The organism is Bradyrhizobium huanghuaihaiense, from assembly GCF_007830635.1.
GTDB lineage: Bacteria > Pseudomonadota > Alphaproteobacteria > Rhizobiales > Xanthobacteraceae > Bradyrhizobium > Bradyrhizobium huanghuaihaiense.
Genome location: NZ_VLLA01000037.1, coordinates 1 through 54,587, shown reverse-complemented (window position 1 = coordinate 54,587; position 54,587 = coordinate 1). Strand labels below are relative to the sequence as shown.

Here is a 54,587-nt window from a genome sequence, read left to right as displayed (position 1 = left end):
GTGTTGCGCGTGCTTGACCAGTGGATCAGGCGACGGTTGCGCGCCGTTGCCTGGAAGCAATGGAAGTATGGACCCGCTCGCTTTGCCGAGTTGCGACGCCGCGGCGTCGGCCGGGATCTGGCGGCGCAAACCGCCGGCAGCCCACGTGGCCCTTGGCGGCTCGCGAACAGCCCCGCGCTCACCATTGCTCTGCCAAACGGCTTCTTTGCCTCACTCGGCTTGGCTTCCGTCGCGGCACGGCGACCCGCATAATCCGCTGAACCGCCGGATACGGACCCGTATGTCCGGTGGTGTGGGAGGGGCGGAGCCGCGAGGCTTCCCCCTATCCCGATTGCCTACCCTTTTCAGCAGCCCCGGCAGATGCTGCGCATCTTGGCATCGACCTTAGCTTGTTCTGCGGCCGCCTCTGCGGGCGGCGGGCTACCCGACCACGGTAGCGTCGTTTTTGCCCTGAAGACGATGGGCGCCGTGAGGTGAAGACTGTCATCCTCAATCTCGGCGGGCGGCTCCGGAAATGGCGCAGCCGCTTCCACCATCGCTAAGGCTGCGGCGTCGAGTTCGCTGGAGCCCGTGCTTTCGACCAGCGCGCTCGAAATCAAATTGCCCGTCCGATCGAGAACAAACAGGACTTTCGCCGTACCGCCTTCGGCAGGCGAATTGCGCGGATAGATCCTCTTGCTGAACAGTCGATTGGAAACTTGCCTTTTCCAGGCGTTGATAGAGCTCTCTTGGGTGTCTGGCGCCTCAGTCTGCGCATACGCGGGGAAAGCCGCAAGCAATCCGAGAAGCGCGGCCAGCAACAAGGGGAATTTCATCTGCATCGGTGCAGATACTAGTCGCGGTCCGGTTGATTGCAAGACTCGTTGCTCGTATCGCGCTTGCCCCGTTGTGGGCAATTCGCGCGGTCGCGAAGCATCGGGCGCTTGACGGCAACCCAATTGCCCCGTTGATACGTCGGGCCGATGACATTCATCGCAGCCTCAAGCCGCCGGGAGGGACGTACCATGGACCAGCAACTGCTCGATCGTCTCGCCATCCGCGACCTCGTCGAGAACTGGGCGGTGTGGCGCGACGCCGGTGACTGGGAGCGTTTTGCGACCGTCTGGCACGAGGAGGGCTGGATGTCCGCCACCTGGTTTCAAGGGCCGGCGCGGGATTTCATGCGCGTCAGCCAGGAGGGGTTCGCCAAGGGCGTGCGCATCCTGCATTTTCTCGGCGGCAGCAGCATCGACCTGTCCGGCGAACGCGCCATCGCCCAGACCAAGATGACGATCTCGCAGCGCGCACCTGTACATGACGTGCTTTGCGACGTCGTCTGCACCGGCCGCTTCTACGATTTCCTGGAGAAGCGGCAGGGGAAATGGGGCATCGTCCGCCGCCAGCCGATCTACGAGAAGGACCGCATCGACCCGGTCGATCCCGCCGCGACGTTGCGACTCGATCAGCAGGCGCTCGCCGCGCTTCCCGAAGGCTACCGGCATCTCGCTTACATGCAGGAGCTGATCGGCTACAAGGTCAAGCGCGACATGCCGGGCTTGACCGGTGCTGAGGTCGAGAGGCTCTATAGCGAGGGGCGGGACTGGCTGGCGGGGAAAGCGAAGTAAGGCGTACGGTCAAGCGGCCGCTGGCCCGATGATCTCTTCTGGAAATATCAATGAAACCGGTTTCCGCTCTGGCGTTGGTCGCTTGCGCCGTCATTTCTTCGTCCCCGGTCCTTGCGCTTGACTGCGCGAAGGCATCTCACGAGGCGGAGAAGATCATCTGTTCTTTTCCGGAGGCAAAGAAGGTCGACGAGGCGATGAGCGCCGCCTATTTCGCTTTGCTACGCCGGACCACGGACCCGGAATTCCACGAGGCGCTCATCCGCAGCCAGCGACGATGGATCGAGGCACGCTCGCGCGGTGTCCCGAGAATAGATGGCCAGGAAGACGAGGAGACCGATGATCGCAAGGTGTTGTTGAAGATCACGAGGGATCGCCTCGATTTCCTAAAAGGAAGTCGACCGATCCACACGATGGAGCAACAGCGGAAAGTCGCATCTAAAGAAAGCGGCGGCCCGTTCGCGGGCTACGAAGGCCCCTGCGATTTCATGCCTCCGCGCTTCGGTCATTGGGAATATGCCTGCTGGATTGCCACGCATCGCCAGCACAAGGACCGAGTGTGTAGTGTGGGGGCAGAGTGGGCCTCCGGTCACACCACCGAGCGACGACTTGTCAGTATCGTGGCGAGCGGCGAACTCAAACCTGCCGCGAGCTGCTACACCGGCTATGCGGGGCATACCTGCCCTGATACGGAGAACAATGCCAACATGGCAGCCGCCGCTCACTGGAACACGAACCCCAAAATATCTTTCGGTGATTTGGGTCCATCGCGTGCTGGCAGTCTCTGGAAATATGACCCCGACGGCCCGGCTGGATATGACGAGCCCTGGATGCAGGATTGCCTGTTCGCTCCGAACTATCCGCCGGCCGATGTGAGCCGACCTGATCCGGCTCCGATAGTGAAAACCCCGTAGGTTCGCCTTCGGCTCGCGATCAACCCCCCAGACAAAAGTAAGGCGCGACTGGCATCACCACAGTCGCGCCCTACGTCGCCGGCTTATGGGGCAGGGGGGAATAGCCGGCTGCAGAGACGACTCCCGACTGCCGGACTCGTTCCAGGCGGTTGCGAATTTTTTTGCATGGGCGCCCCGACCTTTTCGCACACGGTTAAGTGATCGCGACGGTCGAGAACCCCCGGTCCTCGGCTCGCGTTGTTCCCTCGATCGCCATGGGGCGAGGGATTGACAGCCATGTCACAGATTCAAAAGGTATTTTTGAGCGCCGCCGCGATTGCCGCAACGCTTGGCGCCGTGCAACTCGCCTCCGGCCACGATCTGGCCGACCGCTGGCAAGCGGTCGCCGACAAGTCTGACAAGCCGGGCCACAACGTCAACCGGGCCGGCAAGGCCGACCGGCTGGCCGAGATCAAGCAGGCAGCGGTTCCCACCCGCACCGTGTCGATGCGGCTGAACGACCTCGCCGATACCTCGGTGCTGCTGCGGGTCCCCGCGGTGATCGAGACCGGCAACGCCAAGCCGCCGGTGTTGCTCCAGAACCAAAACCAGAGCCAGAAGAAGCAGGGTCGCAGCAACAAGCCGACGATCGCCTGCGAGCCGATGGTCAGCTCCCTGACCGAGGTCGCCAAGCTGCTCCAGCCCGGCCGTTGCGTCACCTGATCGCCCACCGTCCTTGGGCGGGATTGCCTCTGCCGCAGGCAGGGGCCGAGTTCCTCATGTCCTCTTGATCCGCCCTCTCATCGCGTTATATCCGGGCTTTCCCTTTGATTTGACCGGGTAAACGCATGACGACGTCAGACACGGCTGTGCATACGCAGCCCTTCCAGGCCGAGGTTTCCGAGCTTCTGCACCTCATGGTGCATTCCGTCTATTCGGAGACCGACATCTTCCTGCGCGAGCTCGTCTCCAACGCCTCGGATGCCTGCGACAAGCTGCGCTACGAGGCGATCGCAACGCCGGCGCTGCTGGGCGAGGGGGACGCGCTCAAGATCCGCATCATCCCGAACAAGACGGCCGGAACGCTCACGATCGCCGACAATGGCATCGGCATGGAGCGGCAGGAGCTGATCGACCATCTCGGCACCATCGCCCGTTCCGGCACCAAGGCCTTCGTGTCCAAGCTGAAGGAGGCCAAGGACGGTCTCGGCTTGATCGGCCAGTTCGGCGTCGGCTTCTATTCCGCCTTCATGGTCGCCGACAGGATCGTCGTCATCAGCCGCCGCGCCGGCGAGAGCGACGTCTGGACCTGGACGTCGTCCGGCGGCTCCGGCTTCGAGATCGCCCGCGCGAGCGAGGAGGACGCGGCGCGCGTCGTGCGCGGCACCGAGATCGTCCTGCACCTCAAGGACGACGCCAAGAAATATCTCGAAACCTACGAGATCGAGCGCATCGTCAGCGCTTATTCCGACAACATCCTGTTTCCCATCGAGCTCGTCCCCGAAGAGGGCGAGCCGCGCCAGATCAACTCGGCGAGCGCGCTGTGGCAGCGCTCGAAATCCGAGCTGACGCCGGAGGACTACAAGAAGGCCTATCAGCAGATCGCCTCGGCCTTCGACGATCCCGCGATGACGCTGCACTACCGCGCCGAAGGGCGCTACTCCTACGCCGTGCTGCTGTTCGCGCCCTCGACCAAGCCGTTCGACCTGTTCGAGCCGAACCGCAAGGGCCGCGTGAAGCTCTATGTCCGCCGCGTCTTCATCACCGATGATGCCGATCTCTTGCCGGGCTACTTGCGCTTCGTCCGCGGCGTCGTCGACAGCGAGGATCTTCCGCTCAACATCTCGCGCGAGATGCTCCAGAACAATCCGCAGCTGGCGCAGATCCGCAAAGCCGTGGCGACCCGCGTCGTATCCGAGCTCGAAAGCCTCGCCGACAAGGATGCCGAGAACTTCGCCAGGATCTGGGACGCCTTCGGCGCGGTGCTGAAGGAAGGCATCTATGAGGATTTCGAGCGTCGCGAAAAGCTGCTGGCGCTGTCGCGCTTCACCACCACGTCGGGCGAGAAGCGGTCGCTGAAACAGGTCGTCGCCGATTTCAAGCCGAACCAGACCGAGATCTATTATCTCGTCGGCGACAGCATCGAGCGGCTGAAGTCCAACCCGCGGCTGGAAGCTGCGACGGCGCGCGGCATCGAGGTGCTGCTGCTGTCCGATCCCGTCGACGCCTTCTGGACCTCGATGCCGACGGAGTTCGAGGGCAAGCCGCTGAAGTCGCTGAGCCAGGGCGATCTCAATCTCGACCTGATCCCGCGCCTCGACGACAAGGACGAGGCGAAGAAGGACGAGCCCGTCGCCGATGAAGCGGCCACCATCGCCGTGATCAAGGCCGCGCTCGGCGAGCGCGTCAGCGACGTCAAGGCCTCGACGCGCCTCACCAGCTCGGCCTCCTGCCTCGTCGCCGATAGCCAGGGCCCGAGCCGCGAGCTCGAGCGCATCCTGTCGCAGCAGAACCGCGGCATGCGCACCAAGCCGGTGCTCGAGATCAATCTGCGCCATCCAATGGTGGGCGCGATCACTCGGGCACAGGCCGGCTCCAAGGCGGTCGACGATCTCAGCCTGCTCCTGCTCGAGCAGGCGCAGATCCTGGATGGCGAGCTGCCGGAAGACCCCGCGGCGTTTGCGGCGAGGTTGAACCGGCTGGTGCTGCAGGGGCTCGGCTAGCTTCGCGCGGCTTCATTGGTCGTCATGGCAAGGGGCGAGCCCGGCCATGACGACCGCGTTGCGACAGGCCCACCTCACCTTGCCGTCATATGTCCCTGGGAACAGTCGCCTCTGCGGCGGTGTTATGCCATAGGAGGGCGTCGGCATCAGATCTGCCGACACTACCGATTCGAGGATGTCTTCATGCGTTTGCCGATCCTGACCCTCACCGCGATTGTCACGCTGTTTGCTGCGGCAGATGCGCGCGCCCAGACCTATGATCCGCGCTATCCGGTGTGCATGCACGTGTACACGCCCGGTGGCTGGGGTGGTGGCGGCGACTATTACGATTGCTCGTTCACATCGCTGCCGCAGTGCCGCGCCACGGCTTCGGGCCGCTCCGCGACATGCGACCTCAATCCCTACTACGCCTTCGACGAACCGCCACCGCCTCCGCGCAAGCGTCACAAGAAGGTGTATTAGGCAATCCGGGGCGCAGGAGCGTACTTCATGCGTTTCTCGTTCGGCCAGGTCGTGATCGTCGGCGCGGTGCTCGCGGCCGCGCCGTCACACGCGCAGACCTTCGATCCCCGTTTTCCCGTCTGCATGCACGTCTATTCCGGCGGGAGTAGCGGCGGCGGAGAATGGTACGATTGCTCCTTCGCATCGCTGTCGCAGTGCCGCGGCACGGCTGCAGGCCGTGCCGCCACCTGCGATCTCAATCCGTTTTATCCGGTCAACGCACCGCCGCCGCGTCCGCGCCGCGGGAGAAGCGGCTAGCGCTCCCTTTTCCGGATCGTACTTCAGGTGCCGTGAGGCGCCTCCTTGGCCGCGGTGGCGATCGCATCGGCCAATTGCCAGGTCATCTTGTCCGTGGTCCAGTCGCTGACATGCAGCCTGGTATCATCGCCCGGATCCACCAGACGGTCGAACGAGATCTGCGCGACTTCGTGCCAGCCCTTCATCAGCGCGAAACGGCCGAAGGCGTTGACGCCCTTCTCGTGCGCGATCTGACCGATCGCCTCGACCATGGCCTCTGCCTTCTTGCGCTTGGCCGGTGTCAGCACTGCCGGCACATATTGAAGGTCCATCAGGATCACGTCGATCCTTCCGGCGCCCAGCAGTTGATCGACACCTTCACGGATGGCGTTCGTGGTGTCCGCGAACGAGGGACCGTCGGCTTGCCACACCGAATTGGTGCCGATCTGCCAGATGACAACATCGGGCTTCAGGTCGAAAACGTCGCGCTCGAACCGCTTCAGCTCCAAGGGAGCGTCTTCGCCGCCGACGCCCCGATTGATCACCTCGATTGCGACATTTGGAAATTTGATCCGAAGAGCCGCCAGCAGCCTCTGCGGGTAAGGAGCGATGCCTCCTTCGCCCGCCGTGGTCGACGAGCCGATCGCGACCACCCTGGCCTGCCCACCTTTCACGCGGCTGGCGAAATTCGTCAGTGGCTGCTCGAACGGCGCGGCCTGGACGGGAAACTCTGACGGATCGAGAGCCACGGTCGCCTCCCTTCAAACTCCGACAACGCAGGGTAGCAAAGGATAGCCCGTTTACCCGGGATCGCCTAGTCGCGGCGAGGCTGGATCGCTATTCCTTCCTGCTTCCCGACAGCTCGACCACCTTGCGCCAGCGCTCGGCCTCCGCCGTCAGCAGAGTTAATCGCGCACTAACCGGCCTTTACCTTGTCTCTTAACACCTGGGCAGGACGCGCGAGCTAAGCTGCCGGGACCAGCAGACACGTTCCGAAAGAATGAACGGCATGACCACCGGCGTCATCGAGCAACCGAAGGCCGCGCGCGCGCCGTCGGCATCAAAGATCTGGCTGAAGGCCATCGAGCTCACGGCGCGGATCGAGACGCTGCCGGGCCGACTGTTCGCCGACGTCGTCGACGACTGGGCGCGGCGCCAGCCCGACCGCGTCGCGCTGGTCACGGATGACGCGAGCCTCGACTACGACGGCCTGTCGAAGCGCATCAACCGCTATGCGCGCTGGGCGCGCTCGGTCGGTGTGGCCAAGGGCGATACCGTTGCGCTGATCATGCCGAACGGCATCGATTATGTCGCTGCCTGGCTCGGCATCAGCCGGATCGGCGGTGTGGTCGCGCTGATCAACACAAAACTCGTCGGCCAATCGCTCGCGCATTGCCTCGATGTCGCAAGGCCCCTGCACATCATCGTCGCGCACGATCTGATGGCGACGCTCGAGAGCGCGAAGCCGCATCTGAAGACGGATGCAAAGATCTGGACCCATGGCGATGCCGGCAGCGAGCGCGCCATCGACGTCGCGCTTGCCGCGCTCGGCGACGGCCCGCTCTCATCCGGGGAGCATGGCGACGTCACCATCGACGACCGCGCGCTCTTGATCTACACCTCCGGCACCACGGGCCTGCCGAAAGCCGCGAGCGTCAGCCATCGCCGCATCCTCAATTGGGGTTTCTGGTTCGCCGGTCTCACCGGCGCGACGCCGCAGGACCGGCTCTACGACTGCTTGCCGCTGTTCCACTCGGTCGGCGGCATCGTCGCGCCCTGCAGCATGCTCGCCGCCGGCGGCTCGGTGGTGATCGCCGAAAAATTCTCGGCCTCGAATTTCTGGCCCGACATCGTGCGGCACGACTGCACGCTGTTCCAATACATCGGCGAGCTCTGCCGCTATTTGCTCAAGGCGCCGCCGTCGGAATACGAGAACCGGCATCGGCTGCGGCTTGCCTGCGGCAACGGCCTGCGCGGCGACATCTGGGAGGATTTTCAGGCGCGTTTCGCCATTCCGCGCATCCTCGAATTCTATGCGGCAACCGAAGGCAATTTCTCGCTGTTCAATGTCGAGGGACAGGTCGGCGCGATCGGCCGCATCCCGCCGCTGCTTGCGCATCGCTTCCCGGCTGGCATCGTCAAGCTGGACCCCGACAGCGGTGCGCCGCTGCGCAATGAAGAGGGCTTTTGCCTCGCTTGCGCCCGCGGCGAGGCCGGCGAAGCCATCGGCCGCATCGGTACCGCGGATCAGGGCGGCGGCCGCTTCGAGGGCTACACCGATGCCGGCGAGACCGAGAAGAAGATCTTGCGCGACGTCTTCGCCAAGGGTGATGCCTGGTTCCGCACCGGCGATCTGATGCGGCTCGACGACAAGGGCTTTTTCCATTTCGTCGATCGCATCGGCGACACCTTCCGCTGGAAGGGCGAGAACGTCGCGACTTCGGAGGTGAACGATGCCGTGCGCGAATTCACCGGCGTGATCGATGCCACCACCTATGGCGTCAGCATCCCCGGTACCGACGGCCGCGCCGGCATGAGCGCGATCGTCGTGAACGAGGGCTTTGACATCGCTGCACTGCCTGCCCATCTCGCCCAGCGCCTGCCGGCTTACGCCCGCCCGGTCTTCATCCGCATCTCGCGCGAGCTCGATGCCACCGAGACCTTCAAGCAGAAGAAGGGCGAGCTCGCCCGCGAGGGTTTTGACCTGGGCGCGATCTCCGATCCGTTGTTCTTGCTCGAACCGAAGTCGGGTACTTATGTCGTGCTGGACGGGGCGGCCTGTGCGGCAATCTCGGAGGGCGCGATCCGGCTGTAACGCAGCCAAAATCAGGAGATAGGTCCAATTTTATCTGAATTGTCCAAGAAGCCATTTACTTCTGTCGGGTAAACAGACGGCCATGGGGAGGCGGTCATCAAGAGCCGCCGCAACACGGACGAGCCATAACAAAAGAGAGCCAGCCATGTCGGTAAGGTCTAAGGTCATTGAGGCGATCCAGCAGATCGCCAAGGAGCAGCACGTCACGCTTCCCGCGCTCTCGGACGATCTGTCCCTTCACGAGACGGGTTTCGACTCGCTCGCCTTCGCCATCCTGGTGGCGCGTCTCGAGGACGAGACCGGGGTCGACCCCTTCACCATTTCCGAGGACGCAGCGTTCCCCGCTACGGTGGGCGATTTCGTGCGGGCCTACGAAAATGTCCCCGCGTGAGATCTTTGCGCTTCGCGACCATCTCGGTGCGGAGCTGAAGGGCCGCACGATCTCCGATGCGCATGATGTCGTATCGCTGACCGACATCCTGTCGTACACGGTGCTGGGCGGCCGCCTGCACGAATTGTCAGGTCGCGCCGTGCTGCTCAAGCTGTCCGACCAGCTCCGGTCGGGCCTCGCCATGATCGAGCTCGACGGCATCGCCCGTCGCATGCTGCTCTGTCCGCCCGATCTCAATCCGTCGCATCTCGAAGCGCTGATTGCGGATGCCGGGATAGATGCCGTCGTCACCGACGAGCCCGAGCGCTGGGCGGAGACCGGCGTGCCGCTGGTCGTCACCGCACAATTGCCGCTTCAAGCCACTGCGCCGGCCAGGACCGAGCGCGCCACCGAATGGCTGATGCTCACCTCGGGCACCTCAGGCGTGCCGAAAATCGCCGGCCATACGCTGGAAGCGCTGACCGGCGCGATCGTCGCCGAAGGCCCCGCGCGCGGACCTGCGCCGGTCTGGGCCACGTTCTACGACATCCGCCGCTATGGCGGCCTGCAGATCTTCCTTCGCGCCGTTCTCTCCGGCGGCTCCTTGGTGCTGTCCGATCCGCATGAAGCGCTCGCCGATCATGTCGCGCGGCTGAATGCGCGCGGCGTCTCGCACATCTCCGGCACGCCGTCGCACTGGCGCAAGCTCCTGATGAGCGGTTCGGCCGCGCAATTTACCCCGCGCTACGTTCGTCTGTCCGGCGAGATCGCCGACCAGGCCGTGCTGGACGGCCTGAAGACGGCGTTCCCCAATTCCTTCGTTGGCCATGCCTATGCCTCGACCGAGGCCGGCGTCGGCTTCGCCGTCAACGACGGGCTCGAAGGCTTTCCGGCCGACTATCTCGGCAACCGCAATGGTGTCGAGATGAAGGTCGTGGACGGCTCGTTGCGTATCCGCTCGACGCGCACGGCGCACGCTTACATTGGCCGCAATGCCGCCCCGCTCACCGATTCCGACGGGTTCGTCGACAGCGGCGATATTGTCGAGCTGCGCGGCGACCGCTATTATTTTGTCGGCCGCCGCGGCGGCATCATCAATATCGGCGGACTGAAGGTCCACCCCGAGGAGATTGAGGCGGTGATCAACCGTCATCCTGATGTGCGGATGTCGCGGGCGAAATCGCGCAAGAGCCCGATCACCGGCGGCATCGTCGTCGCCGACGTGATCCTTGCCGACGGCACGGATCAGGTCCGGGTGAAGGAAATTCGCGACCAGATCCTGGAGCAGTGCCGTGCCCAGCTCGCGTCCCACAAGGTGCCGGCAGTGATCCGCTTCGTCGAAGCGCTCGACGTCACCCCGGCCGGAAAACTGGCGCGCACAGATGCATAACGTTCTCGTCACCGGCGGCAGCCGCGGCATTGGGCTCGCGATCGGTAAACGCCTGGTCGCTGCCGGCTTCAACGTGATCGCGGCCGCGCGGCGCGAGAGCGACGAGCTCAAGGCTGCCATTGCCGAATCCGGTGGGCACCTGCATTTCCGTGCCTGCGACCTCGCCGTGATCGACGCGATCCCGGCCTTCGCAAAGCTCGTGCGCGACGAGTTCGGCCCGATCTACGGCCTCGTCAACAATGCCGGCCTCGGCACCGAAGGCCTGCTCGCCACCATGCACAATTCCGAGATCGAGGCGCTGGTGCAGCTCAACGTGCTGTCGCCGATCATCCTGACCAAATATGTAGCGCGGCAGATGATGGCGGATGGCGCCGGCCGCATCATCAACATCTCCTCGATCATCGCGACGACCGGCTATAACGGCCTCTCCGTCTATGGAGCAACCAAGGCGGCCGCGACCGGCTTCACCCGCTCGCTCGCGCGCGAGGTCGGCAAGCTCGGCATCACCGTCAATGCGATCGCGCCTGGCTTCATCGACACCGAACTCACGCACAATCTCTCCGACGAAGGCCGCAAGCGCATCGCCGGCCGCAGCGCGCTGCGCCGTTTGCCGGAGACGGAAGACGTCGCGCGCATGGTGGAATATCTGCTGGGCGACGGCGGCCGCAACGTCACGGGCACCGTGTTCACGATCGACGCCGGGAATACGGCATAACCGGAACCGGGCTGCCACAATTGCGTTGATCCGGCGCAATGACAGCAAGCCGGATTTGGTCGTAAGATGTCCCGCAATCGATTGGGTTACGTCAATCGATCTGCCCTAAACGAAGGGGAGCAGTCGATGGCCATTTCAAACATGACCGCTTCAAGTCAGGCTCTGACGGAGCCATCGTGCGCGAAGCCGGATGACGTACGCTGTCCGCCGATGTCGCATCAGAATTCCGGCGCTCACGGCCACGAAATGTATCCGCAGCAATTCGTGCGTCTGGTCGGCTGCCACGACGTCCCCGCATCCGCGCTGCGCAAGCGCCAGGACGAGAAGCTGCATTAGCGCGCGTTGGCGCTCACGTCCGATGCTTCGGCAGGTCAATCCGTTCGTGTGAGAATTCCGGCGGGCCCTCGGTGAGGCGGCGGATGCGGCGTTCGCGTTCGTCGTCCGGCAATGCGGGATCGAGCAGGCCCTCGATCTCGTGCACCGCCAGCTCCTCGATGCGGTCGGCGTCGGATGCGACCGAGCGTGCTGATGCAGGTACCGCGGGCGCGATCTTCAGGCCGAGCTCGACCAGCCTGCAGATGGCATCCGAGCGCGACAGCTGATGGGCTTCGGCCCAGGCATCCACGGTGGCGGTGAGCATCTCCGGCATTTTCACCGCACTGATCGCATCGAGCCCCGTGCGCCGGCCTACCGGCGAGGCGGAGTCCTTGCTGCCGAAATCAGACACCCCGATCATCCCCGCGCGACCGTTTCAGATGGATCAACCGTAAACGTCATTTGCGGCGTGCTGTTTGATGCCGATCAATGACGAACTGCGGCATTGCGGCGCGCTGCGATCTTGTTGTCCGGCTCCATTTCGGCCAATGATCGGGAATCGAACCCGGATAGACCCTGCCACGTATCTGGTTTAGGACGCTTCCCAACCATCCGGCATCACCCGATGACATCAGGCGAATCCTTTTACGGCGGCATTTCCGTCTTCCGCGGCTTCACCAGCCTGATGGATCCCACGCTCTATGCGCCGCTGCCGGACGATTGGAGCATCGGCGTCGCCGACATCGTCGATTCGACCAAGGCGATCGCGGCGCAGCGCTACAAGGCGGTGAACATGGCCGGTGCGGCCGTGATCGCGGCGGTGACCAACGCGCTGGAGGGGCGGGAATTCCCCTTCGTGTTCGGCGGCGACGGAGCGAGCTTTGCGGTCGCGCCTTCCGATCTCGATGCTGCGCGCGAGGCATTGGCCGCGACCGCGACCTGGGTCCGCGAGGATCTCGATCTGAAGATGCGCGTCGCGCTGGTGCCGGTGAGCGCCATCCGGGCGCAGGGCCTCGACGTGCGCGTCGCGCGTTTCGGTCCGTCGCCGAACCTGTCCTACGCGATGTTCTCCGGCGGCGGGCTCGCCTGGGCCGATGCCGCGATGAAGCGCGGCGAGTTCGCGGTCGCGGAAGCGCCCTCAGGCACGCAGCCGGATCTCTCGGGCCTGTCCTGCCGCTTCGAGGTGATGCCGGCTGCGCGCGGCTTGATCCTGTCGGTGCTGGTGATGCCGTCGCGCGGCGCCGATTCGCATGCTTTCCGCAAGGTGATCGAGGACATCATCCATCTCGTCGAGCGCAGCCCGGAGGGCGGCCGCCCGGTGCCGCCGCAGGGGCCGCCTCTGAAATGGCCGCCGCAGGGGCTGGACTTCGAAGCCCGCACCAGGCGCGGCGGTCCGCTGCTCGCGCGCAGAGCCGGCGTGCTGGCCTATACGCTGTTCGTCTATCTGATCATGCGCTTCGATCTCAAGGTCGGCGGCTTCGTGCCCAACATCTACAGGCGCCAGGTGGTCGAGAACTCCGACTTCAGGAAATATGACGATGGCCTGCGCATGATCCTCGACTGCACGCCGCAGCTCGAACGCGCGTTGAGCGATCGTCTCGCGGCCGCCGCGCGCGACGGCATCGTGCGCTACGGCCTCTATCAGCAGGATGCCGCGATGATGACCTGCTTCACGCCGTCGGCGCTGCGCAGCGATCACGTACACTTCATCGACGGCGCGCGGGGCGGCTATGCCTCGGCGGCGACCGCGCTGAAGGCGATGACGGGGTGAGGGCCCTTGTGTCCCGGACGCGCTGCGGCACGCAGTGACGCTGCGCAGAGCCGGGACCCAGTCTGCGGCCTCTGGGCCCCGGCTCTGCAGCGCACCGCAAGAGCGCTGCGCTGCGTCCGGGGCACGAGAGTTCAGAAGCTCAGCGCCCCGCGCGCGTCCAGGTCTCGCCGCCGCAGAGCGCGCCGACGCAGCCTTCGACCCGCAGCGAATCCGCGCCCGTCACCGTGACGCTGCTGGCATAGGTGCTGCCGTCATCGGCATTGTAGATCTGGCCGGACCATTTGTTCGGGGCCGCGGGCTGCATGCCGCTGAATAGCGGCAGGCCGATCATCGGACGCTTGGCGAGCGCGGGATTGGGGTTCTTGCTGTCGCTGGCGGGCTGGCCGGTCGCGGTGTCCATGGGCTCGCGCAGCCAGACGATGTGGCCGCAGATGCCGCCGCCGCACTTGCTGATCTTGACGCGGGCGTCGCCGGCCTGGGTGAGCCAGGTCCCGTCGGCGCTCTGCGCATGCGCGGCAGTCGCGCCAAGCAGTGCAGTCAGGATGACGGAGAGGATGGCGAATCTGCTGAACATGGAGCGGCCCTGAAAAATGGAGGCGCCTCCATAGCAGCCCGGCAGGATAGTGCAACGCCGGATTGAATCACATTCCTGCGCGTGATTTGCCTGCGCTCATTTGCCCCAGCGCACGAACGCGACCGAGGCTGCGGTCAGGAGCCCGAACACGGCCATGGCGCCGCCGACCAGCGCGAACAACGTCCAGGCCGGCGCCTGCGCCGTCATGAGGCTGATACCGCCGATCGCGACGATCAGCAGCCGCGCGGTGGAGGCCAGCACCGGACCGCCGACACGTGCGGCGCCTTGCGAGGAGAAATACAGCGACACGCCCATGCCGAAGAACACGAAGGCCGGGCCGGCCCAGTGGAAATAGCTGTGCGCCGCCGCCGTGACGCCGGGATCCCGCGTGAACAGCGACACCCACAGCGCGGGATCGAGCGCGACGACGAGGCCGATCGTGCCGACCGTAAGCCCCGAGGCCGCTGCTGCCGTCCACGCCACGCGCCGCGCGCGCGCGACATGTCCGGCGCCCATCGCCATGCCGACCATCGGCACCGAGGCGATGCCAAAGGCGAAGGTGATCGGGATCAGCAGAAATTCCAGCCGCGAGCCGATGCCGTAGCCGGCCAGCATCTCGGTGCCGAAGGTCGCGAGGATTTTCGTGAAGATCAGGATGGTGAGCACGGTCTGGAGCGGCGACAGGCAGGCGACGGCGCCCACTTTCAAGATATCCAGGAACATCGCGCGCTCGAAATGAAAGGCGCGGAAGTCGAGCTGCAGCCGGCTGCGGCCGGACAGGAGATACCAGAGGAAGAAGATCGCGGAGCAGCTGAACGCGATCAGCTGGCCGCTCGCAACGCCGGGCATGCCGAATTGCGGTGCGCCGAACAGGCCGAGCCCCAGCGTGCCGCCGAGCGCGATCTGGAGCACGCTCGCCCCGATCAGCGTCATCGACGGCAGGCGCATGTCGCCGGTGCCGCGGATCACGGACGCCAGCGTGTTGACGAGCCAGATCGCGACAGCGCCGGAGAACAGCACCTGTGAATAGCCGCAGGCTTCCTCGAGCACGCGCTCGCGCCCGCCGAGCAGCGTGAAGAACGAGCGGCCGAACACCAGCATCATCACCGTGAAGAACAGTCCGCCGCAGAGGCCGATGATGGCGGCATGCAGCGCCAGCGTCGCGGCGCGGTCGTGATCGCCGGCGCCGAGCGCGCGGCTGATCGCCGAGGAGACGCCGCCGCCCATCGCGCCCGCGCTCATCATCTGCGTCAGCATCGCGAACGGAAACACCAGCGCGATCGCAGCCAGCGGGATGGTGCCGAGCCGGCCGATATAGGAGGTCTCGGCAATCGCAACCAGCGTGCTGCCGACCATCGCGATCATGTTGGGGATGGCGAGCCGCAGCAGCGTCGGCAGGATCGGGGCGGTCAGCAGGCTCGCGATGGGGGAGGCGACCGGCGCAACCGGCGGGACGGCGTCTGCAGGGGCGTCGATCGTCATGTGCCACGGTGCGGAATATTGAATGATGATCGACATCTTATAGGGCGTGCGACACCCGCGCCAGCCCCCATCTCACGCAGGGCTCACCAGGGCAGGCCGCATAGGTCGATGGTGCCCAGCGTCGGGGCCCGGACGATGTCGAAGACGTAGGGTGCCATGTAGTCGAAGCGAATTCGTCCCTCCGGCTGCTCGCAATAGACGTCACCTTTGAAGGGTTGCCATTTGCGGGCCTCGTAGAACGCGAAATTGTGCGGCTCGCAGAACAGCAGCCCGAAGCGGACCGCCTCGTTGGCGCGCATGGTATGCACCGCCGCGTCGATCGCGATCGTCGCGTAGCCGCGGCCACGCCGGTCCTCGCGCGTGCAGACGCCGCCGATGCCGCCGACGTGAACCTTCTGCCCGTTCCAGGTCACGGTGCGGAAGTAGATGCCGACATGGCAGACGAGCCCGTCCTCGGGCGTCTCGAGTAGCACGCGCAGATCGGCATTGGCCCATTTGACGTGGCTCCAGGCTGGCTTGTCCGCGGCGTCTTGGCCCCAGACCGCGCTGAGCAGCGGCTTTGCGATCGGCCATGAGGCGTCGCCGTTCAAAATGTCGATCTCGATGGTCATGGCGTCGTCCTTCACAGCTTCGCTTCGTGGCGCGTTTGTTCTGTCTTAAGCGCTTCAAAGGCAATGATATTTTATCGCGAACCGCAGGTTTGATCGACGACGGCCCGTTGCGACGAATTTGTGCATTCGGGCGAGGGCACCCCATCACGCCTTTTCGCAAATTCAGAGGTATTTAATGGCGGCGGAACCTTCTATAAGGGGTGACCGTTAGAACGTTCCCCACCAGTTGCGGACAAGAACCCATGACCTTTACGCTGCCCCCACTCCCTTACGCCTATGACGCCCTCGGCCAGTACATGTCGAAGGAGACGCTGGAATATCACCACGACAAGCATCATCAGGCCTACGTCACCAACGGCAACAACGCGCTCAAGGGGACCGAATGGGAAGGCAAGTCCCTTGAAGAGATCGTCAAGGGCTCGTTCGGGAAGAACCCCGCGGTGTTCAACAATGCCGGTCAGCACTACAACCACATCCACTTCTGGAGCTGGATGAAGCCCAATGGCGGCGGCACCAAGCTGCCTGGCAAGCTCGAGAAGAAGATCAACGAGGACCTCGGCGGCTTCGAGAAGTTCAAGACCGACTTCCAGGCGGCCGGCGTCGGCCAGTTCGGCTCCGGCTGGTGCTGGCTCCAGGTCAAGAACGGCAAGCTCGAGATCTCCAAGACCCCGAACGGCGAGAATCCGCTGGTGCACGGCGCCACCCCGATCCTCGGCTGCGACGTCTGGGAGCACTCCTACTACATCGACTACCGCAACCGCCGTCCCGACTATCTCAAGGCGTTCGTCGAGAACCTCGTGAACTGGGAATACGTCGAGTCCCTGTTCGACAAGGCGTGAGTTTCACTCCGTCATCCCGGGGCGATGCGAAGCATCGAACCCGGGATCTCGAAATTCCGGGTTCGCACTTCGTGCGCCCCGGAATGACAGACAAGGCGGTCGCATGCGCGGCCGCCTTTTTGCTGTGCGGAATTGCCCTGCGCGGTGCGCGTATCGGCCTGTGATCGTACCGTTTGCATCGCGTTGGCGGCGCCCTTAATCAGGATGGGCATCACCCTCGAGCCGCCCACACCCGTTGTCAGAACTTCCCTCGAAAGCCCCGGCGCCTGCCGAGGACGCGGAGTCCGAGCCGCGGCCGGGACGCGTGCGCAAGCCGATCGGCTGGTCGACCATCATCATCGCGGCCCTGGTGGCGGTGAGCGCGGCACTGGTCTGGCGGCGTGACGGCACCGATGGTGTTCTGGACATCCTCACCCATGACCTGTCCCTGTTCGGCGGTATCCTGCCGCGCGTGCTGGCCGGCTGCCTGCTCGGGGCCTTCATTTCCGAGATCCTGCCGCACGAAAAAGTCTCGCGCTCGCTCGGGCCGAAATCCGGCCTGATGGGCCTTCTGATCGGCACCGCCTTCGGCGCAATCCTGCCCGGCGGGCCCTTCACCGCCTATCCCGTGGCGAGCGCGCTGCTCGCGGTCGGCGCCGATTTCGGCGCCACCATCGCCATGGTCGTGAGCTGGACCCTGATCGGCTACGGCCGGGCGGTTGCCTGGGAAATCCCAATCATGGGCACCGATTTCACGCTGTGGCGGATCCTGATCTCGCTGCCGTTGCCGGTGCTCGCAGGCGCCCTCGGCCGCTTCGTCTATGTCCGGCTCTATCCGCAGCCGCTCGCGAAGGACGACGAGAATTGAGCGCGGCGCTTCTGATCGACATCCTGCTGTGGGGCTCTGTGCTCGGCGTCGGGCTGATCGCCTTCCGCCGCGGCCCGCCGGTGTTCAAGGCCTCCTTACGCGAAGGCTCGATGGACTTCATCAACATCGTGCCGCGGATTGCGCTCGGCGTGATCGGCTCCGGCTACATCGCCGCGATCATCCCGCAGGAGGTGATCACCGGCTGGCTCGGCCCGGACAGCGGCTGGCTCGGGGTTGCCTCCGCCGTGGTTGCCGGCGCGGCCACGCCTGGCGGTCCCGTGATCGGCTTCTCCATCGGCACGGTGGCGCTGAAGTCCGGCGGCGGCGTGCCCCAGGTGGTCGCCTATGTCGTCGCCTGGGCGTTGTTTGCCTTCCAGCGGGTGATCTTGTGGGAAATCCCGTTCATGCCGGCCCGTTTCGTCTGGTTGCGCTGCGCCGTCTCGGTGCCGTTCCCGTTCGTGGCGGCCGCCATCGCCATGGTGATCGGGAAGCCCTGAGCCGGGCGTGACGCTTGGCGACGTCATTCCGGGGCGGCTCGCAGAGCCGAACTCTGGTGCGCAATTGCGCACCTGAGAATCTCGAGATTCCGGGTTCGATGCTTCGCATCGCCCCGGAATGACACCCCCGGCCGTGGACAGGGGTAATGTTATAATATAACGTTCTTGCATGGTTCCCGCCGCGTCCCACGCCCACCAACACGACCATGCGCATGGCCACTCTCATGGCCATTCCCATGACCACGCGCATGGGCACGACCACACCCATGCCCATGTCCACGATGCGGCCTCGCCGCATCCGGCCCAGGCGGCGCCCTGGTCGATCCTGCGCATGACCATGGCGGGCCGCCTTGCGGCCGCGCTCGCCGTCTGCGCCGTGCTCTGGGGCGTGGTCTTCCTGGCAATGAGGTGAAGATGGCGGCGCTGCATTTCCACAACGTCACGCTCGGCTATGACCGGCATCCCGCCGTGCATCATCTCAACGGTGAGGTCGCCCCGGGCGCGCTGGTCGCCGTGATCGGTCCGAACGGCGCCGGCAAGTCGACGCTGCTGCGCGGCATCGTCGGCATCCTGAGGCCGCTCGACGGCAGCATCCATCTCGGCGGGCTCGATGCCCGCGACATCGCCTATCTGCCGCAGAGCGCGGAGATCGACCGCAGCTTCCCGATCTCGGTATTCGATTTCGTCGGCACCGGGCTGTGGCGCAACGCCGGCCTGTTCGGCGGCATCGGCAAGGCCGCGCGGGACAAGATCCTCCGCGCGATCGCGTCCGTCGGCCTCAATGGCTTCGAGAACCGCCCGATCGGCACGCTCTCGGGCGGGCAGATGCAGCGCGTGCTGTTCGCGCGGGTGCTGCTCCAGGACGCCAGCCTGATCGTGCTGGACGAGCCCTTCAACGCCATCGACAGCAAGACCACGGCCGACCTGCTGGCGCTGGTGAAGCACTGGCACCACGAGGGCCGCACCGTGCTCGCCGCGCTGCATGACATGGAGATGGTGCGCAACCATTTCAGCGAGACGCTGGTGCTGGCGCGCGGCCCCGTGGCCTGGGGACCGACGGCAGAGGTGCTGACGCCGGAGAATCTGATGGTCGCGATGCGGATGTGCGAGGCCTTCGACGACACAGCCGCGGCCTGTGGCGAAGATGGGCGCTCGCAGGCGGCGTGACACCAGATGGTCTATGACGCGCTGATCGGTCCGTTCACCGAATTCGAGTTCATGCGGCGGGCGCTGGCCGCCGTGATCGCGCTGTCGCTGGCCGGCGCGCCGATCGGCGTGTTCCTGATGCTGCGGCGGATGAGCCTCGTCGGCGACGCCATGGCGCATGCGATCCTGCCCGGCGCCGCAATCGGCTTCCTGCTCTCCGGTCTCAACCTGTTTGCCATGACCGCCGGCGGCCTGATCGCCGGCTTTGCCGTCGCGATCCTCGCCGGCGTCGTCGCCCGCTCGACCGGGCTGAAGGAGGACGCGTCGCTCGCGACCTTCTATCTGGCCTCGCTGGCGCTCGGCGTCACCATCGTCTCGATCAAGGGCACCAATATCGACCTGCTCCATGTCTTGTTCGGCAACATCCTCGCGATGGACGACCAGACGCTGCTGGTGGTCGCCTTCAACGCCACGGTGACGCTGCTGGTGCTCGCGGTGATCTACCGCCCGCTGGTGATCGAGAGTGTCGATCCGCTATTCCTGCGCACGGTGAGCCGGGCCGGGGGCCCCGCGCATCTCGCCTTCCTGGCTCTCGTTGTCATCAACCTCGTCAACGGCTTTCAAGCGCTGGGTACGCTGCTCGCGGTGGGCCTGATGATCCTGCCCGCGGGCATCGCGCGGTTCTGGTCGCGCGATCTCACCGCGATGATTTGCATCGCCGTGGTGGCCGCTGCCGTCTCCGGCTATGCCGGTCTCGTGCTGTCGTTCCAGACCCGCGTGCCGTCGGGCCCTGCGATCATTCTGGTGGCGACGGTGCTGTACATCGTCTCCGTGCTGTTCGGCCGCGTCGGCGGCATCGTCCGGCAGCTGTTTCCCGGCCGGCATCTGGAAGCGTGACGGTGATGCGTATCCTGCTTTGCGTACTTCTGCTGATCGCCTCACCGCTGCACGCCGCCGAGCGACTCAATGTGGTCGCCAGCTTCTCGATTCTCGGCGATTTCGTTCGCAATGTCGGTGGCGACCGCATCAACCTGACGACGCTGGTCGGGCCCGACAGCGACGTCCACGTCTACACGCCGGCCCCAAGCGACGCGAAGCGGGTCGCGGAGGCGAAGCTCGTCATCGTCAACGGACTCGGGCTGGAGGGCTGGCTGCCGCGCCTCGTACAGTCCGCAGGCAGCAAGGCGCAAGTGGTCACCGCGAGCGCCGGCATCGCGCCCCTCAAGCTCGGCTCGGCCGCTGATCCCCATGCCTGGCAGTCGGTCCCCAATGCCAAGGTCTACGTGACCGACATCGCCAATGCATTGGCTGCCGCCGTCCCGGATGATTCGGAGTTCTTCCGCGCCCAGGCCAAGGCCTATCTGGAAAAGCTCGAAACGCTGGACCGCGAGGTCCGCGAGACCGTGGCCAAAATTCCGCCGGAGCGGCGCAAGGTGATCTCCACCCACGACGCCTTCGGTTATTTCGCCGCCGAATACGGGATCCAGTTCATCGCCCCCCTGGGCGTCTCCACGGAGACCGAGCCCAGCGGGCGGGACATTGCGGCCATCATCGGCCAGATCAGGGCCCAAAAAATCCCCGCCGTGTTCCTGGAAAATATCAGCGATGACCGCCTGATCCGCCGGATCGCCGCCGAGACCGGCGCAAAGGTCGGCGGGACCTTGATTTCGGACGGTTTGACCGGCGAAAAGGGGCCTGCACCCACTTACATTGACATGGTCAGGCACAATATAAAGGCCCTGACCAGCGCGCTTGACCATTAGGGCAGGGGCCACCCGCCTCGCGTCGCGCGAAAAAGCCTTAAAGTCCGGAGTTGTTATGTCTGAAGCGACCTCTCAGAAAATTCCCGTGACCGTCCTGACCGGCTATCTCGGCGCCGGCAAGACCACGCTTTTGAACCGCATTTTGTCGGAGAACCACGGCAAGAAATACGCCGTCATCGTCAACGAATTCGGCGAGATCGGCATCGACAACGACCTCATCATCGGCGCCGATGAGGAAGTGTTCGAGATGAACAATGGCTGCATCTGCTGCACCGTGCGCGGCGACCTCGTCCGCATCATGGACGGCTTGATGAAGCGCAAGGGCAAGTTCGACGCCATCATCGTCGAGACCACCGGCCTTGCCGATCCCGCGCCCGTCGCCCAGACCTTCTTCGTCGACGAGGACGTGCAGAAGAACGCCCGGCTCGACGCGGTCGTCACCGTCGCCGACGCCAAATGGCTGTCCGACCGCCTGAAGGACGCGCCCGAGGCCAAGAACCAGATCGCCTTTGCCGACGTCATCGTCCTGAACAAGACCGATCTCGTGACCAAGCCCGAGCTTGCCGAGGTCGAGGCCCGCATCCGCGGTATCAATCCGTATGCGAAGCTGCATCGCACCGAGCGCTGCTCGGTGGCGCTGGCCGACGTGCTCGACCGCGGCGCCTTCGACCTCGACCGCATCCTCGACATCGAGCCGGATTTCCTCGAGGCCGACGATCATGACCACGACCATGATCATCACCATCATCACGGCCACGACCATCACCACCATGATCACGGTCACGGCCTGAAGCACTATCACGACGAGGACATGCAGTCGCTGTCGCTCAAGACCGACAAGCCGCTCGATCCCAACATGTTCATGCCCTGGCTGCAGAACCTGGTGCAGGTCGAGGGTGGCAAGATCCTGCGCTCCAAGGGCATCCTCGCCTTCCACGACGACGATGACCGCTACGTCTTCCAGGGCGTCCATATGATGCTGGAGGGCAACCACCAGCGGAAATGGAAGGAGGGCGAGCCGCGCGAGAGCCGCCTCGTCTTTATCGGCCGCGAACTGCCCGAGGAGGCGATCCGCAAGGGCTTCGAGAGCTGCATCGTCTCGTGATGAAAGAGTTTTCGCCGCCCCCCGATTCCGCCTCGATCGTCTCCGTTACCGACCGCGTCAAGCCGGTCGCGCTCGGCATGGCCGTGACCTCAGTGCATTTCCTCGGGCCCCGCGCCGCCTTCGTCGGCGGCGAGGAGAACGTCAAGTTCGTCGATGGCGAGGGTGAGGTCACCACGGTCGCCGTGCACAGCGGCGGCATTCTCTCGACCGCTTCCGACGGCAAGCGGATCGTGATGGGCGGCGACGACGGCAAGGTGGTCTCGCTCGATGCCAAGGGCGAGGTGACGCTGCTCGCCACCGACCCGAAACGGCGCTGGATCGACGCGGTGGCGCTGCACGCCGACGGCGCCTTCGCCTGGTCGGCCGGCAAGACGGCGACCGTCAAGAGCGGCAAGACCGAGGAGAAGTCGGTCGAGGTGCCCTCGACCGTCGGCGGGCTTGCGTTTGCGCCGAAGGGCCTGCGGCTCGCGATCGCCCATTACAACGGCGCGACGCTGTGGTTTCCGAACATGGAGGGCTCGGCCGAATTCCTGCCCTGGGCCGGCTCGCATCACGCGGTCGCCTTCAGTCCGGACAATAAATTCCTGGTCACCGCGATGCACGAGCCGGCGCTGCACGGCTGGCGGCTCGCCGACAACAGGCACATGCGCATGACCGGCTATCCCGGCCGTGTCCGCTCGATGTCCTGGAGCGCGGGCGGCAAGGGATTGGCGACCTCAGGCGCCGACACCGTCATCATCTGGCCCTTCGCCAGCAAGGACGGTCCGATGGGCAAGGAGCCCGCGATGCTCGCGCCGCTGCAGGCGCGCGTCTCGGTGGTCGCCTGCCATCCCAAGAACGACATCCTCGCCGCCGGCTACAGCGACGGCACCGTGCTGATGGTGCGGCTGGAAGACGGCGCGGAGATCCTGGTCCGCCGCAACGGCACCCCGCCGGTGGCCGCGATTGCCTGGAACGCCAAGGGCACGCTGCTGGCGTTCGCGGACGAAAATGGGGATGGCGGCCTGCTGGAGCTTTAATCTGTCATCGTTCCCGCCGTAGGGTGGGCAAAGGCGCGCCCTTGCGCCGTGCCCACGATCTTGTTGCTTTGACGGGAGCCGTGGGCACGCTTCGCTTTGCCCACCCTACGGCAGCTCACATTCATGCGCTTTCTCACGACCTTCCAGCTTGCCGATTTCGCCGACACGCTGGTCAGCCTGACCACGGCCTTCGTGCTGGGCACGCTGATCGGCGCCGAGCGGCAATACCGCCAGCGCACCGCCGGCCTGCGCACCAATGTGCTGGTCGCGGTCGGCGCTGCTGCCTTCGTTGATCTCGCCATGCATCTGGATGGCGCCGACGGCGCGGTGCGGGTGATCTCTTATGTCGTCTCCGGCATCGGCTTCCTTGGCGCCGGCGTCATCATGAAGCAGGGCATGGACGTCCGCGGGCTCAATACGGCGGCTACGCTGTGGGCCTCGGCCGCGGTCGGCTCCTGCGCCGGCGCCGACATGGTCGCGCAGGCCGCCGCGCTGACCGTCTTCGTCATCGCCGGCAACACCATGCTGCGCCCGCTGGTCAACGCCATCAACCGCATCCCGCTGAACGAGAAGGCGCTGGAGGCGACCTATTACTTCAAGCTGGCCGTTGCCACCGACGCCTTACCCGACATGCGCGATCGTCTGGTCGACAAGCTCGAGGCCGCGAAATATCCGGTCGCGGATGTCGAGGTCGCCGAGATCGGCGAGGACAATCTGGAGATCGTCGCAAAGCTGGTCGCGACCGCGGTCGACCCGAACGAGCTGAACGCGGTGGCGACCGATCTGCAGCATCTGCCGGGCGTGCGTCACGCTACCTGGGAAGTCAGCACGACGGAGTGAGGGTCGACGGGTAGGCCTTTGGGCTGTTCGTGGGAGCGTGCAGGCGCCAGTTGCAACAACCATTAGTTTTGGTAACTGTCACCCATGATCATGCGGATAGTACTTTGGCTATTGGTTCTCATGACCATTCCGGCTCGGGCCGATAGGGTTGGCTACAGCGGAATCGTCGACCTCTCGGCTGAAGCAGGCACGCTTCGCGCGGAGCATCATCACGCTTGGGGTGGAGCGAGCCAGAATGCACGATGGAAGATGATCTCTTCGTCGAGAGATCCTTTCACCGCGGACAATGATTATTCCTATTTGCGCCTGCGTGACACAACGACGGGGACCGAATTGTTTCGCCGTCCCGTGCCGGCGCTGACGTACATCTGGATTTCGCCCGATCTAAAATATGTGGTCGGGCTTTCCCACGTGATGCTTTGGAATCCGTACCAGCTCGTTGTCTTTTCCAAGTCAGGTGATCGCTTGCTTGAGCGAAATATGGTTGGCACGCCGGGGGCCAAGCGGAGCGTGACGAACTGGATTTATTGGTACAAGGAACCCGTACCGAAGATCACCATCGTGGAAAATGGAGCGACTGCCACCCTCTCGGTCGAGGACGAGTCTGGTCTTCCTCGCGAATTTCAGTTCCCGGCAGCCCGCTAGCCAGCGGAACCGGCGCGCCCCAGTTTCGTTGATCCCGCGGACAAAGGCGGTGATCGACATGCCCGGCCCAGATGACAAGCGCAGATTGAAGCTCGACCTGACAATTGCCGGTTTGCTGTTCGCAGCGGGCGTCGTGGTGTCGGTGATGTCGCTGGCGCAAATTCGCGCCGAAAGCCGGATGGAGCTGACGCAGGCGACGCAGCCGCTCCAGGGCACGCCATCCGACGAACAGAGTAAGACGCCCGCGGAGTCCAAGCCCGGCGGCGACCGACCGACCACGCCGGCCCCCGAGCCGGCGCGCCCCGAGCCGCAGACGCAGGGCGCGGCGACCAAGCCGGCGCTGCCGCCGGCACCGGCCGAGAAGATCGCGCCGCCGATTGAGAAGAAGTAGTTTTCGCCGTCATTCCGGGGCGCGCGCAGCGCGAGCCCGGAATCCATTTTTCTGCTGACTCTGCCGCCCGATGGATTCCGGGCTCGACGCTCCGCGTCGCCCCGGAATGACAAGCGCCTCACCGCACCAGAATATTCCGGAACTGCCAGGGATCGCTGGTGTCGATATCCTCCGGGAACAGTCCCGGACGATCCGTCAGCGGCGTCCAGTCGGTGTAGAAACCCTTCACCGGGCCGAGATACGGCAGCTGGATTTCCAGCAGGCGATCGAAGTCCATCTCGTCGGCCTCGACGATGCCCTCGTTCGGGTTTTCCAGCGCCCACACCATGCCGCCGAGCACGGCGGAGGTCACCTGCAGGCCGGTGGCGTTCTGGTAGGGCGCGAGCGCGCGGGTCTCCTCGATGGAGAGCTGCGAGCCGTACCAATAGGCGTTGTTGTCGTGGCCGAACAGCAGCACGCCGAGCTCGTCGATGCCGTCGACGATCTCGTTCTCGTCGAGGATGTGGTGCTTCTCCTGCATCTTCGCGGCGCGGCCGAACATTTCGTGCAGCGACAGCACGGCATCGTCGGCCGGGTGGTAAGCATAATGGCAGGTCGGCCGGTAGACCGCCTTGCCCGATGCGTCACGCACCGTGAAGTAATCGGAGATCGAGATCGACTCGTTGTGGGTGACGAGGAAGCCGTACTGCGCGCCGCGGGTCGGGCACCAGGTGCGCACGCGCGTGTTGGCGCCGGGCTGCATCAGGTAGATGGCGGCGCCGCAGCCGGCCTCGTGGGTGCGCGCGTTCTCGGGCATCCATTTCTCGTGGGTGCCCCAGCCGAGCTCGGACGGCTGCACGCCTTCCGACAGAAAACCTTCCACCGACCAGGTGTTGACGAAGACGTCGGGCTCTTTCGGCTTCTTCGAGCGCTGGGTGTCGCGCTCGGCGATGTGGATGCCCTTGATGCCGGCCTGCCGCATCAGATCCGCCCATTCGGCCTTGGTCTTCGGACGGGGGGCATTGAGCTTCAGGTCGGCGGCGACGTTGAGCAGCGCCTGCTTGACGAAGAACGAGACCATGCCGGGATTGGCGCCGCAGCAGGAGACGGCCGTGGTCGAGCCCGCCGGGCGCGCCTTCTTGGCGGCCAGCGTCACTTCGCGCAGCGCGTAGTTGGAGCGCGCTTCCGGGCCCTTCGACGCATCGAAATAGAAGCCGAGCCAGGGCTCGTTGACGGTGTCGATGTAGAGAGCGCCGAGCTCGTTGCAGAGCTCCATGATGTCGGTCGAGCCGGTGTCGACCGACAGATTGACGCAAAAGCCCTGGCCGCCGCCTTCGGTGAGCAGCGGGGTCAGCAGCTCGCGGTAATTGTCTTTCGTCACGGCCTTCTGGATGAAGCGCACATTCTGCTTCTCGCAATGCGCCTTGCGGCCCTCGTCCTTGGGATCGATCACGGTGACGCGCGACTTGTCGTAATCGAGATGCCGCTCGATCATCGGCAGCGTGCCTTTGCCGATGGAGCCGAAGCCGACCATGACGATGGGACCGGTGATCTTCGCGTAGATCTGCGAGGGAGGGCTCATGGAATAGTTTCTCCGGAACGTGCTGGCAGACAATGGTGAGGGGTGGATCAGGCGCTGCGGCGCTTGGCGGTGACTTCGATCTCGACCTTCATCTCGGGCTTGGCGAGAGCGGTGACGACCAGCAACGTCGCAGCCGGCCTGATGTCGCCGAGGACTTCGCCGCAGACGGCGAAGTGGGCATCGATGTAGCTGGCGTCGGTGACGTAGTAGGTCGCACGGACGATATCGGCCATTTCGAATCCGCCCTCCTTCAGGGCGGCTTCGATGGTCTTGAAGCAGTTGCGTGACTGGCTCGTGACATCGGCCGGCATCGTCATCGTGGTGTAGTCATAGCCGGTGGTTCCCGCGACGAAGGCGAACTCGCCGTCGATCACGGCGCGGCTGTAGCCGACGGTCTTCTCGAGCGGGGAGCCGGTGGAAATCAGGCGACGGGACATGGTCATGGGCCTCGACTGAAGGGGTGTTTCGCGGGGTTAAAGGGCGTTTCCGGCGCCTGCGCAACCCCCAAGGAACGGGCTTGGCGCAGGCGCGGCCGGGCGTTGCCGCTCGATGCGGCTTCGGTCGTCGCTATGAGAGCGATCCGTTAGGCCGCGTGCGCCTGGAGGGGACGAACCGACCTCCGTTTGGACAGGGCTGGGCCGGTCGGGACGATCATCCCCTCGGCGCCGTCCAGCGCGCCCGTCTGGAATTCGATCGCCAGCAGGCGGTCGCGCTCGAACGGGCCGGGCAGCATCAGGGCGCCGGTCTTCTCGGCCGCGAAGCCGAAGCGGGCGTAATAGGGGGCATCGCCGAGCAGGATCACGGCCTCATGCCCGCGCGCCCGGGCGGCGGCCAGCGCTTGATGCATCAGCGCGGCGCCGATCCCGAGCTCGCGGCAGGCAGGGTCGACCGCCAGCGGTCCGAGGACCAGAGCGGGCCTGCCTCCGGCGCTGACATGCCACAGCCGCACGGTTCCCACGAGCTTGCCCTCGCGCATCGCCGACAGGGCAAGGCCTGTGGCGGGCGCGCGTCCGTCGCGCAGGCGCTGGCAGGTGCGGTCATGGCGGTTCTCGCCAAAGCAGGCATCCAGCAGCGCTTCACGGGCGGCGACGTCGACAGCACGTTCCGCACGGATCGCGAACGGAGCGGCTTTCGAGGTGAGGGCGACTTGTGGCTTCCGAAAAGCAGTCATGGCGCGTCAGTCCCCGCTTGAACCGACGTGCGTTCAGCACGCCTGTCCAAGACGTCGTCAGAAAATCGAGATGTCAGGGAGGAGCCGGCAAGCCGGCTCCCGGGTTCGTCAGGCCTCAGACAGAGAGGCGGATCAGATATGATACGTCTTCAGCGGCGGAATGCCGTTGAACGCCACCGACGAGTAGGTCGACGTATAGGCCCCGGTGCCTTCGATCAGCACCTTGTCGCCGATCTCGAGTGTGACGGGGAGCGGATACGGGCTCTTCTCGTACAGCACGTCGGCGCTGTCGCAGGTCGGACCTGCGAGCACGCACGGCGTCATGTCCGCGCCGTCGTGACGGGTGCGGATGGCGTAACGGATCGACTCGTCCATCGTCTCGGCGAGACCGCCGAACTTGCCGATGTCGAGATAGACCCAGCGCACCTCGTCCTCGTCGCTCTTCTTCGAGATCAGCACGACCTCGGATTCGATGACGCCGGCATTGCCCACCATGCCGCGGCCCGGCTCGATGATGGTCTCCGGAATCTGGTTGCCGAAGTGCTTGCGCAGCGCACGGAAGATCGAGCGGCCGTAGGTCACGACCGGCGGCACGTCCTTCAGATACTTGGTCGGGAAGCCGCCGCCCATGTTGACCATGGAGAGGTTGATGCCGCGCTCGGCGCAGTCGCGGAACACCTGCGAGGCCATCGCCAGCGCACGGTCCCACGCCTTCACCTTGCGCTGCTGCGAGCCGACATGGAAGGAGATGCCGCACGGCTCGAGGCCCAGGCGCTTGGCGACGTCGAGCACCTCGACGGCCATTTCCGGGTCGCAGCCGAACTTGCGCGACAGCGGCCATTCGGCGCCGGCGCAGTCGTAGAGGATGCGGCAGAACACCTTCGCGCCGGGAGCGGCACGGGCGACCTTCTCGACCTCGGGGACGCAATCCACCGCGAACAGCCGGATGCCGAGCGCGAAGGCGCGCGCGATGTCGCGCTCCTTCTTGATCGTGTTGCCGAAGGAGATGCGGTCGGGCGTCGCGCCTGCGGCCAGCGCCATCTCGATCTCGGCGACGGTCGCGGTGTCGAAGCAGGAGCCCATGGAGGCCAGCAGGGCCAGCACTTCCGGCGCCGGGTTCGCCTTGACGGCGTAGAACACGCGGCTGTCGGGCAGCGCCTTGGCGAAGCTCTGGTAATTGTCGCGCACGACCTCGAGGTCGACGACGAGGCACGGCTCGGTGTCGAGACCTTCCTTGCGGCGGTTGCGCAGGAATTCCTGGATTCGTTCGGTCATGGCACTCTCCAACGGTCCCAGCGACGGGATCCGCATCAACGTGACGTCTGATGAGAGTGCTTCGGCCACATCGCGCGATGGAGGCGCGCTGAGGCCAAAAAACTCAAACCAGACTGTGCTGCCGTGGATTGGTTGGGAGAGATTCCCGCCCGCACACCTGGCAATGAAGGACAAGCCTTTTCAGTAGCCCGCGCCGGCGTTGGAATGCCGGTAGAGACCAAAAAAGCCCGATCCGTCGTTGCTTTAAGTCGCGTCCCCCGTTGAGAGCGGGGTGCGCCGGTTCGCCTCCGGCTGCCAGTCACGGTTGCAAAGAGCGAAGTCACCTTCGACTAGGCATCTCTTTGAGAGAGATGCTGGACGCTCCGGGTTTGCTTCGGTCGTTCGACTTTTCAGTCCTCGACTTCCGCACTTCCGAAGAGCCCCTCGGCTTCTTCACCCCTTGGCGGCTGTCCGGCCTCTTGTCCGGATACCTACCGACTGACACACGACCACAGGCACGTGCGAAATTGGGCAAGTCCGCACATAAGCGTTTTGACTCTGGTTCGCAAGAATTTTTTTAGGCTGCGGACAGAATTGCCTAACGTCTGCTTGCGCGCTGTTGCGCGAGCGACGCTGAAGATGAACGAGCGTTAAGTTTTCGCTGCGCTGCGCGTGTTGCTCACGCGCGCGAAGCGTCAGCCGCGCTTCGTGAAGGGCTCGACGCGTTGAGCACCGCGGATGAAGGCGGTCATCACGAGCACGCCGAGCGCGAACAGCACGGCCTGCAGGATGTGGGCGCCTTGATCGCCGAGACCGAACAGGATCGCGAGCGCCCAGCCGCCGGCAAAGGCCGCGCCGAACACCTCCGCGCCGATCAGGATGGCGGCGCTGATGACGGTGATGACGCTGGGCCAGACGATCTGGCGGGACGACGAGGAAGGCGCGTTCATGGGGCTCAGGGGTCCTGTCTTCGAGGGCCGCAATCTCCCCGAAAAGGCGCCCGGGAGCAAGGCCAAATGGCTCAAAAAAGCCCCATCGCGTGCTATAGCTGGCCGCAACAATCGAGCCACAAAAATCGGGACTTGCGATGTCAGAACCCCGCCAAACCACGGACTCCGAGATCAATCCGCTGCTGAAGGCCTGGGTGACGCCGTTTGCGACCCCGCCCTTCGACGAGTTCAAGCCGGAGCACTTCCTGCCGGCCTTCGAGCAGGCTTTTGCCGATCACTCCGCCGAGATCGCGGCCATCACCAATGATCCCGCTGCGGCCGACTTCGCCAACACGATCACGGCGCTGGAGCGCTCCGGCAAGCTGCTGAGCAAGGTCGCGGCGGTGTTCTATGACCTCGTCTCGGCGCATTCCAACCCGGCCATCCTGGAGATCGACAAGGAGGTCTCCTTGCGGATGGCGCGGCACTGGAATCCGATCATGATGAACGCCGTGCTGTTTGGTCGCATAGCCCAGCTGCACGAGAACCGCGCCAATCTCGGCCTGTCTCCCGAGCAGCTCCGCCTGCTGGAGCGCACCTACACCCGCTTCCACCGCGCCGGCGCCGGCCTCTCGGAGGAGGCCAAGACCCGGATGGCCGAGATCAACGAGAGGCTGGCCCAGCTCGGCACCGGCTTCAGCCATCATCTGCTCGGCGACGAGCAGGACTGGTTCATGGAGCTCGGGGAGGCCGACCGCCAGGGCCTGCCGGAGAGCTTTGTCGCTGCCGCCAGGGCTGCGGCGGAAGAGCGCGGCATGGCCGGCAAGGCCATCGTCACGCTGTCGCGTTCCTCGGTCGAAACGTTCCTGAAGAGCTCGGCCCGGCGCGACCTGCGCGAGAAGGTCTACAAGGCCTTCATCGCCCGCGGCGACAACGGCAATGCCAACGACAACAACACGACCATCGTCGAGGTCCTGAAGCTGCGCGAGGAGAGCGCCAACCTCCTGGGCTACCCAACCTACGCCGCCTACCGGCTCGAGGATTCCATGGCCAAGACACCGGAGGCGGTGCGGAGCCTTTTGGAGCGGGTCTGGAAGCCGGCCCGCGCCCGGGCGCTCGCCGACCGCGACGAGATGCAGGCGCTGATCACGGAAGAGGGTGGCAATTTCAAGCTCGCCCCCTGGGACTGGCGCTTCTACGCCGAAAAGCTGCGCCTGCAGCGCGCCAATTTCGACGATTCCGCGATCAAGCCATACCTCGCCCTCGACCACATGATCGCCGCTGCCTTCGACTGCGCCACGCGCCTGTTCGGCGTTACCTTCGAGGAGCGCAAGGACGTCCCGGTCTGGCACCCCGACGTTCGGGTCTGGGAGATGAAGGGGCCGGACGGCAAGCACAAGGCGCTGTTCTACGGCGACTACTTCGCCCGGCCGTCGAAGCGCTCCGGCGCCTGGATGACCTCGCTGCGCGACCAGCAGAAGCTCGATGGCGACGTGGCGCCGCTTGTTCTCAACATCTGCAATTTCGCCAAGGGCGCCGACGGCGAGCCTTCGCTGCTGTCGCCCGACGACGCCCGCACCTTGTTCCACGAGTTCGGCCACGGGCTGCACGGCATGCTCTCCAACGTGACCTATCCCTCGCTGTCGGGCACGTCAGTGTTCACCGATTTCGTCGAGCTGCCGTCCCAGCTCTACGAGCACTGGCAGGAGCGGCCCGAGGTGCTCCAGAAATTCGCCCGTCACTACCAGACCGGCGAGCCGCTGCCCGATGACCTGCTCCAGCGCTTCCTGGCCGCGCGAAAATTCAACCAGGGCTTTGCCACGGTCGAGTTCGTCTCCTCGGCGCTGGTCGATCTCGAATTCCACACCCAGCCGGCCGCCGCCGCGCAGGATGTCCGCGCCTTCGAGAAAAAGGAGCTGGAGAAGATCGGCATGCCCGAGGAGATCGCGCTGCGTCACCGTCCCACGCAGTTCGGTCACATCTTTACCGGCGACCACTATGCCGCCGGCTATTACAGCTACATGTGGTCCGAGGTGATGGACGCCGACGCCTTCGGCGCGTTCGAGGAGGCCGGCGACATCTTCGATCCTGCCGTGGCAAAGCGCCTGCATGACGACATCTATTCGAGCGGCGGATCGGTCGATCCGGAAGCTGCCTACGAGGCCTTCCGCGGCCGCCCGCCGGAGCCCGACGCGCTGCTCCGCCGCCGCGGCCTGCTCGACGACGCCAAGGCGGCCTGATGCGCATGCGCCGCCTGTTAGGTCTGCTGCTCGCTGCCGCGATGACGCTCGCGGCGGGTGCGGCGAGCGCGCATCCGCATGTCTGGATCACCGCGACCAGCGAGCTGCTCTATGCCGCCGACGGCAGCATCACCGGCGTCCGCCACGCCTGGACGTTCGACGACATGTTCTCGGCCTATGCGGTGCAGGGGCTCGAGAGCAAGACCAAGGGTGCCTATACGCGCGAGGAGCTCGGGCCGCTGGCGCAGACCAATGTCGAGTCGCTGAAGGAATATGCCTATTTCACCTTCGCAAAAGCCGACGGCAAGAAGGAGCGCTTCAACGAGCCGGTCGACTATTTCCTCGACTACAAGGACACGGTCCTGACCCTGCACTTCACGCTGCCGCTGAAGAACCCGGTCAAGCCCAGGCAGCTGGTGCTCGAAGTGTTCGACCGCTCCTTCTTCATCGACTTCCAGATGGCCAAGGACAACCCGGTCAAGCTGGTCGGAGCGCCCGCGGGTTGCCAGATGAAGCTGGACCGGCCGAGCGACGGCTCGGCCACCGCCCAGAAGCTCAACGAGCAGACCTTCCTGAACGGCGAGAACAGCAATTTCGGCATGATGTTCGCCAACAAGATCACGGTGGATTGCCCTTGAAGCAGCATCTCTCCCCGCTCACCCGCGGGCTGATCGCCTGCGCTGCCGTTCTGCTGGTCATGGTCGCGGCCGATGCCGCGCTTCACGATCTGCTCGCGCAAAACCCCTTTGGCGCGCCGCGCCCCGCGCAGGCGGCCGAACCCGAGGCCGGCGGCCTGATTGGCTGGCTCCTGGCCAAGCAGTCGGAATTCTATCGGCAGATGTCGTCGACCATCCGCGCCGCGAAGTCCGACGGCTCGGCGGTGTGGACGCTGCTGTTCATCTCGTTCGCCTATGGCATCTTCCACGCCGCCGGTCCCGGCCATGGCAAGGCGGTGATCGCCTCCTATCTCGTCGCCAACCGCGAGACCGCGCGGCGCGGCATCGCGCTGTCCTTTGCCTCGGCGCTGATGCAGTCGCTGGTGGCAATCCTGATCGTCGGCATTTCGGCCTGGATCCTGAATGCGACCGCCAAGACCATGTGCAAGGCGGAAGGGATGATCGAGATCGCGAGCTACGCCCTGATCGCGCTGTTCGGCCTGCGCCTCGTCTGGGTCAAGGGTCGCACCTTCCTCCGCGCGCTGCCGGCGGCCCAGCCGGTGCCGGCGACGGCAGGCGTGCCGCATGACCATCATGATCACGGCCATCACCATCATCGCGATGCGCATGACCATCATGAGCAGGATCATCATCACCACGATCATGCCCATGCCCACGACCACGCCCACCACGGGCACGGCCACGTCCATGACGAGCATTGCGGCCATTCCCACGGGCCCACCCCGAGCGAGCTCGCCGGCCCCGGCGGCTGGCGGCGCGGCTTTGCGGCGATCCTCACCGTCGGCATCCGGCCCTGCTCGGGTGCGATCCTGGTGCTGGTGTTTGCGCTCGCCCAGGGCCTGTTCTGGGCCGGCATTGCCGCCACCTTGCTGATGGGGCTCGGCACCGCGATCACGGTCGCGGCCATCGCTGTTATCGCCGTTTCCGCCAAGGACGTCGCCGCGCGCCTCAGCGCAGGCCGCGACGGCGGCGGCGCGCTGTTCGTGCGCGGCATCGAGTTCGGCGCCGCCGCCCTCGTGCTGCTGTTCGGCGCGGGCCTGTTGTTCGGCTACATCGCGGCCGAACGGACGACGTGTTTCTGAGCCCAACTCTCGTGCCCCGGACGCAGCGCAGCGTCCCTTCGACGATGCGCTGCAGAGCCGGGGCCCATCTCTTCCTGCAGGGGCGCGGCCTTCTGGGTCCCGGCTCTGCGGAGCAGCGCAAGAGCGCTGCACCGCGTCCGGGACACGAGAGCCGTGACTTGCCAACTCCCTCCAGTCCGCTATTCAGTTGCTCAAACCAACAAGAACGTCCCGGGGGATTCGATGTCGCGCGAACAATTCTGGTTCTTTCACCCCTTCCGGGTGCGCTATTCCGAGATCGACGGCCAGGGCGTCGTCTTCAACGCGCATTACCTGACCTATTTCGACACCACCATCACCGAATACTTCCGCGCGCTGGGCTACGACCAGTATGCGGACGCAAAGGCGACCGGCATCGATTTCCATGTCGTGAAGTCGCTGATCGAATACAAGGCGCCTGTTAGGTTCGACTGGGAGCTCGATGTCGGTGCACGCGTGGCGCGGATCGGCAATTCGAGCCTCGTCTTCGAGCTTGCCATTTTCCAGAAAGGTGGCGCGGACGCACTGGTGACCGGCGAGATCGTGTGGGTCTACACCGACCAGCAGACCCATCGCCCGGTCACGATCCCGGCATCAATGCGAGCACTGATCGCCACGCGGGAACGCCATCTTTCGGCGTGAGGCGGCCTCACACCGGCAGAAACCGCTTCAGCGCCGGCATGAAGAAGATCCCGAGATTGATCGCAAAGCCGATGCTCCAGAGGATCGAGCGCAGCGTCGGTCGGTTGCCGAGATAGGTCAGCACATAGGCGATCCGCACGATCAGGAACAGCGCCGCAAGCTCGTCGATCAGCCGCTGCGGCGAGTCCCGGAATTCGGCGAGCAGCACCGCGAAGGCGAAGAACGGGAAGTCTCGATGCCGTTCTGGTGGGCCCCCAGCGCGCGCTGCGCGATGGCGTCCTCATAGAAGGCGGGGTCGCGCGGCCGTGAATTGTCGAAGCGGCGAAACCTGATCCATTTGATCGAGGCGATCGTGGACAGATAAAGCAGCAGCGCCCCGAATACGCACCATTCAGCGAGCGTCATCGTCCCTCCCCCGCTTGGGTGCGACCCTAGCGAAACCGCCCTCATCTTGACAAGTTCGGACCAACGCGCGACCCAACGAGCCATGAACAGCGTCGTCCCCCTCGAGACTGCGAAATCGGCCACCCGATCCGCCCTGCCGCGCGTCGGCGTGCTCCTGGTCAATCTCGGCACGCCCGATACGGCCGACGCGCCCGGCGTCCGGGTCTATCTGAAGGAGTTCCTCTCGGACGCCCGCGTCATCGAGGACCAGGGTCTGGTCTGGAAGCTGGTGCTGAACGGGATCATCCTGCGCAGCCGTCCTCGCACCAAGGCGCTCGACTACCGCAAGATCTGGAACACCGAGAAGAACGAGTCGCCTCTGAAGACCATCACGCGGTCGCAAGCCGACAAGCTCGCGGCTGCGCTGTCGGATCGCAGCAACGTCGTCGTGGACTGGGCGATGCGCTACGGCAATCCTTCGATCAAGTCGGGCATCGACGCGCTGATCGCTGAGGGTTGCGAGCGCATCCTCGCCGTGCCGCTCTATCCGCAATATTCCGCCTCGACCTCGGCCACCGTCTGCGACGAGGTGTTCCGCGTGCTCGCGCAGCTGCGCAACCAGCCGACGCTGCGGGTGACGCCGCCTTACTACGAGGATGCCGCCTATATCGAGGCGCTCGCTGTTTCGATCGAGACGCATCTGGCAACGCTCCCGTTCAAGCCCGAGCTGATCGTCGCGTCCTTCCACGGCATGCCGAAATCCTATGTCGACAAGGGCGATCCCTATCAGCAGCACTGCATCGCCACCACCGAAGCGCTGCGCCGTCGCCTCGGCATGGACGAGACAAAACTGCTGCTGACCTTCCAGTCGCGCTTCGGCAATGACGAGTGGCTCCAGCCCTACACCGACAAGACCATGGAGCGGCTGGCGAAAGAAGGCGTGCGCCGCATCGCGGTGGTGACGCCCGGCTTTTCCGCCGACTGCCTGGAGACGCTGGAGGAGATCGCGCAGGAGAATGCCGAGATCTTCAAGCACAATGGCGGCGAGCAGTTTTCCGCGATCCCCTGCCTCAACGACACTGAACCCGGCATGGACGTGATCCGCACCCTGGTGCTGCGCGAGCTCCAGGGTTGGATCTGATGGTTCGCCCCATGAATCGCCGCGACTGCCTGGCGCTTCTTGGGATGATCGCCGCGCTGCCGGGCCCGGTGCTGGCGCAGCAGCCGAACGCAACGCGCAGGCTCGGCGTACTCTCGGTCACCGCCGCCGACGATGTGATCGGCCAGACGCGCAGCGCCATCCTGGTCGAAGCGCTCGGCCGCCACGGCTGGAAGGAGCACGACAATCTCAGGATCGATTGGCGCAGCGGCGCCGGCGACCGTGCGCGGATCGCCGGGCTCGCCGACGAGTTGATCGCGCTCAAGCCCGACATCCTGCTCGCGGTCGGCACGCCCTCGGTCGAAGAGCTGCGCCGGCGCACCACGACGATCCCGATCGTGTTCGCTGTCGTCACCGATCCCGTCAGCCAGGGCTTTGTCCAGAACCTCGCGCATCCCGGCGGCAACATCACCGGCTTCACCGATTACGACGGCCCGCTGGCCGGCAAATGGCTGGAGATGCTGACGCAGGTCACGCCAAAAGTGTTCCGCGTCTTCGTCGTCTACAACCCCGCCACCGCGCCGTTCGCGCCCCTGATGCTGCGCACGATCGAGGACGCCGCACGGACGCTTCACGTGACGGTCGAGCCCGCGCCGGTCCATGACACCGCCTCGATCGCGGCGCTGGCTTCGCGGCAGGACGGCGGCCTGCTGATCCTGCCGGACTTCTTCACCATGGCCAACCGCGCGCCGCTGCTGGCGGCGATCGGGCAGGCGCGCGTGCCGGCGGTTTTCTGGAGCCGGACCTTCGTCGAGGAGGGCGGGCTGATGTCCTACAGCACCGACAGCACCGAGCAGCTCCGGCGCGCCGCTTCCTACATCGACCGCATCCTGAAGGGCGCGCAGCCGGCCGACCTGCCGGTCCAGAACCCCACCAAGTTCGAGCTGGTGGTCAACTTGAAGACAGCCAAGTCGCTCGAGCTGGTGATCTCGCCGTCGTTGCTGGCGATCGCCAACACCGTGGTTGAATAATATCGGCGCTGCTACTCTCCTTCTGGAGAAGACCGCAGGGGTCTGACATAGTGGCGTGGGGAGTCTGTCGCCATTCGATGGCTGCGACGGACGGCACAAGGGGCGAGTTTTTATCAATGCGGGGATGGGTATTTGTCGTTGTCGCGGCCTGCGCGCTCGCAGGCTGCAATACGACCGGCGATGTAGCGTCCACCATGTATCCGGACGCGGTGCGGGCCGGGAGTGCCGTCAAGGGCGATGCGGCCATACTCGTGGTCGGAAACGGCGGCAGCGAGACGATCAACTATCTTCAGGTCGTTCACAGCGGTTTTCCGGCGATCAATGCGCGCGGGATCAGCCTTGCCCCGGACGGGTTCGTCGCCATTCCGGTCGCGGTCGGAACGACCGGGCTCGAGCTGCAGAACTATACGACCACGGGCCGCCCGGGCACCTATCTCCCGAATGGTGTATCGATGGGATTCGTGCCGGTGCGTACGCCCAAGATCGATATCCCTTCGCCCGGACTGTACTATGTGGCGACCGTCTTTCCGGGGCAGTCCCGCAATTTCGAGACGAGGCCGACGGCCGTCCAGCTGGCGAAGCTGCGCAAGGAGCGGCCTGAGCTCGCCGGGCTGAAGCCGGTCAATTTCGGCTGGTCCAACTAGATCGGCCGTTGGGTGGCCGCCGCCGTTTTTCAATGGCCGTCGTCCGGTCCGTTCAAATAAATTCATCCGCCGCCGTTCTTGCGGAATTATCGCGGCAAACCGACGTGAATTGCGACCGCTGAACCGGTAGGGTTGTGATCCCGACCAATGACAGCGCCGGAAAGGGCCTTTTCCCGGCTTCCTTTCCGCCTTGGAGGAGTTATGAGCGGTTTCGACATTTTCGCGATTGTTCTGGTCTTGCTCGTCATCGTCACGCTGCTTGCCGGCGTGAAGACGGTGCCGCAGGGCTATGACTGGACCATCGAGCGGTTTGGCAAGTACACCCAGACGCTGAGCCCCGGGCTCAATTTGATCGTGCCCTATTTCGATCGCGTCGGACGCAAGATCAACATGATGGAGCAGGTGATCGACATTCCCGAGCAGGAGGTCATCACCAAGGACAACGCCACCGTGACGGTGGACGGCGTTGCCTTCTTCCAGGTGTTCGATGCTGCGAAAGCGAGCTACGAGGTCGCCAACCTCAACCAGGCGATCACGGTCCTGACCATGACCAACATCCGCTCGGTGATGGGCTCGATGGATCTCGACCAGGTGCTGTCGCACCGCGACGAGATCAACGAGCGCCTCTTGCGCGTCGTCGACGCCGCGGTCTCGCCCTGGGGCGTCAAGGTCAACCGCATCGAGATCAAGGACATCGTGCCGCCGGCCGACCTCGTCGAAGCCATGGGCCGGCAGATGAAGGCCGAGCGCGTCAAGCGCGCCGACATTCTCGCTGCCGAAGGCCAGCGCCAGTCCGAGATCCTGCGCGCCGAGGGCGCCAAGCAGGGCCAGATCCTCCAGGCCGAAGGCCGCCGTGAGGCCGCCTTCCGCGACGCCGAGGCGCGCGAGCGTCTGGCCGAGGCCGAAGCCAAGGCGACGCAGGCGGTGTCGGAAGCCATTTCCAAGGGCGATATCGCCGCGTTGAACTATTTCATCGCCGACAAATATATCAAGGCGTTCGGCCAGTTCGCCGACGCGCCGAACCAGAAGATCATCATGCTGCCAATGGAGGCGACGAGCATGCTCGGCTCGCTCGCCGGCATCGGCGAGATCGCGAAGGCGACGTTCGGCGAAAGCGCGGCGTCCGCGGCCGCCGCCGCGCGCCGGACCGGCTCGGTGCCGCCGACCGGCGGCACGCCGCCGGCGGTACCGCCGCGGCAGGGATAGTCACCGGCGCATGCCTTGCGACAAGGGCATGCGCCAATATTCAGAGGTCGTGTCATGACCGACATGTTCGTATCGCTCGGCACCTGGAACTGGCTGATCTTCGGCTTCATCCTGATGGCGCTGGAGACGATGGCGCCGGGCGTCTTCCTGTTCTGGCTCGGGCTGGCTGCTTTGCTGGTGGGCCTGATCTCGTTCGCCGTCCTTCTGTCCTGGCAGATCCAGCTCGTGATGTTCGCGGTGTTCGCAGCCGCCGCCGTCCCGGTCTGGCGCCGCCTCGCCCGGCCGAAGGTGGATGAGAGTGCAAGCCCGTTCCTCAACAAGCGCACCGAGGCGCTGCTCGGGCGCGAGTTCACGCTGGAGAAGCCGATCATCGACGGCAGCGGCACCGTGCGCATCGGCGATACGGTGTGGCGTGTTGCCGGCCCCGATACGCCCGCGGGCACGCGGGTCAAGGTGGTGCAGGTCGACGGTGCGAACCTGACGGTCGCGGCGGCGTAGCCCGCCGTCATTGCGAGCGAAGCGAAGCAATCCGGAATCTTTCCGCGGAGACAGTCTGGATTGCTTCGCTTCGCTCGCAATGACGAGTCTGTTGGGACGACATCGCGAAACTCAGGCACCGCTCTTGCTGCGCCACCGCTCCGCAAACCGGTGCAGCGGCATGAAGGTCTCGCACAATTCCCGCCCCATCGCCGTCAGCCCGTAACCTCCACCGTCGCCGAGCTCCACGAATCCCGCTTCGCGCAGCTCCGTCAGCCGCGCTTGCAGCACCGTGGGCGAAGCTTCGTCGCAGGCGGTGCGCAGGGCGCGCGAGGTGAGGGGCTCCTCGCGCAACTCCCATAATATCCGCAAGCTCCAGCGCCGGCCGAGCAGGTCGAGCAGCGCCATGATCGGCCGCCCGGTGCGCGAACCGCGGACGCTGCGTGTCTTTGAGTCGGCCTGTTTCGCCATCGGCGGTCCCTTGCGTCGTGCTACAAATAGTGTAGCGTATTGCTATGATAATTGTAGCAACGGAGACCACCCATGTCTTCCGCCGTGTCCCAGGCCATGCCGCGCATTGGCCCGCTCACCCCGCCTTATCCCCCGGAGATCCAGGCGCAGTTCGACCGCATCATGCGCGGCGCGCCGCCGCTGGTGCTGTTCCGGGTGATGGCAGGCCACACGCGCGCCTGGGACAAGTTCCGCGCCGGCGGACTGCTCGATCCCGGGCCGCTGTCTTTGCGCCAGCGCGAGATCGTCATCGACCGCACCTGTGCGCTCAACAGATGCGAATATGAATGGGGCGTGCATGTCGCGATTTTTGCCGGGCCGGCAAAGCTCAGCGAGGAGGAAGTGCGCGCCACGGTGCTGGGCGATGCGACGTCTGCCTGCTGGGCACCGGCCGAGCAGGCGCTGATCGCGGCCGTCGACGCGCTGCATCACCGCGCGACGTTGAGCGACGAGGAGTTCGCCGCGCTCTCGGCGCATTGCGACGAGGCGCACATTCTGGAGATCATGCTCCTGTGCGGCTTCTATCGCACGGTGTCGTATCTGGCGAACGGGCTGCGGCTGCCGCTGGAGGAGAACGCGGCGCGGTTTCCGGCGCCGCTCTAACCGCCGTCATTGCGGGTGCGCTGTACCGTCGCTGTCATTCCGGGGCGCGACGAAGTCGCGAACCCGGAATCTCGACGTTCCGGGTTCGCCCTTTGGGCGCCCCGGAACGACGGCAGGAGCCTACGCCACGCCCGCGCGCAGCAGATCGTGCAGATGCACGATGCCCACCACCTTGTCCGCCTCGGTCACCAGCAGCGTCGTGATCTTGCGGGTGTTCAGCACCTCGATCATCTCGCTCGCGAGCATCGAGGGCGGCACGGACTTCGGCTGCCTGGTCATGATCTCGTCGACCGTCACGGTCAGAAGGTCGGGCCGCATGTGGCGGCGCAAATCGCCGTCGGTGATGATGCCGACGGCCTCGCCCGCATCGTTGACGATGCAGACGCAGCCGAGCCCCTTGGCCGACATCTCGACCACGGCGTCCGACATCTTGGTGCCTTCAGGCTTGAGCGGGATCTCCGCGCCCGTGCGCATGTAGTCGCGGACGAATTTCAGCATCGCGCCCAGCTTGCCGCCGGGGTGGAAATGCGCGAACTCCAGCGCGGTGAAGCCACGGCCTTCGAGCAGCGCGATCGCGATGGCATCGCCGATCGCGACCTGCATCATGGTCGAGGTGGTCGGCGCCAGATTGTGCGGGCAGGCCTCGCGCGCCTTGGGCAGCTCGATCACGATGTCGGCGGCCTGGCCGAGCGAGGACGAAGCGTTCGACGTCACCGCGATCATCGGGATCGCAAAGCGCGCCGAATAGTTCACGAGCGTCTTCATCTCCGGCTGCTCGCCGGACCAGGACAGCGCCATGATGACGTCATCGGTGGTGATCATGCCGAGGTCGCCATGGGCGGCTTCCGCGGTGTGGACGAAGAAGGCCGGCGTGCCGGTCGAGGCCAGCGTTGCCGCGATCTTGCGCGCCATGTGGCCGGACTTGCCGAGCCCGGTGACGATGACGCGGCCCTTGGCGTTGCGGATCAGCTCGACCGCCTTGGCGAAGGTCGCGCCCAGCGGGCCGCGCAACGCGGCGGCGAGGGCGTTGATGCCGCCGCTCTCCGTCTCCAGCGTGCGGAGCGCGGATTCGACGCTATCGGGGGCGGAGCCGGATGATTGGGTCATCAGCGGTTTCGAACTCGGCATGTCCAGGTCCAGGGAGGAGGGGCGTTCGCCCGTTGGCGCCTGCTTAGCACGCCGCGGCTCTTGAGGCGACGAGAGCCCTAATGCCCTCAACCGGTCATTAACCATAATTGTTTTAACTCCATTAACGATGGGTTCCCGCCAGCCGGTTGGAGACCGTCTTGAAAGTGTTTGATTTCGTTGGAGTTATTCCATCGTGGGGTCGTCTCCAGGCAGGGGCCGGAGCAAACGCGCGCATTTCCTGCGCGCCGCTTTGCCGTGCCTCGCGCTGACGGCCCTCGGCAGCGCCCCGGCAGCGGCCCAGAGCCTCACGCCCGACCTGTTCAATCCCAACCGCGGCGGCTTTGCCTCGCCCGACACGCTGCCGACGCGCCGCACGGCGGCCGTGCCGCAGGCGCCCTCGGACGCGCTGCCGGCGCTGCCCGATCCCAATGCCGATCCGCGCAGGAGCCAGCAGGCGCCGGCAACCTCCCGTGTCGGCCAGGTACCGACTTACGGCCTGCCCGCCGCCAATGGCGCCAGCGGCTCCGGTTACGACTCGTTGAACCGCAAGCGCCAGCAGCCAAAGCTCTATCCCGGCCAGCCGAAGCCGAAGCGCGCGCTCGGCCCCGGCTCGCCGCCGCCGCCGGCAACGCCGGTCAGGACGCTGGGTCCGCCGCGCATCGCTCCGCCGCCGTCCGAGAATGCGCACAAGACGCCGGTCGCCCCGGCGATGGCCGGCAATGTGCCCGGCCAGCCGCTGCGCCGTCGCCTCAAGGCTGATGACGATGCGTTCGGCGCGGTCGGCGATTACGCCGGCAGCTTCCTGATCAAGGGCGGGCTCGAGCTCTCGACCGGCTACGACACCAACCCGGCGCGCTTGAACAAGCCGGTGGGATCGCCGGTCTATGTCGTCGCGCCTGATCTCCTTGTCGCGTCCGACTGGGAGCGCCACGCGCTGGTCGCGGATTTGCGCGGCTCGTTCTCGGGCTACACCAACAACATGCCGGCGACGATCAACGGCTTTGCCTCGCCATCGCCGGTCGAGATCGATCGCCCCGACTTCACCGGCCATGTTGACGGCCGCGTCGACGTCAGCCGGGATCTCAAGCTGACCTCGCAGCTGCGCCTGCGGCTCGCCACCGACAATCCCGGCAGCCCCAACGTGCAGGCCGGCCTGCAGAAATATCCGGTCTATGCCACCTACGGCACGACGATCGGCTTCGACCAGACCTTCAACCGCTTCCAGGTCGCCGCCGGCGCCACCGTCGATCGCACCGCCTACACAGATTCAAAGCTCACCGACGGCTCGACCTTCAGCAACAACGACCGCGACTTCAACCAGTATGGCGGCGTCGGCCGCTTCTCTTACGATCTGAAGCCGGGCCTGAAGCCGTTCGTCGAAATCCAGGGCGACACCCGCGTCCACGACCAGGCCGCCGACCGCAACGGCTTCTTCCGCGATTCAAACGGCGGCTACGCCAAGGTCGGCTCGTCCTTCGAATTCTCGCGCATCCTGACGGGTGAGATCTCGGTCGGCTATTCCGCGCGCAACTATGTCGATCCGCGCCTTAGCCAGCTCGCGGGCTTCCTCACCGCGGGCTCGCTGATCTGGAATGCGAGCGGCCTCACCACGGTGAAGTTCTTCACCGACACGCAGATCAACGAGACCACGGTCCCCGGCTCATCCGGCGTGCTCGTGCACACCTACGCCGCCGAAGTCGACCACGACTTCCGCCGCTGGCTCACCGCCATCGGCAAGTTCACCTACGGCACGTACGACTACCAGAACCAGAACCGCAACGACAAAACCTACTCGCTCGAAGGCAACCTGATCTACAAGCTCAACCGCAACGTCTGGATCAAGGGCACGCTGCGGCACGACATCCTGGATTCGAACCAGGCGGGGTCGAGCTCGCAGGGGACAGTGGTGATGGTCGGGGTGAGGTTGCAGAATTAAGCGCTGCCTGTTCGTAGGCACAGGCGTAGCCAAGCTCTCAGGTGTCGTCCTGGCGAAAGCCAGGACCCATTACCCCAGGAGGCGGTTTGGCGAAGACTGGCGGTTCGGTACTACGACCGATTGCCATCGGTGGATTCCGCAGTATGGGTCCTGGCTTTCGCCAGGACGACAGCGGAGATTACCGCGGCAGATCCGTCTTCCCCATCAGGAACGTGTCGATCGACCTTGCGCACAACCGTCCCTCGCGGATGGCCCAGACCACCAGCGACTGGCCGCGGCGCATGTCGCCGGCAGTGAACACGTTGGGGCGCGAGGTCTGGTAGTCCAGCGTGTTGGCCTTGACGTTGCCGCGCGGGTCGAGCTCGACCGAGAGCAGCTTCAAGAGACCCTCGTGCACGGGGTGCACGAAGCCCATCGCGAGCAGGATGAGCTCGGCATCGAGCTCGAACTCGGTGCCGGCAATCGGCTTGAACTTGTCGTCGACGCGGACGCAGTGCAGCTTCTTGACCTGGCCGTTCTCGCCCGAAAACTTCTGCGTCAGCACGGCGAATTCGCGGATGGCGCCTTCGGCCTGGCTCGAAGACGTGCGCATCTTCAGCGGCCAGTTCGGCCAGGTCACGCCCTTGTTCTCGCGCTCGGGCGGAGCGGGCATGATCTCGAGCTGGGTCACCGACAGCGCGCCCTGGCGCAGCGAGGTGCCGATGCAGTCCGAGCCGGTGTCGCCGCCGCCGATGACGACGACATGCTTGCCATTGGCGAGGATCTCGGAGACGCCATTCAGCGGCTCGCTGGAGACGCGGCGGTTCTGCTGCGGCAGGAAGTCCATGGCGTAGTGGATGCCCTGGAGATCGCGGCCGGGGATCGGCAGGTCGCGCGGGGCTTCCGCGCCGCCGGTCAGCGCCACGGCGTCGTACTCGTTGAGCATCTCGCGCGGATCGACATTGCCGTCAGCGCCGACATGGCTGTTGTAGTGGAAGGTGACGCCTTCGCCTTCCATTTGCTTGACGCGGCGGTCGATGACGCCCTTCTCCATCTTGAAGTCGGGGATGCCGTAGCGCAGCAGGCCGCCGGCCTTGGCGTACTTCTCGAACAGATGCACGTCGTGGCCGGCGCGCGCGAGCTGCTGCGCGCAGGCCATGCCGGCCGGGCCCGAGCCGATCACGGCGACCTTCTTGCCGGTCTTCTCCGCGGCGACTTCCGGCTTCAGCCAGCCATTGTCCCAGGCGCGGTCGACGATCGCGCATTCGATGGTCTTGATGGTGACCGGGTTGTCGTCGATGTTGAGCGTGCAGGACGCTTCACACGGCGCCGGGCAGATGCGGCCCGTGAACTCCGGGAAATTGTTGGTCGAGTGCAGGTTGCGCGAGGCTTCTTCCCAGTTGCCCTGGTAGACGAGGTCGTTCCAGTCGGGGATCTGGTTGTTGACCGGACAGCCGGGCGTGCCCGGCGCAACCGAGCCGGTGCCGTGGCAATAGGGAATGCCGCAGTTCATGCAGCGCGCGGCCTGGTCGCGCACTTCCCGCTCGCTCAAGGGAACGACGAACTCGTTGTAATGCTTCACGCGCTCGGCGACCGGGGTGTACTTGCGGTCGTGCCGTTCGATTTCCAGAAAACCCGTGATCTTGCCCATTAAACCCGAAGTCCCTGCCGCTTAATTCGTTTGTTGCTTCTTCAACCGTCATTGCGAGGAGCGAAGCGACGAAGCAATCCAGTCTGTTGCTCAGGAGAAAGTCTGGATTGCTTCGCTGCGCTCGCAATGACGGGCGCTGATACTCTTACGCCCCGATCGCGATTTTCGGCTCGGCGTCCGCGTTGGCGGCCATTTCGCGCAGCGCGCGCCGGTACTCGACCGGCATCACCTTGCGGAATTTGGGCAGCCAGTCCTTCCAGTTGGCAAGGATCTCGGTGGCGCGCTTGGAGCCGGTCGCCTTGGCGTGGCGCGAGATCAGGACGTGCAGCCGCTCGACGTCGGAGGCGAGCAGGTTCTTGAACACGTCGACCCGGCCATGCGCCTCGAGGTCACCGGCGTGGTTATAGGTGCCGGCGTTGATCAGCTCTTCTGACAAGACCGGCTCGAGCTCGACCATGCTGAGATTGCACAGCTTGTCGAAGCCGCCGGTCTCATCGAGCACATAGGCGATGCCGCCGGACATGCCGGCCGCGAAGTTGCGCCCGGTCTTGCCGAGCACGACCACGATGCCGCCGGTCATGTATTCGCAGCAATGATCGCCTGCGCCCTCGACCACGGCGACCGCGCCCGAGTTACGCACGGCAAAACGCTCGCCGGCGACGCCGCGGAAGTAGCACTCGCCCTGGATCGCGCCGTACATCACGGTGTTGCCGACGATGATGCTCTCTTCCGGCACGATGCCGCTGTTGGCAGGCGGCTTGACGATGATCTTGCCGCCCGAGAGGCCCTTGCCGACATAGTCGTTGGCTTCACCTTCGAGCTCGAAGGTGACGCCCTGCGCCAGCCACGCGCCGAAGGCCTGGCCGGCAGTGCCCTTGAGGCCGACATGGATGGTGTCGTGCGGCAGGCCGGCATGGCCGTAGATCTTGGCGACCGCGCCCGACAGCATCGCACCCGCGGAGCGGTTGGTGCTGTTGATCCTGGCCTCGATCTTCACCGGCGCGCCGCGGTCGAGCGCAGGCGTCGCCTTCTCGATCAGCGTGCGGTCGAGCACCGCCTCCAGATGATGGTTCTGGCGCTCGGAGTGATAGATCTTCTGGCCCTTCTCTTCCTTCTGCTTGACGAACAGCTTCGAGAAGTCGAGCCCCTTGGCCTTCCAGTGAGCAACCAGACGGGTCTGGTCGAGCAGCTGAACCTGGCCGACCATCTCATTGAAGGTGCGGAAGCCGAGGCTCGCCATGATCTCGCGGACTTCTTCCGCAACGAAGAAGAAGTAGTTGATCACGTGCTCGGGCTGGCCGGTGAAACGCTTGCGCAGGACGGGGTCCTGGGTCGCGACGCCGACCGGGCAGGTGTTGAGATGGCACTTGCGCATCATGATGCAGCCGGCCGCAATCAAGGGGGCGGTGGCAAAGCCGAACTCGTCGGCGCCCAGGAGCGCACCGATCACGACGTCACGGCCGGTGCGGAAGCCGCCGTCGACCTGGACCACGATGCGGCTGCGCAGCCGCTCGCGCACCAGCGTCTGATGGGTTTCGGCAAGGCCGATTTCCCACGGGCTGCCGGCGTGCTTGATCGAGGTCAGCGGCGAAGCGCCGGTGCCGCCCTCGAAGCCCGCGATGGTGACATGGTCGGCGCGCGCCTTGGCAACGCCCGCGGCCACCGTGCCGACGCCGATCTCGGAGACGAGCTTGACCGAAACGTCGCCTGTCGGGTTGACGTTCTTGAGGTCGTAGATGAGCTGCGCCAGATCCTCGATCGAGTAGATGTCGTGATGCGGCGGCGGCGAGATCAGGCCGACGCCCGGGGTCGAGTGACGCACCTTGGCGATGGTGGCGTCGACCTTGTGGCCGGGCAGCTGGCCGCCTTCGCCGGGCTTGGCGCCCTGCGCCATCTTGATCTGCATCATGTCGGAGTTGACGAGATACTCCGTGGTGACGCCGAAGCGGCCGGAGGCGACCTGCTTGATCGCCGAGCGCATGGAATCGCCGTTCGGCATCGGCTTGAAGCGGTCGGCTTCCTCGCCGCCTTCGCCGGTGTTCGACTTGCCGCCGATCCGGTTCATGGCGATCGCGAGCGTGGTGTGTGCCTCGCGCGAGATCGAGCCGAAGCTCATGGCACCGGTGGCGAAACGCTTGACGATGTCCTTGGCCGGCTCGACCTGGTCGAGCGGGATCGGCTTGCGCTTCTCTTCCTCGGCGTTCTTGATCCGGAACAGGCCGCGCAGCGTCAGCAAACGCTCCGACTGCTCGTTGAGGATCTTGGCGAAGGCGCGATAGCGCTCCTGCGAATTGCCGCGCGCGGCGTGCTGCAGCAGCGAGACCGACTCGGCGGTCCAGGCATGGTCCTCGCCGCGGCTGCGATAGGCATATTCGCCGCCGACGTCGAGCGCGCTCTTGTAGACCTGCGCCTCGCCGAACGCGTCGGCATGGCGGCGCACGGCTTCTTCCGCGATCTCGGCAAGACCGACGCCCTCGACGCGGGTATGCGTGCCGGCGAAGAACTTCGACACGAAATCCGCCTTGAGGCCGACGGCGTCGAAGATCTGCGCGCCGCAATAGGACTGGTAGGTCGAGATGCCCATCTTGGACATCACCTTGAGCAGGCCCTTGCCGATCGACTTGATGTAGCGCTTGACGATCTCGTAGTCGTCGAGCGAGCCGGGCAGGCGGTCCTTCATCGCGATGATGGTCTCGAACGCGAGGTAAGGATTGATCGCTTCGGCGCCGTAGCCCGCGAGGCAGGCGAAGTGATGCACTTCGCGCGGCTCGCCGGATTCGACGACCAGACCGACCGAGGTGCGCAGTCCGACGCGGATCAGATGATGATGCACGGCGGCGCAGGCCAGCAGTGCCGGGATCGGCACCCGGTCGGTGCCGACCATGCGGTCGGACAGGATGATGATGTTGACGCCCTCGCGCACTGCGCTTTCGGCGCGCGCGCAGAGCTCGTCCAGCACCTGGTCCATGCCGGCCGCGCCGAGACCGGCGTGGAAGGTGGTGTCCAGCGTCCGCGACTTGAAGTGCGACTCGGCGACGTCGGAGATCGAGCGGATCTTCTCGAGATCCGCATCGGTCAGGATCGGCTGGCGCACTTCGAGGCGCTTGGTCGTCGCCATACCCTGCAGGTCGAACAGGTTCGGCCGCGGTCCGATGATCGAGACGAGGCTCATCACCAGCTCCTCGCGGATCGGGTCGATCGGCGGGTTGGTGACCTGCGCGAAGTTCTGCTTGAAGTAGGTGAACAGCGGCTTGGCCTTGTCCGACAGCGCCGAGATCGGCGTGTCGTTGCCCATCGAGCCGGCGGCTTCTTCGCCGGTGGCCGCCATCGGCGTCATCAGGATGGTGATGTCTTCCTGGCTGTAGCCGAACGCCTGCTGGCGATCGAGCAGCGACAGGTTCGAGCGCACGCCGGTGGTCGGAACCTTCGGCAGCTCTTCCAGCACGATCTGGGTCCGCTCCAGCCACTCCTTGTAGGGATGGCTCTTGGCGAGCTCGGCCTTGATCTCGTCGTCCGGGATCAGGCGGCCCTGCTCGAGGTCGACCAGCAGCATCTTGCCGGGCTGCAGGCGCCACTTGGTGATGATCTGGTCCTCGGGGATGGTCAGCACGCCCATCTCGGACGCCATCACGATGCGGTCGTCCTTGGTCACGAGATAGCGCGCCGGCCGCAATCCGTTGCGGTCGAGCGTGGCGCCGATCTGGCGGCCGTCGGTGAAGGCGATCGCGGCGGGGCCGTCCCACGGCTCCATCAGCGCGGCATGATATTCGTAGAAGGCGCGGCGCTTCTCATCCATCAAGGGATTGCCGGCCCACGCCTCCGGAATCATCATCATGACGGCGTGCGGCAGCGAGTAGCCGCCCTGCACCAGGAATTCGAGCGCGTTGTCGAAGCAGGCGGTGTCCGACTGGCCTTCGTAAGAGATGGGCCAAAGCCGGTTGATGTCCTTGCCGTAGAGCTCGGAGCTCACCGAGGCCTGGCGCGCCGCCATCCAGTTGACGTTGCCGCGCAGCGTGTTGATCTCGCCGTTATGCGCGATCATGCGATAGGGATGCGCCAGCGACCACGCCGGGAAGGTGTTGGTCGAGAAGCGCTGGTGAACGAGCGCGAGCGCGCTCTCGAAGTCAGCCTCGTGCAGGTCGGGATAGTACTTGCCGAGCTGGTCGGCGAGGAACATGCCCTTGTAGATCACGGTGCGGCAGGACATCGAGCAGGGGTAATAGCCGGCGAGGCCGCGGTCGCGGCGCTGGTAGATCGCCTGCGAGATCGACTTGCGCAGGATGTAGAGCCGGCGCTCGAACTCGTCCTCGGTCTTGGCGGTGCCGTTGCGGCCGATGAACACCTGCATGCAGGCGGGCTCGGTCGGCTTCACGGTGACGCCGAGCGAGGAATTGTCGGTCGGCACGTCGCGCCAGCCGAGCAGGGTCAGACCCTCTTCCTTGATCTGGTCGGCGATGATGCTCTTGATGACGTTGCGCCAGGCGGTGTCGCGCGGCATGAACAGCGCGCCGATGGCGTATTCGCCGGGCGCCGGCAGCGTGAAGCCCAGCTCCTTGGCCTTGCGGCTGAAGAAGGCGTGCGGGATCTGCACCAGGATGCCGGCGCCGTCACCGGCGCGCGGGTCGGCGCCGACGGCGCCGCGATGCTCGAGGTTGCAGAGGATGCTGAGCGCGTCCGAGACGATCTCGTGCGATTTCTTGCCCTTGATGTTGGCGATGAAGCCGACGCCGCAAGAGTCCTTCTCCAGGCTCGGATCGTACAGACCTTCGGCCGGCGGGCGCGAATTGTGCTCCTGAATCGGATCGGTCGTTTTCGAGGCGACCGTCGCCGACAGCTCTTCTGCCACGATGTTTGCGCGCTCGAATTGCGACCCGTTCATTGTTCCTGTCCTCTCCATGCGGCAAGCTGCCTCACCGCTCTCGTCGGCGCACCTTGGGCGTTCCGCGGCACCCGCCTCTGGGTCACCGCTCGTCCGTTGCGAGCCGCATTTTCTTAAATTCAGGCCTAGGCGTTCTACGTCCCCGAGAACGGCTTTGCCTGTTTGCCTTCTTGGTGCTCGAGAGCACCGACTTTCGTTGCAATCCCTGTGCCGGAACCGCAAGCAAATTTAAGACAGCTTTCCTGTCCTAACCATCACCTTGCCAAATTTTTGTCTACCACACAAGCGCGCGGAAGTCCCGATTCCCGATATGTCAATCAATCGCTTTCCGAAAGTTGCGCGGCCCCGGTTTTGAAGCAAACGCGCCCCGATCCGGCCCTGTGGACGCCGAAATCCCCAAGGAAGCTTCGGATCGGCCCTTCGGAAGGCGCGTCACGCCGCAAGAAGCGAAAGAGCGCACTCCACGCGGGGCCTGACAGGAGCGTCTCGACCATGAAGTTTTTCACAGGATGTGTCGCCGCCGCCGCGCTGGCGCTGGCCGCAAGCACGGCTCAAGCGCAAGTTCCCGCGAACGGTATTACGGGAGGGGCCATGATCGCGGTGTCGGATTTCGACGGCCCCTATGCGCCGCCGGAAGCCGCGCCGCCTCCGCCGCCGCGCTACGGTTACGGCTATGGCTACGAGGAGCGTGGCCCGGTTGCGGCACTGTTGCCGCCGACCGAGGTTTACGCGGTGCTGCGCGACAACGGCTTCTCGCCGCTCGGCATTCCGCGGCTGCGCGGCAGCGTCTACACCATTGCGGTGATCGACCGCCGCGGCGACGACGGCCGGCTGGTGATCGACGCCCGCGACGGCCGGATCATCCGCTTCATGCCGGCCGCCGATGCCTACGGCATGGCGCCGCCCTATGAGGAGCGCGCGGTCGGCCCTTACGGCCCGCAAACCGCGCTGCCGCCGCCGACCATGATCCGCAGCGGCCCGCCGCGCCCGCCGGCTCCAATCCCGCATGTTGCCAAGCGCACCGTGCCGCTGCCCAAGGCAGCTCCGCCGCGCGGCGAGGCGCCGGTCGCGGCGGTGAAGCCGGCCGAGCCGGTGGCACAGCAGGCGCAGGCACCACAGGCTCAACCTGCGCAGGCGCAAGCTCCGCAGCAGACTGCCGCCGTGCAGGCAAAGCCCGCCGAGGCCGCGCCGCAAGCCACCGCGCCAACCGTCGGCGAGGCCAAGCCCGCTCCGACGATCCAGCCGACGCAGGAGATGCCGGCGGCGCAGGGGCTGGATTAGTATCGGACGCGAGAGCGCAACCACACGAACGGTGTCGTCCCGGCGAAGGCCGGGACCCATACCGCGAGGTGCATCGATTGGGCGCGGTGGGAGTACCGAACTCCGACTCTTCGCCAAACTTCTCCCTGTGGTTACGGGTCCCGGCCTTCGCCGGGACGACGTTGGGGAGAGAACAGAGCAAAACAAAAGGCGCCTGAGATTGCAGGCGCCTTTTGCATTCACGCAATCACCTCAGCTCCGCGGATACCCCGCCGCGTCCAGGATCAAATTCGCCACGTCCTTCGGATGCGACACCAGCGAGAGGTGGCCGGCGTCGAGCTCGACCGTGGTGGCGTTCATGCGCTTGGCGAGGAAGCGTTCGAGATCGGGATTGATGGTGTAGTCGTTCTTCGACACCGCGTACCAGCTCGGCTTGCTATGCCATGCCGCCTCCGTGGTTCGGCCGGCGAAGATCGAGGTCGCCGTCGGCCATTGCACGGCATAGAGTTCTTTGGCCTGCTCCGGCTTCACGCCATTGGCGAAATATTTCAGGAAGGACTCTTCCGACAGCTTGGTGTAGCCGTCGCGCTCGACGATGCCGGCGCGCACCGGGCCGGTCGGAAACTGCTTCGACAGCGCGACGAAATCCTCGTTCGCATCGGGCGCGCGTGCGGCGACATAGACGAGCCCGGTGACCTTCGGGTCGGTGCCGACCTGGCTGATCACGGTGCCGCCCCAGGAATGCGCGACCAGCACGGTCGGCCCGTCCTGCTCGGCCAGCGCGCGCTTTGTCGCCTCGACGGAGTCGGCGAGGGACGACAGCGGATTCTGCACGGCGGTCACGTGCAGGCCTGCGGCCTGAAGGATCGGGATCACCTCCGACCAGCTCGAGCCGTCGGCCCAGGCGCCGTGCACCAGCACGACGTTCTTCGCCTTCACCGTTTGCTGTGTCTGCGCATGAGCGAGGCTGAGAGGGGCCGCCAGCAGGCTCGCGGCGACGAAAAGGCTGCGCCAGAAAGTCATCATCGTTCTCCGTGTTCTTGGGTTCGATGCCCAAAGGACGGAGCGCGCGATGGCGGCGTTACGCTGCTCACCGCTCTGTGATGCGGTGCAACAGGCAATGTTCGGCAGGAAGGCCGCCCAGGAACCGGCGTCGTCCTGGCGAAAGCCAGGACCCATTACCCCAGGGAGATGTTTGGCGAAGACCAGTCGTTCGGTACTCCTACCGAGTCCGTTCGACAGACCTCGCGGTATGGGTCCTGGCTTTCGCCAGGACGACACCGGGGAAGGAGTTGGGCCAAACGAAAAAACGCCCCGGGGCACCGGGGCGTTTTCGCAACCTGGAAGTCGCGTGCTGCTTAGGCGGCTTGTGCCGAGTTCTCGATCACCTGCGCCTTCGGGGCGCTGGTGTTGATCGCGATCTGGCGCGGCTTCTTGGCTTCGGGAATCTCGCGGACGAGATCGACGTGAAGCAGGCCGTTCTCGAGCGAGGCGTCCTTCACCTGCACGAAGTCGGCAAGCTGGAAGGCGCGCTCGAAGGCACGCGCGGCGATGCCGCGATAGAGCACTTCGGATTTCGAGTTCTCATTGGCGACCTTCTCGCCCTTGATCGTCAGCGTGTTTTCCTTCGCGACGATGGAGAGCTCGTCCTTGGCAAAGCCCGAGACCGCGACGGTGATGCGGTAGGCGTTCTCGCCGGTGCGCTCGATGTTGTAGGGGGGATAGCCGGGGCTGCCGTCAGAGCTGGCCTGGTCGAGCAGGTTGAAGAGACGGTCGAAGCCGACGGTGGAACGATAAAAGGGGGTGAGATCGTAGGTTCGCATGGTCAAGTCCTCCATTGAGCGACTGTTGGGTAACCCGCCCGCCATCGGGCCGGGCTTTAGTTCTGTGTGCAGCCTGATGTTCCGGTTCCGAAACACTGGTAGCGGCCTGCACGAAAGTGATATGGGTGGGGTGAGACGGCGTTCAAGAGGGCGGGATAGGCGCCTTTTCGGCGCTCCCGCCCCTTGATTTGCAGCACTTCGCGCCCAGCCCTTCCCAATCATGACGCTGCTCTCGATCCCGTCCAACCCCGTTCCCGAAAACGTCGTCAGCGGCACCATCAAGACCCCCGATGGCGCTGAGCTGCGCTTTGCCCGCTGGGCGCCGCCGGCGAATCGCAAAGGCACGGTCTGCGTCTTCACCGGGCGCAGCGAGCAGATCGAGAAATATTTCGAGACCGTGCGCGATTTGCGCGATCGCGGCTTTGCGGTGGCGATGATCGACTGGCGCGGGCAGGGCCATTCCTCGCGGCGCCTGCGCGATCCGCGCAAGGGCTATGTGCGCGACTTCTCCGATTTCGAGATCGACGTCGAGACCTTCGTGCAGCAGGTGGTGCTGCCGGATTGCCCGCCCCCCTTCTTCGCGCTCGCCCACTCCATGGGCGGCACGGTGTTGCTGCGCGTGGCGCATGCCGGCAAGCGCTGGTTCGACCGCATGGTGCTGTCGGCGCCGATGATCGACCTGCCCGGCCGCACCACCGCGTTTCCCGCGCGGGCGCTGCTGAGAACGATGCGCCTGATGGGGATGGGCGGCCGCTACGTCCCCGGCGGCAGCGACCGCATCACCGGGCTCGACCCCTTCATCAACAATCCCCTGACCAGCGATCCCGTGCGCTACGCGCGCAACGCCGCGATCCTGGAGGAGGATCCGACGCTCGGGCTGGCGTCACCCACGGTTGCGTGGGCCGACACCGCCTTCCGTGCCATGCAGACCTTCAAGGGCATGAACTACCCCTCCGAGATCCGCCAGCCGATCCTGATGCTGGCGGCCTCCAGCGACACCGTGGTCTCGACCGCGGCGATCGAGGAGTTCGCCTACCATCTGCGTGCCGGCTCCCATCTCGTGATCGCCGGCGCCAAGCACGAGATCCTGCAGGAGCAGGACCGCTACCGCTCCCAGTTCTGGGCCGCCTTCGACGCCTTCGTGCCGGGGACTCCGCTGTTCAAGTGAGAGGGCTCCACAGGGCCGGTGAGAACTGGCGGAGTGTTCCTCATTCTCCGTCGTCGTCCGTTAAGAAGCCGGATTGATCGAGGCTGGCCGGGCGAGCGTGCGCCATAGCTGGGCCAGGAACAGGCACAAGAGATATCTCAGCCAG

The 54,587-nt window shown here is 65.2% G+C and carries 55 protein-coding genes and 1 pseudogene; 38 read left to right on the top strand and 18 right to left on the bottom strand.

Translation table 11 applies throughout. The features are described from left to right. On the top strand, positions 1-252 hold a 252-nt coding region (locus tag IQ16_RS46380; RefSeq protein WP_283812208.1), incomplete at its 5' end, for a group II intron maturase-specific domain-containing protein. A gap of 92 nt (positions 253-344) precedes the next feature. Here IQ16_RS46380 and IQ16_RS39865 read toward each other — a convergent pair. After that, entirely contained in the window at positions 345-821 is a 477-nt protein-coding gene (locus tag IQ16_RS39865; protein WP_018648580.1) for an energy transducer TonB family protein, read from the bottom strand. A gap of 183 nt (positions 822-1,004) precedes the next feature. On the opposite strand from IQ16_RS39865, the gene IQ16_RS39860 reads away from it, so the two are divergent. The 6 genes from IQ16_RS39860 to IQ16_RS39835 all read left to right on the top strand — a co-directional run bounded on the left by IQ16_RS39860 (position 1,005) and on the right by IQ16_RS39835 (position 5,976). Then, the gene (locus IQ16_RS39860; protein WP_026312927.1) at positions 1,005-1,604 is read left to right on the top strand and encodes a nuclear transport factor 2 family protein; all 600 of its coding nucleotides are present in this window, start codon (positions 1,005-1,007) and stop codon (positions 1,602-1,604) included. Between the two features lie 50 nt (positions 1,605-1,654). After that, the gene (locus IQ16_RS39855; protein ID WP_018648578.1) at positions 1,655-2,515 is read left to right on the top strand and encodes a lysozyme inhibitor LprI family protein; all 861 of its coding nucleotides are present in this window, start codon (positions 1,655-1,657) and stop codon (positions 2,513-2,515) included. Between the two features lie 276 nt (positions 2,516-2,791). Further along, on the top strand, positions 2,792-3,217 hold the full coding sequence (locus tag IQ16_RS39850; RefSeq protein WP_018648577.1) for a hypothetical protein: 426 nt from the start codon (positions 2,792-2,794) through the stop codon (positions 3,215-3,217). A gap of 125 nt (positions 3,218-3,342) precedes the next feature. Next, positions 3,343-5,217, top strand: a complete 1,875-nt coding sequence (gene htpG, locus IQ16_RS39845) for a molecular chaperone HtpG (protein ID WP_018648576.1) — start codon at positions 3,343-3,345, stop codon at positions 5,215-5,217. Between the two features lie 183 nt (positions 5,218-5,400). After that, positions 5,401-5,679: a DUF3551 domain-containing protein gene (locus IQ16_RS39840; protein WP_018648575.1), complete on the top strand. Its 279-nt coding sequence runs from the start codon at positions 5,401-5,403 to the stop codon at positions 5,677-5,679. A 27-nt stretch (positions 5,680-5,706) separates the two neighbouring features. Next, a complete protein-coding gene (locus IQ16_RS39835) occupies positions 5,707-5,976 on the top strand; it encodes a DUF3551 domain-containing protein (protein WP_018648574.1) in 270 nt (89 codons plus the stop codon). A 23-nt stretch (positions 5,977-5,999) separates the two neighbouring features. Here IQ16_RS39835 and IQ16_RS39830 read toward each other — a convergent pair whose 3' ends face one another. Continuing rightward, entirely contained in the window at positions 6,000-6,704 is a 705-nt protein-coding gene (locus IQ16_RS39830) for an SGNH/GDSL hydrolase family protein (RefSeq protein WP_018648573.1), read from the bottom strand. 251 nt (positions 6,705-6,955) lie between these two features. Here IQ16_RS39830 and IQ16_RS39825 point away from each other — a divergent pair, with 251 nt between their 5' ends. The 5 genes from IQ16_RS39825 (at position 6,956) to IQ16_RS39805 (ending at position 11,581) form a co-directional block, all read left to right on the top strand. Next, on the top strand, positions 6,956-8,770 hold the full coding sequence (locus IQ16_RS39825; RefSeq protein ID WP_018648572.1) for a long-chain-acyl-CoA synthetase: 1,815 nt from the start codon (positions 6,956-6,958) through the stop codon (positions 8,768-8,770). Positions 8,771-8,915: 145 nt separating this feature from the next. Then, positions 8,916-9,161 (top strand): acyl carrier protein, encoded by a 246-nt coding sequence (locus tag IQ16_RS39820; protein WP_015688794.1) that lies wholly within the window; start codon positions 8,916-8,918, stop codon positions 9,159-9,161. Then, entirely contained in the window at positions 9,148-10,530 is a 1,383-nt protein-coding gene (locus IQ16_RS39815; RefSeq protein WP_018648571.1) for a class I adenylate-forming enzyme family protein, read from the top strand. Before IQ16_RS39820 ends, IQ16_RS39815 begins: the two co-directional genes overlap by 14 nt. Beyond that, a complete protein-coding gene (locus tag IQ16_RS39810) occupies positions 10,523-11,245 on the top strand; it encodes an SDR family NAD(P)-dependent oxidoreductase (RefSeq protein WP_018648570.1) in 723 nt (240 codons plus the stop codon). The genes IQ16_RS39815 and IQ16_RS39810 overlap by 8 nt, the downstream gene beginning before the upstream one ends. A 126-nt stretch (positions 11,246-11,371) precedes the next feature. Then, a complete protein-coding gene (locus IQ16_RS39805; protein ID WP_018648569.1) occupies positions 11,372-11,581 on the top strand; it encodes a hypothetical protein in 210 nt (69 codons plus the stop codon). 13 nt (positions 11,582-11,594) lie between these two features. Here the strand turns inward: IQ16_RS39805 and IQ16_RS39800 are convergent, their stop codons facing one another. Further along, a complete protein-coding gene (locus tag IQ16_RS39800; protein WP_018648568.1) occupies positions 11,595-11,981 on the bottom strand; it encodes a hypothetical protein in 387 nt (128 codons plus the stop codon). A 204-nt stretch (positions 11,982-12,185) separates the two neighbouring features. Here IQ16_RS39800 and IQ16_RS39790 point away from each other — a divergent pair, with 204 nt between their 5' ends. Then, the gene (locus IQ16_RS39790) at positions 12,186-13,331 is read left to right on the top strand and encodes a DUF3095 domain-containing protein (protein ID WP_018648567.1); all 1,146 of its coding nucleotides are present in this window, start codon (positions 12,186-12,188) and stop codon (positions 13,329-13,331) included. Between the two features lie 139 nt (positions 13,332-13,470). Here IQ16_RS39790 and IQ16_RS39785 read toward each other — a convergent pair whose 3' ends face one another. The 3 genes from IQ16_RS39785 to IQ16_RS39775 form a co-directional block, all read right to left on the bottom strand. Then, entirely contained in the window at positions 13,471-13,905 is a 435-nt protein-coding gene (locus IQ16_RS39785) for a DUF2147 domain-containing protein (protein WP_018648566.1), read from the bottom strand. Between the two features lie 96 nt (positions 13,906-14,001). Further along, on the bottom strand, positions 14,002-15,387 hold the full coding sequence (locus tag IQ16_RS39780) for an MATE family efflux transporter (RefSeq protein WP_026312925.1): 1,386 nt from the start codon (positions 15,385-15,387) through the stop codon (positions 14,002-14,004). An 83-nt stretch (positions 15,388-15,470) separates the two neighbouring features. After that, positions 15,471-15,998, bottom strand: a complete 528-nt coding sequence (locus IQ16_RS39775; protein ID WP_026312924.1) for a GNAT family N-acetyltransferase — start codon at positions 15,996-15,998, stop codon at positions 15,471-15,473. Between the two features lie 242 nt (positions 15,999-16,240). Here IQ16_RS39775 and IQ16_RS39770 point away from each other — a divergent pair, with 242 nt between their 5' ends. The 12 genes from IQ16_RS39770 to IQ16_RS46115 all read left to right on the top strand — a co-directional run bounded on the left by IQ16_RS39770 (position 16,241) and on the right by IQ16_RS46115 (position 25,090). Then, positions 16,241-16,837: a superoxide dismutase gene (locus IQ16_RS39770; protein WP_026312923.1), complete on the top strand. Its 597-nt coding sequence runs from the start codon at positions 16,241-16,243 to the stop codon at positions 16,835-16,837. A gap of 235 nt (positions 16,838-17,072) precedes the next feature. Next, positions 17,073-17,684 (top strand): permease, encoded by a 612-nt coding sequence (locus IQ16_RS39760; RefSeq protein ID WP_026312922.1) that lies wholly within the window; start codon positions 17,073-17,075, stop codon positions 17,682-17,684. Then, positions 17,681-18,181: a hypothetical protein gene (locus tag IQ16_RS39755; protein WP_018648562.1), complete on the top strand. Its 501-nt coding sequence runs from the start codon at positions 17,681-17,683 to the stop codon at positions 18,179-18,181. Before IQ16_RS39760 ends, IQ16_RS39755 begins: the two co-directional genes overlap by 4 nt. Before the next feature lie 169 nt (positions 18,182-18,350). Next, positions 18,351-18,593 (top strand): hypothetical protein, encoded by a 243-nt coding sequence (locus IQ16_RS39750; protein WP_018648561.1) that lies wholly within the window; start codon positions 18,351-18,353, stop codon positions 18,591-18,593. A gap of 2 nt (positions 18,594-18,595) precedes the next feature. Continuing rightward, positions 18,596-19,348: a metal ABC transporter ATP-binding protein gene (locus tag IQ16_RS39745; protein WP_026312921.1), complete on the top strand. Its 753-nt coding sequence runs from the start codon at positions 18,596-18,598 to the stop codon at positions 19,346-19,348. A gap of 6 nt (positions 19,349-19,354) precedes the next feature. Next, positions 19,355-20,224: a metal ABC transporter permease gene (locus IQ16_RS39740; RefSeq protein ID WP_018648559.1), complete on the top strand. Its 870-nt coding sequence runs from the start codon at positions 19,355-19,357 to the stop codon at positions 20,222-20,224. Between the two features lie 2 nt (positions 20,225-20,226). Further along, positions 20,227-21,090 (top strand): metal ABC transporter substrate-binding protein, encoded by an 864-nt coding sequence (locus IQ16_RS39735; RefSeq protein ID WP_026312920.1) that lies wholly within the window; start codon positions 20,227-20,229, stop codon positions 21,088-21,090. A 55-nt stretch (positions 21,091-21,145) separates the two neighbouring features. Continuing rightward, positions 21,146-22,195 (top strand): CobW family GTP-binding protein, encoded by a 1,050-nt coding sequence (locus tag IQ16_RS39730; RefSeq protein WP_018648557.1) that lies wholly within the window; start codon positions 21,146-21,148, stop codon positions 22,193-22,195. Next, entirely contained in the window at positions 22,195-23,214 is a 1,020-nt protein-coding gene (locus tag IQ16_RS39725) for a WD40 repeat domain-containing protein (RefSeq protein ID WP_026312919.1), read from the top strand. The genes IQ16_RS39730 and IQ16_RS39725 overlap by 1 nt, the downstream gene beginning before the upstream one ends. 123 nt (positions 23,215-23,337) lie before the next feature. Next, entirely contained in the window at positions 23,338-24,054 is a 717-nt protein-coding gene (locus tag IQ16_RS39720; RefSeq protein ID WP_018648555.1) for an MgtC/SapB family protein, read from the top strand. Between the two features lie 120 nt (positions 24,055-24,174). Beyond that, positions 24,175-24,699: a hypothetical protein gene (locus tag IQ16_RS39715; protein ID WP_208751665.1), complete on the top strand. Its 525-nt coding sequence runs from the start codon at positions 24,175-24,177 to the stop codon at positions 24,697-24,699. A 58-nt stretch (positions 24,700-24,757) separates the two neighbouring features. Next, positions 24,758-25,090 (top strand): hypothetical protein, encoded by a 333-nt coding sequence (locus IQ16_RS46115; RefSeq protein ID WP_026312918.1) that lies wholly within the window; start codon positions 24,758-24,760, stop codon positions 25,088-25,090. Between the two features lie 118 nt (positions 25,091-25,208). Here IQ16_RS46115 and IQ16_RS39710 read toward each other — a convergent pair whose 3' ends face one another. The 5 genes from IQ16_RS39710 to IQ16_RS39685 all read right to left on the bottom strand — a co-directional run bounded on the left by IQ16_RS39710 (position 25,209) and on the right by IQ16_RS39685 (position 30,026). Further along, complete coding sequence (locus IQ16_RS39710) at positions 25,209-26,651, bottom strand: homospermidine synthase (protein WP_018648552.1); 1,443 nt, start codon at positions 26,649-26,651, stop codon at positions 25,209-25,211. Between the two features lie 47 nt (positions 26,652-26,698). After that, on the bottom strand, positions 26,699-27,088 hold the full coding sequence (locus IQ16_RS39705) for a RidA family protein (protein WP_026312917.1): 390 nt from the start codon (positions 27,086-27,088) through the stop codon (positions 26,699-26,701). A 146-nt stretch (positions 27,089-27,234) separates the two neighbouring features. Further along, positions 27,235-27,822 carry a GNAT family N-acetyltransferase gene (locus IQ16_RS39700; RefSeq protein WP_018648550.1) on the bottom strand — a complete coding sequence of 196 codons (588 nt, stop codon included), beginning with the start codon at positions 27,820-27,822 and terminating at the stop codon, positions 27,235-27,237. 132 nt (positions 27,823-27,954) lie between these two features. Continuing rightward, positions 27,955-29,097: a type III PLP-dependent enzyme gene (locus IQ16_RS39695; RefSeq protein ID WP_018648549.1), complete on the bottom strand. Its 1,143-nt coding sequence runs from the start codon at positions 29,095-29,097 to the stop codon at positions 27,955-27,957. 674 nt (positions 29,098-29,771) lie between these two features. Continuing rightward, positions 29,772-30,026, bottom strand: a complete 255-nt coding sequence (locus IQ16_RS39685) for a hypothetical protein (RefSeq protein WP_018648548.1) — start codon at positions 30,024-30,026, stop codon at positions 29,772-29,774. A 137-nt stretch (positions 30,027-30,163) separates the two neighbouring features. Here IQ16_RS39685 and IQ16_RS39680 point away from each other — a divergent pair, with 137 nt between their 5' ends. From IQ16_RS39680 to IQ16_RS39665, 4 genes are all read left to right on the top strand, one after another. Further along, the gene (locus tag IQ16_RS39680) at positions 30,164-32,245 is read left to right on the top strand and encodes a M3 family metallopeptidase (RefSeq protein ID WP_018648547.1); all 2,082 of its coding nucleotides are present in this window, start codon (positions 30,164-30,166) and stop codon (positions 32,243-32,245) included. Next, positions 32,245-32,883: a DUF1007 family protein gene (locus IQ16_RS39675; RefSeq protein ID WP_145832146.1), complete on the top strand. Its 639-nt coding sequence runs from the start codon at positions 32,245-32,247 to the stop codon at positions 32,881-32,883. Before IQ16_RS39680 ends, IQ16_RS39675 begins: the two co-directional genes overlap by 1 nt. Further along, complete coding sequence (locus IQ16_RS39670) at positions 32,880-34,004, top strand: nickel/cobalt transporter (protein ID WP_018648545.1); 1,125 nt, start codon at positions 32,880-32,882, stop codon at positions 34,002-34,004. The genes IQ16_RS39675 and IQ16_RS39670 overlap by 4 nt, the downstream gene beginning before the upstream one ends. A 222-nt stretch (positions 34,005-34,226) precedes the next feature. After that, positions 34,227-34,664 carry an acyl-CoA thioesterase gene (locus IQ16_RS39665; protein ID WP_018648544.1) on the top strand — a complete coding sequence of 146 codons (438 nt, stop codon included), beginning with the start codon at positions 34,227-34,229 and terminating at the stop codon, positions 34,662-34,664. 7 nt (positions 34,665-34,671) lie between these two features. Here the strand turns inward: IQ16_RS39665 and IQ16_RS39660 are convergent. After that, positions 34,672-35,069: pseudogene (locus tag IQ16_RS39660) on the bottom strand (MAPEG family protein). An 82-nt stretch (positions 35,070-35,151) separates the two neighbouring features. Between IQ16_RS39660 and hemH the strand changes: the two are divergent. The 5 genes from hemH (at position 35,152) to IQ16_RS39635 (ending at position 39,526) form a co-directional block, all read left to right on the top strand. Continuing rightward, a complete protein-coding gene (gene hemH / locus IQ16_RS39655; protein ID WP_018648542.1) occupies positions 35,152-36,189 on the top strand; it encodes a ferrochelatase in 1,038 nt (345 codons plus the stop codon). Positions 36,190-36,200: 11 nt separating this feature from the next. After that, positions 36,201-37,178, top strand: a complete 978-nt coding sequence (locus IQ16_RS39650) for an ABC transporter substrate-binding protein (RefSeq protein WP_018648541.1) — start codon at positions 36,201-36,203, stop codon at positions 37,176-37,178. Positions 37,179-37,294: 116 nt separating this feature from the next. Next, positions 37,295-37,822, top strand: coding sequence for a hypothetical protein (locus tag IQ16_RS39645; protein ID WP_244636049.1), 528 nt, complete (start codon positions 37,295-37,297; stop codon positions 37,820-37,822). A 201-nt stretch (positions 37,823-38,023) separates the two neighbouring features. Next, positions 38,024-39,028: an SPFH domain-containing protein gene (locus IQ16_RS39640; RefSeq protein WP_018648539.1), complete on the top strand. Its 1,005-nt coding sequence runs from the start codon at positions 38,024-38,026 to the stop codon at positions 39,026-39,028. A gap of 54 nt (positions 39,029-39,082) precedes the next feature. Continuing rightward, positions 39,083-39,526, top strand: coding sequence for an NfeD family protein (locus IQ16_RS39635; RefSeq protein ID WP_018648538.1), 444 nt, complete (start codon positions 39,083-39,085; stop codon positions 39,524-39,526). A gap of 111 nt (positions 39,527-39,637) precedes the next feature. Here IQ16_RS39635 and IQ16_RS39630 read toward each other — a convergent pair whose 3' ends face one another. Continuing rightward, positions 39,638-39,976: a winged helix-turn-helix transcriptional regulator gene (locus IQ16_RS39630; RefSeq protein ID WP_018648537.1), complete on the bottom strand. Its 339-nt coding sequence runs from the start codon at positions 39,974-39,976 to the stop codon at positions 39,638-39,640. A gap of 72 nt (positions 39,977-40,048) precedes the next feature. Here IQ16_RS39630 and IQ16_RS39625 point away from each other — a divergent pair, with 72 nt between their 5' ends. Next, entirely contained in the window at positions 40,049-40,618 is a 570-nt protein-coding gene (locus tag IQ16_RS39625; RefSeq protein ID WP_018648536.1) for a carboxymuconolactone decarboxylase family protein, read from the top strand. A 120-nt stretch (positions 40,619-40,738) separates the two neighbouring features. Here IQ16_RS39625 and IQ16_RS39620 read toward each other — a convergent pair whose 3' ends face one another. Further along, positions 40,739-41,746 (bottom strand): KpsF/GutQ family sugar-phosphate isomerase, encoded by a 1,008-nt coding sequence (locus tag IQ16_RS39620; protein ID WP_026312915.1) that lies wholly within the window; start codon positions 41,744-41,746, stop codon positions 40,739-40,741. A gap of 193 nt (positions 41,747-41,939) precedes the next feature. Between IQ16_RS39620 and IQ16_RS39615 the strand changes: the two genes are divergently transcribed. Next, a complete protein-coding gene (locus tag IQ16_RS39615) occupies positions 41,940-43,682 on the top strand; it encodes an outer membrane beta-barrel protein (protein WP_018648534.1) in 1,743 nt (580 codons plus the stop codon). A 178-nt stretch (positions 43,683-43,860) separates the two neighbouring features. Here the strand turns inward: IQ16_RS39615 and IQ16_RS39610 are convergent, their stop codons facing one another. Beyond that, on the bottom strand, positions 43,861-45,312 hold the full coding sequence (locus IQ16_RS39610) for a glutamate synthase subunit beta (RefSeq protein WP_018648533.1): 1,452 nt from the start codon (positions 45,310-45,312) through the stop codon (positions 43,861-43,863). 145 nt (positions 45,313-45,457) lie between these two features. Continuing rightward, positions 45,458-50,191, bottom strand: a complete 4,734-nt coding sequence (gene gltB, locus IQ16_RS39605; protein ID WP_018648532.1) for a glutamate synthase large subunit — start codon at positions 50,189-50,191, stop codon at positions 45,458-45,460. 492 nt (positions 50,192-50,683) lie between these two features. Here gltB and IQ16_RS39600 point away from each other — a divergent pair, with 492 nt between their 5' ends. After that, positions 50,684-51,472 (top strand): hypothetical protein, encoded by a 789-nt coding sequence (locus tag IQ16_RS39600; protein WP_018648531.1) that lies wholly within the window; start codon positions 50,684-50,686, stop codon positions 51,470-51,472. A gap of 231 nt (positions 51,473-51,703) precedes the next feature. On the opposite strand, the gene IQ16_RS39595 is transcribed toward IQ16_RS39600, so the two are convergent. Both IQ16_RS39595 and IQ16_RS39590 read right to left on the bottom strand, forming a co-directional pair. After that, positions 51,704-52,474 carry an alpha/beta fold hydrolase gene (locus IQ16_RS39595; RefSeq protein WP_026312914.1) on the bottom strand — a complete coding sequence of 257 codons (771 nt, stop codon included), beginning with the start codon at positions 52,472-52,474 and terminating at the stop codon, positions 51,704-51,706. Between the two features lie 335 nt (positions 52,475-52,809). Further along, positions 52,810-53,274 carry an Hsp20 family protein gene (locus tag IQ16_RS39590; RefSeq protein ID WP_026312913.1) on the bottom strand — a complete coding sequence of 155 codons (465 nt, stop codon included), beginning with the start codon at positions 53,272-53,274 and terminating at the stop codon, positions 52,810-52,812. A gap of 220 nt (positions 53,275-53,494) precedes the next feature. Here IQ16_RS39590 and IQ16_RS39585 point away from each other — a divergent pair, with 220 nt between their 5' ends. Further along, a complete protein-coding gene (locus IQ16_RS39585) occupies positions 53,495-54,442 on the top strand; it encodes an alpha/beta fold hydrolase (RefSeq protein WP_018648528.1) in 948 nt (315 codons plus the stop codon). The last annotated feature ends 145 nt before the right edge of the window (positions 54,443-54,587 follow it).

Excerpts from the sequence above, each read along its gene's own strand:
- IQ16_RS39780 (WP_026312925.1), bottom strand. The coding sequence starts at position 15,387 with ATGACGATCGACGCCCCTGCAGACGCCGTCCCGCCGGTTGCGCCGGTC.
- IQ16_RS39800 (WP_018648568.1), bottom strand. The coding sequence starts at position 11,981 with ATGATCGGGGTGTCTGATTTCGGCAGCAAGGACTCCGCCTCGCCGGTA.
- IQ16_RS39785 (WP_018648566.1), bottom strand. The coding sequence starts at position 13,905 with ATGTTCAGCAGATTCGCCATCCTCTCCGTCATCCTGACTGCACTGCTT.
- IQ16_RS39595 (WP_026312914.1), bottom strand. The coding sequence starts at position 52,474 with ATGACTTTCTGGCGCAGCCTTTTCGTCGCCGCGAGCCTGCTGGCGGCC.
- IQ16_RS46115 (WP_026312918.1), top strand. The coding sequence starts at position 24,758 with ATGCCCGGCCCAGATGACAAGCGCAGATTGAAGCTCGACCTGACAATT.
- IQ16_RS39810 (WP_018648570.1), top strand. The coding sequence starts at position 10,523 with ATGCATAACGTTCTCGTCACCGGCGGCAGCCGCGGCATTGGGCTCGCG.
- IQ16_RS39610 (WP_018648533.1), bottom strand. The coding sequence starts at position 45,312 with ATGGGCAAGATCACGGGTTTTCTGGAAATCGAACGGCACGACCGCAAG.
- IQ16_RS39685 (WP_018648548.1), bottom strand. The coding sequence starts at position 30,026 with ATGAACGCGCCTTCCTCGTCGTCCCGCCAGATCGTCTGGCCCAGCGTC.
- IQ16_RS39590 (WP_026312913.1), bottom strand. The coding sequence starts at position 53,274 with ATGCGAACCTACGATCTCACCCCCTTTTATCGTTCCACCGTCGGCTTC.
- IQ16_RS39715 (WP_208751665.1), top strand. The coding sequence starts at position 24,175 with ATGACCATTCCGGCTCGGGCCGATAGGGTTGGCTACAGCGGAATCGTC.
- htpG (WP_018648576.1), top strand. The coding sequence starts at position 3,343 with ATGACGACGTCAGACACGGCTGTGCATACGCAGCCCTTCCAGGCCGAG.
- IQ16_RS39750 (WP_018648561.1), top strand. The coding sequence starts at position 18,351 with ATGGTTCCCGCCGCGTCCCACGCCCACCAACACGACCATGCGCATGGC.
- IQ16_RS39775 (WP_026312924.1), bottom strand. The coding sequence starts at position 15,998 with ATGACCATCGAGATCGACATTTTGAACGGCGACGCCTCATGGCCGATC.
- IQ16_RS39645 (WP_244636049.1), top strand. The coding sequence starts at position 37,295 with ATGCGGGGATGGGTATTTGTCGTTGTCGCGGCCTGCGCGCTCGCAGGC.
- IQ16_RS39635 (WP_018648538.1), top strand. The coding sequence starts at position 39,083 with ATGACCGACATGTTCGTATCGCTCGGCACCTGGAACTGGCTGATCTTC.
- IQ16_RS39680 (WP_018648547.1), top strand. The coding sequence starts at position 30,164 with ATGTCAGAACCCCGCCAAACCACGGACTCCGAGATCAATCCGCTGCTG.
- IQ16_RS39860 (WP_026312927.1), top strand. The coding sequence starts at position 1,005 with ATGGACCAGCAACTGCTCGATCGTCTCGCCATCCGCGACCTCGTCGAG.
- IQ16_RS39710 (WP_018648552.1), bottom strand. The coding sequence starts at position 26,651 with ATGAGCCCTCCCTCGCAGATCTACGCGAAGATCACCGGTCCCATCGTC.
- IQ16_RS39625 (WP_018648536.1), top strand. The coding sequence starts at position 40,049 with ATGTCTTCCGCCGTGTCCCAGGCCATGCCGCGCATTGGCCCGCTCACC.
- IQ16_RS39705 (WP_026312917.1), bottom strand. The coding sequence starts at position 27,088 with ATGTCCCGTCGCCTGATTTCCACCGGCTCCCCGCTCGAGAAGACCGTC.
- IQ16_RS39815 (WP_018648571.1), top strand. The coding sequence starts at position 9,148 with ATGTCCCCGCGTGAGATCTTTGCGCTTCGCGACCATCTCGGTGCGGAG.
- IQ16_RS39720 (WP_018648555.1), top strand. The coding sequence starts at position 23,338 with ATGCGCTTTCTCACGACCTTCCAGCTTGCCGATTTCGCCGACACGCTG.
- IQ16_RS39650 (WP_018648541.1), top strand. The coding sequence starts at position 36,201 with ATGAATCGCCGCGACTGCCTGGCGCTTCTTGGGATGATCGCCGCGCTG.
- IQ16_RS39620 (WP_026312915.1), bottom strand. The coding sequence starts at position 41,746 with ATGCCGAGTTCGAAACCGCTGATGACCCAATCATCCGGCTCCGCCCCC.
- IQ16_RS39865 (WP_018648580.1), bottom strand. The coding sequence starts at position 821 with ATGCAGATGAAATTCCCCTTGTTGCTGGCCGCGCTTCTCGGATTGCTT.
- IQ16_RS39740 (WP_018648559.1), top strand. The coding sequence starts at position 19,355 with ATGGTCTATGACGCGCTGATCGGTCCGTTCACCGAATTCGAGTTCATG.
- IQ16_RS39770 (WP_026312923.1), top strand. The coding sequence starts at position 16,241 with ATGACCTTTACGCTGCCCCCACTCCCTTACGCCTATGACGCCCTCGGC.
- IQ16_RS39730 (WP_018648557.1), top strand. The coding sequence starts at position 21,146 with ATGTCTGAAGCGACCTCTCAGAAAATTCCCGTGACCGTCCTGACCGGC.
- IQ16_RS39840 (WP_018648575.1), top strand. The coding sequence starts at position 5,401 with ATGCGTTTGCCGATCCTGACCCTCACCGCGATTGTCACGCTGTTTGCT.
- IQ16_RS39820 (WP_015688794.1), top strand. The coding sequence starts at position 8,916 with ATGTCGGTAAGGTCTAAGGTCATTGAGGCGATCCAGCAGATCGCCAAG.
- IQ16_RS39640 (WP_018648539.1), top strand. The coding sequence starts at position 38,024 with ATGAGCGGTTTCGACATTTTCGCGATTGTTCTGGTCTTGCTCGTCATC.
- IQ16_RS39790 (WP_018648567.1), top strand. The coding sequence starts at position 12,186 with ATGACATCAGGCGAATCCTTTTACGGCGGCATTTCCGTCTTCCGCGGC.
- hemH (WP_018648542.1), top strand. The coding sequence starts at position 35,152 with ATGAACAGCGTCGTCCCCCTCGAGACTGCGAAATCGGCCACCCGATCC.
- IQ16_RS39855 (WP_018648578.1), top strand. The coding sequence starts at position 1,655 with ATGAAACCGGTTTCCGCTCTGGCGTTGGTCGCTTGCGCCGTCATTTCT.
- IQ16_RS39745 (WP_026312921.1), top strand. The coding sequence starts at position 18,596 with ATGGCGGCGCTGCATTTCCACAACGTCACGCTCGGCTATGACCGGCAT.
- IQ16_RS39850 (WP_018648577.1), top strand. The coding sequence starts at position 2,792 with ATGTCACAGATTCAAAAGGTATTTTTGAGCGCCGCCGCGATTGCCGCA.
- IQ16_RS39585 (WP_018648528.1), top strand. The coding sequence starts at position 53,495 with ATGACGCTGCTCTCGATCCCGTCCAACCCCGTTCCCGAAAACGTCGTC.
- IQ16_RS39630 (WP_018648537.1), bottom strand. The coding sequence starts at position 39,976 with ATGGCGAAACAGGCCGACTCAAAGACACGCAGCGTCCGCGGTTCGCGC.
- IQ16_RS39805 (WP_018648569.1), top strand. The coding sequence starts at position 11,372 with ATGGCCATTTCAAACATGACCGCTTCAAGTCAGGCTCTGACGGAGCCA.
- IQ16_RS39665 (WP_018648544.1), top strand. The coding sequence starts at position 34,227 with ATGTCGCGCGAACAATTCTGGTTCTTTCACCCCTTCCGGGTGCGCTAT.
- IQ16_RS39695 (WP_018648549.1), bottom strand. The coding sequence starts at position 29,097 with ATGACCGAACGAATCCAGGAATTCCTGCGCAACCGCCGCAAGGAAGGT.
- IQ16_RS39675 (WP_145832146.1), top strand. The coding sequence starts at position 32,245 with ATGCGCATGCGCCGCCTGTTAGGTCTGCTGCTCGCTGCCGCGATGACG.
- IQ16_RS39725 (WP_026312919.1), top strand. The coding sequence starts at position 22,195 with ATGAAAGAGTTTTCGCCGCCCCCCGATTCCGCCTCGATCGTCTCCGTT.
- IQ16_RS39700 (WP_018648550.1), bottom strand. The coding sequence starts at position 27,822 with ATGACTGCTTTTCGGAAGCCACAAGTCGCCCTCACCTCGAAAGCCGCT.
- IQ16_RS39835 (WP_018648574.1), top strand. The coding sequence starts at position 5,707 with ATGCGTTTCTCGTTCGGCCAGGTCGTGATCGTCGGCGCGGTGCTCGCG.
- IQ16_RS39825 (WP_018648572.1), top strand. The coding sequence starts at position 6,956 with ATGAACGGCATGACCACCGGCGTCATCGAGCAACCGAAGGCCGCGCGC.
- gltB (WP_018648532.1), bottom strand. The coding sequence starts at position 50,191 with ATGAACGGGTCGCAATTCGAGCGCGCAAACATCGTGGCAGAAGAGCTG.
- IQ16_RS39600 (WP_018648531.1), top strand. The coding sequence starts at position 50,684 with ATGAAGTTTTTCACAGGATGTGTCGCCGCCGCCGCGCTGGCGCTGGCC.